Source organism: Anabaenopsis sp. NIES-4685 (assembly GCF_059725405.1).
In genome coordinates this window covers 4498176-4555846 of sequence record NZ_AP043602.1, presented here as the reverse complement: position 1 = coordinate 4555846, position 57671 = coordinate 4498176, and the positions used below count along the sequence as shown (strand labels likewise).

Sequence of the window (57671 nt, the reverse complement as noted above, 5' to 3'; positions counted from 1 at the left end):
ATTCTGCAAAATGTCAATTTTTCAATTAAATCAGGACAAACAGTGGCTTTAGTGGGGCGTAGTGGGTCTGGTAAAACTACAATTTCTAAGCTGGTTTTAGGTCTGTATCCACCTACTAATGGTAAAATCTTAATTGATGGACATGATATTACTACTATCTGTTTAGATTCTCTGCGCCAACAGGTGGGTGTAGTTGATCAGGATACTTTTTTGTTTGGTAATACTATCCGGGAAAATATCTGTTTAGCACATCCTGATGCAAGTTTAGAGGAAATTATCACCGCCGCTCAATTAGCAGGTGCTGATGAGTTTATCCAAAAATTACCTATGGGTTATGAAACTCAAATTGGTGAAGGGGGCGGTTTATTATCTGGGGGTCAAAGACAAAGAATTGCGATCGCCCGCGCTTTATTAGGTAACCCCAAACTCTTGATTTTTGATGAAGCTACTTCTCACCTTGATACGGAATCAGAACGGATAATTCAGCAGAATTTGCAGACAATTCTCAAGGGGAGAACTGCTTTAATTATTGCTCATCGTTTGTCTACTATCAGGAATGCTGATTTAATTTTGGTTTTAGATCAAGGTATGTTGATTGAATGTGGTAGTCATGAGCAATTAATCGACAAACGTGGTCATTATTTCTATCTCAATCAACAGCAATTAGGTAACAAGGATTATTCCTAAATATAGGAGATGGTTGGGCGATATTTTCTGAGGTAAATTAAGGTAAATTTATGTCATATACAATCAATGAAAATGGAAAAGTCACAACGGAAGAGATTTTATCTATAACTCCTGAGACTATGGGGAAATCTCCGCAGGTTCCAGTACAGGTAAAATCTCACGCTCATTGGTCTTTTGCAACTCAAGAATTATTAGATGCTTTACCCCAAGTGTGGACTAGGGGATTACTGTACTTTTTAGTCATATTTGTGGCAATTATTTTACCTTGGGCGATGTTGTCTAAGGTGGATGAAACAGGTACAGCTAGGGGGAAAATTGAACCGGAAGGTAAAACTATGAGGTTAGATAGTCCGGTATCTGGAACTGTCAGAGAAATTCTGATTCAGGAAGGCCAGGAAGTCAAAGATGGACAACCTCTATTACTGTTAGATTCAGATTTAGTGACTGCTGAATTAGCTCAGGTGAAGGAGAGGTTAGAAGGACAATTAAATAGGCGATCGCAATTAACTAGTCTGCAAAATCAGTTAGTAGTGACTTTCAGCACTCAACAACAACAAAATCAATCCCAGCAGTTAGAAAAACAATCGCAAATCGACCAAGCTAGACAACAATTAATAGCATTAACAAATAACTGGGAGTTACAAAAGTCGGAAAAATTATCTCAAGTCAACCAGGCTAAACAAAATTTAGCCCATAGTATCACTGCTCATAAGTTAACTGCAAGCAGCTTGGCGATCGCTCAACGAGAAGAAACCAGATACAGGGAATTATATCAAGAAGGGGTCATCCCTGAAATTAACCTTGTAGAAAAGCAAGAACAAACAAAACAAAGACAACAGTTATATGAACAAAGTCAGTCAGATATTCAACAAGCTGAATTACGTTTAGCAGAACAGCAAAGCAGTTATGAACGAGTGATCAAACAGGGAAAAGCTGATATTACCCAAGCAGAACTCAGAGCGAGGGAACAAGAACGCAGTTATGAAACCCTCAAGCGTTCCGGTGAATTAGCTTTACTACGTATTCAAGAACAACAAAACAATTTAGCCACAGAAATCACCGCACTAGCAGCAGAAATCGCTCAAACTCAAAAACAGATTGAATCTCTGAATATTCAACTAGCACAAAGGGAAGTCACAGCACCCATGACTGGGACTATATTTCAATTACCCATTCAAAAAGCTGGCGCTGTGGTTCAAGCGGGAACAATGGTCGCAGAAATTGCGCCGCTTAATTCACCTTTAGTGATGAGAGCGCAAATAGCAACCGCACAAAGTGGTTCTCTGAATGAGAAATTACCAGTGAAGCTGAAATTTGATGCTTATCCTTTCCAAGATTATGGAGTTATAGAAGGAGAGTTAATGAGTATTTCTCCCACAACTATAGATATAGATACACCCCAGGGGAAGGTATCAGCTTATAACTTAGAAATCAGTTTACCAGACAACTGTATCCCACACAGAAATCAATGTATTCCCCTACGTCCGGGAGATACTGCTACAGCGGAAGTAATTTTACGTCAGCGGCGAATTATTGATTTTATCATTGACCCCTTTAAGCAATTACAAGCAGGGGATTTTAAGTTATAGCAGTCAATTCCACAATTACCAATTAAGCAGGACAAGATTATGTCATACCCCATGGTAGTCACTCAAGAAGATATTTTACGTCAAATCAAACTATCTGGAAAAATTCCTGAAACAGTTGAGCAGATTATTCAGCGCAAAATCATTAAAAATAGGGCGGATGAAGTGGGGATAAAGGTAGAAGTTGCAGAATTACAACAAACAGCAGACCAAATGCGGTTAGTTAACCAACTCACTACCACTGATGAAACTTGGAGATGGTTAAAAAAACATGGTTTATCTTTAGAGGATTTTGAAGAAATTATCTATATAAACCTCCTCACCGCTAAGTTAAGTCATCATTTATTTGCTGCTGAAGTTGAACCATACTTTTATAACCATCAAGTAGATTATCTACAGGTGATCATGTATGAAGTTATCTTAGATGATGAGGATTTAGCCTGGGAGTTATTTTATGCGGTTAAAGAAGGGGAGAAAAGTTTTTATGATGTCGCTCATCAATATATTCAAGATGTAGAACTACGTCGCCAATGTGGATATCGAGGGGTGATGGGTCGTCAAAATTTACATCCAGATATTTCTGCTGCTGTATTTGCAGCTGAACCACCACAGCTGCTGAAACCGATTGTGACAGCTAAAGGTATACATTTAATTTTTGTGGAGGAGATGATTCGACCCCGATTAGATGAGCAGCTAAGTTATCAGATCATCGGCCATTTATTTGCTGAGTGGTTAAAGCAGCAGGTTGAGCAGACGGATTTTCAAATATAACACTCAGATTTAATCTTTAAATTAGGGTGGGTTAGGAATTTCTAACCCACCCATTATTTACAGCGTATTTTATCTGAGTGAGATACACAAGGGCGGGCTTTTGTGCCCACCCCACAAGATTTATGATATTAAGGTGTGTACTTTATTTAGTTGAAAAGTGCTGTATATTCTCTCAATATTACGTCTAGCAACTCCTGGAAATTGTGCTAAACATTCGAGTAGATGAACAAAATACAAATCTTGCTAAATGGGTTTAGACTAGTCCAAAATCGTTATCAATTGAGGGTGTAGAGTCTGTATTGTTGCTGATTCCGCCCCATCCTGTAGATAAGAAAGAGAACATGGTGTTAAAGAAAATCATCATAAAAGTTATAGCCATAAGTCTATTTATCATCTGGGAGAATTGTCCGATGAACATAAATCCGCCCATGATTTTCTCCATTTCCTCTGGAGAAAGTTGCTGCAATTGAGTAGATTCAACTTCTAGGTTTTTAATGGTGATGTTAGCCATGATTGAATTTCTCTTAGTAAATGCGGTGCTTTGGTTTTGGTAACTTATGTATGTCCTGCGCTTCACTCACCTTCAGAAGTGAAATGTCTAGTTAATAAATAACACAGGGTGTAAAAATTACACCCTGTTTTTTTAATCAAAATTAGCTAATTTGACTTAAATTACTCACCTTTGCAATACTCATATTTGTCATGGCACTCATACCAAGAATATGTACCAGTCCCTAGATAGCTTTGAATCATATTTCCCATAAGCATAGCGAAATCAGTTAATAGTTGTGCACCTGCGAGCCGTCCTATAGCAACGGTATAATCCGTCCATCCACCGATAACTTTTTCCATTTCGCCGGGGGAAACTTGATTCAATGCAGTAGATTCAACTTCTAGGTTTTGAATTGTGATGTTAACCATGATTTACTTTCTCCTAGTAAATGCTATGTTTTTGTGTTTGTTTTTGGAATCAGGCTCTTGCCTGTTTCTGTAACTATAATCCCTGATTTATTTAGGCTTTTCAAGCTGATGAAACATGAATAACGTACATAAATAATGCTATTGATCATCATTTTAATAACGGAAAAATCAAGGTTTAAGAGAAGAGTAATAACTAACTGATACTATCAAGCCATGATTTCGGTTCATAATTATTGCTATTAAGATACTTTTTGTATATAAGCAGGGAAAAATCCCTAGATTGACTGCTAAGAGTTAACTGTCAACCCCCATGAGTGGAGATTGCACTAATCATTATTAAGGTCTGGTGGGATGAATATCAATAAATAAAAGCAGGGTGTAGAAATTACACCCTGCTGTTTGGAGAATATCTTGGTTCTTAGTTACTGTACTATATTGAAGAAGTAATAATTTAGGTGAGTAAATGCGGTATGGTATGGGAATCAGGTGTTTACCTGTTTCTGTAACTATCATCTCTGATTTATTGATGATTTTCCAGATGATGAAACATGAATAACGTACATAAATCATGCTATTTATGATGATTATAATCTCTGGTTTAATGCACTACTAATAACTAACTGATACTATCAAGCCATGATTTCGGCTCATAATTATTGCTGTTAAGAGGTTGTTTGATAATTTTTCAACAGGTAATTTTTATCTTAGGGAACAGGGAACAGGGAACAGGGAACAGGGAATAGGGAATAGGGAACAGGGAACAGGGAACGGGGAACAGGGAATAGGGAATAGGGAATAGGGAACAGGGAATAGGGAATAGGGAATAGGGAACAGGGAATAGGGAATAGGGAACAGGGAACACCGAAGGATTGGGGAATGGGGAACACCGAAATCATAACTTTTCAGACTTTAGCTACTAATAGCGCCTCTGACTAAAATTACTGTACAGTCTACCCCAGAGGCGATCGCTTCGGGGATATTACCTTGTACTGCTTGCTGTAATAACCCCTCACGGGAAGCTCCTAAAACCACTACATCATAATCGTCGTCTTTTACCAGGTTAATCACTCCTTCCGCTACGGAGTCAGCTTGTAGGGGGATAGCAACCACATGACTGGATAACTGACGACGACCCATTAAGACGCGGATGGCTTGTTCTAAAACCGTCATATCTGGTTGTAACTGGGAGGGTTTAAACACTTGGGTGAGGCGAATATATGGATAATCTCCCAAGGTGGCTAAAGCGGGTAAGAGTTTAATCGCCGCTGTCGCATTGGGACCGCCGACCATTGTCACCAACCAACGGTTAAATTGAGGAGAGGTAGAGGGGGTTAATTGTGGTTCGCTCAGGAGTTGAACAGATGGGGGAAATGGGGAAGGGGAAATTTTCCCCAGTTTGACTAACATCACATCGCAGGTGGCCTGGCGAATGATGGTATCTACAACATTGCCAAAAATCCGCCCTGGGGTGGAGGTTTGACCTTTCCACCCCATTAAAATCAGGTTGATGTGTCGTTCGTTGATGGTTTCTAATATGGCTTGGGCGGGGTCGTGGGCGACTCTAATTTGGGTGTGTAGGGGAATTTTCCACTTTTTGGCTAAAACTTCCGCTTGGCGTAGTAGGCGGCGACTGTGAACTGTTCTGACTGGTGTTTCTGATGGCGAAGTGTGACGGGATACTAAAATGATTTGTACACATTCTATTTCATAGTGGCGATCGCGGGCAATAGCGGCGGCCATTTCTAAGAGGATAGCGGCGGTGTGGGGATTGGCTATTGGTATCAATAATCTACCTCTGCCAATATTGGGCGATCGCGTTTGATAAACTAAATAAGAAGGTTCCGTATGTGCTTTACTCACGTTCCCATGGTTGAGGTGTTCAGCTTGGGCGCGGATAATATCTGCACGGGTAATAATTCCAATTAACTTTCTCCCTTCTACTACTGGTAGGCGGCTAATTTGATACCTATCCAGCAAATACAACACATGACTGAGGTTATCCTTGGGTTGTACTGTCATGGGGGAGGGCTGCATAATAGACTTTAATAGTACCTTCTGTGGGGGTTGGCTCTGGTCTAGGATGTAGGAGTCACTATCGCGCTTAGTCACTAAATCCGATTGTGTAATCATTCCTACCAGTTTACCCTCCTCTACCACTGGAAAACCGCGATGATGGGAACGAGAAAATACTTGCATTGTTGCTTCTAATGTCATGTCTGCATCCAGGGTTTCTACTCGATGCTGCATGACATCATTGGCTGTTAATTTCCCTAATATCCCCTCGTTGGAAACTGCTTTAGTAATAGTGATCCCTTTTAGCTGTAATAGTTTGTCGTAGAGGGACCCCGGAATTACTTTGTCGGAAACTAAGTAAGCAGCTACAGATACAATCATTAAGGGTAAGACCAAATTGAAATCTGTAGTCATTTCAAACACAATTACAATGGCTGTAATGGGTACTTTAGAAACTGCACAAAAAAACCCTCCCATACCAGCCAAAGCGTAGGTGGTGGGTGAGTCCACGGCTAAGAAGTAAGAGGCGGATACACCTACCAGATGTCCTAAACAAGAACCCAAAATCAAACTAGGTGCAAATAACCCCCCAGGCGCACCGGAACCGAACGCAATGAGAGTGAGGAGAAATTGAGATAAAAAGGCGATCGCGGCAAAAGGTATATTAGCTTCGCTAATAATCATATACTCCCTTAACCCGGCATAATTACGGAAAGATTCTGGAAGTATTGCCACTACTAACCCTGAAATAAAACCAGCTATAGCCATTTTCAACGGTAAGCTGAGATGGAGAGTTTGATAAATTTTAATACTAGTGATAATGCCACGGTTAAATAATGCACCCAGTAACCCGGCTAAAATTCCCAATACCAAAAAAAAGGGAATTTCTGGTAAGGAGAAGTTACTAGAGTATTGCAGCAATTCTAGGTTGAGTTGTAAACTCCCCCCACCCAACAACCGGGAGACTACACCACCAATAAAGGAAGCAATAATGGCGGTTCCTAAAGTCAGCCCTGATAAATCCTGGAGTAATTCCTCGACAATAAATAATACACCAGCAATGGGGGCATTAAAAGCCGCAGCTAAACCAGCACCGGCACCAGCTGCAATCATCTGACGGCGATGGTCTGGGGAAGTGGGAACCCAGTTACTCATCCCTGCTGCTAAACCCGCGCCTACGTGAACTGTGGGCCCTTGTCGCCCTAAACTCAACCCGGAACCAAGGGTAATGATGGCAGTAACTAACTTGATAATTGCCACTTGCCAGGATAGTCTAATTGGTACATTAGCAAGGGTGGCTTTAACTTGGGGGATACCGCTACCTGAAGCTTCTGGCGCAAATCTATTGACTAAATACCCGGCTATGAACCCAAAGCTCATACCAATGGTAGGTAAGAACAACCATGGTGGCACAATTTGAGTGGTCTGTACCCGCCAAGTACCCAACCATCCCGCTCCCATTTTCAAGCATACCGCACCAAAGGCCGCTACAAGACCAATAATACAAGCCTCCGCGATCGCTAAACCTCTTGTGGGTTGCAACCAGATACGAAGGCGCTGAGTCAGAATAGAAAGGCCCATATGAAAATATCAATATCAGCAGATGCTTAGTCATTAGACACTAGACGCAGAAAATCTAGTCTCTAATCAAATATTGTGGACTTGTTTTTCTATTATGGACTGATAAACACTGATAAACCTATTCAGGTTGAGAATCGGTGGTTTCTCCTTGCCAGGAGAGTGGAACCCCTGGCTAAATCTAATCATGGTTTTTCAATACACTTTACCAATTGTAGATAATCCTTCTACTATCAAGGATGGGGTATAACAAGACCCATTCCAATCTGCGTCACTACCTAATGCTACTAGTTGTTTGAGAACTGTGTAAACGTTACCTGCCACCATGGTATCCTTAACACGCCCAATGATCTCACCGTTTTTGACCCGATAGCCCAAATCAACATTAATGGAAAAGTCACCAGAAATACCGTTGCCACCACCGAGCATTTGATCTACAATTATGCCCTCATCCATTTGATGAATTAGTTCTTGTAGCGATGCCGAACCAGGTTGAATCAAGAAATTAAATAAGCCAGGACTAGGATAACTGCCAAAACTAGGACGAAACCCATTACCGGTGGTATTAATACCCAGTTTGTTGGCTGTGGTGCGATCGCAATAGAAATTCTGTAAAATTCCGTTTTGGATAAAAACTACAGTAGTAGTGGGAATACCCTCATCATCAAAAGGACAACTATAGGGACCTGCTTGGGGATCTTGGTAGAGGGTGAGACTGGGGGAGATGACTTGTTGACCTAGGCGTTCTACCCAGGGGGAAGCTAATTCTAAAATCCGCTTACCATTCAAAGCCGCTTGTACGGTTCCCCAAAGCATATCCGCAGCCTTAGAGGTAAACAAGACGGGAACCCTACCCATGGGGGGTGGGACGTTGTTTATAGACCAATCTAGTCTTTGTAAAATTTGATCAGCTAATTTTTGCGGGTGCAGAATATCCCTCTGGGTTTCTCCATCAGCCACACTCAAAAAATCATCGCCCTTGACCCATTCCGCAGCCATGTAGGAGCTGAGAGTAGTGTCAGTGTAGTAACAATCTAAACCTACACTATTACAAAGTCTGGTAGTTTCCACATCACATTCCCAGTCACTGTTGCAAAGCACATCGGGATAGACATCACGGATGAGAGCGATCGCCTCTCTCCCCCAATTTACTAATACTTCTAAGGATACAGAGTGACCTATATCTGGGTAATTTGGCCGATAATTATTGACTAAATCTACTGGTTCCGGTATACTGATACGACTTAAGGCTAGAGCGCGTTCTACCATTGCTTGTGGAGAGACACAACCATAAGCTACGGTTAGTCCCGGTCGCCCATCGCGCCATAGTCGTAGTGCTGTACCTTCAGATTCGCTGGTTTCTACCTGTTTGAGACGGTTAGCTTCAAAAAAGACAGGACGAGAAAGCGATCGCGACTGATAGACCTCTGCTGCTTCCGCTCCCGATTTAATAGCTAGTTCTAGCAGATGTTCTGCTAGGGTGTCTTGTGAGAAATTTTCAGAACCCATGACCCTCGATCAATTGTCGTGTTTGGATTTGTCAGCGAGCAAATGAATCAACGCAGATAATTATCCCAAATCATTGGTACCTATCCGCGTTGTCTGCACCGAGAAAATTTTGCTAAAATTATCTGGTTGTATGAATATATACTGATATTATGTTTTTTTCTTTGTCAAAAATCCCCCCCCAATTAGCCCAGATTTAAATTAGCCCAAATTTAAATTTTGCAGCAGCCAAAATCCGGTAAAAGATTCTGCTTGAGGATCAGACTGGACACCAATAAAATGCACTCCATTAGCTTCTTGTTTGGCTTTTTCGTAACCTTTGGCTTCTGCTAAAGTTTGGGGGTTGTTGATATTAGCCAAAATCCAACTTTCAGTAGCACCAGTTTCTAAAATTAATCTTTGCCCTTGTTTAGTGTCAAAGTTCAAGCAAGCCAGCTCTAAACCGGACATCCACCCGGCTATAGGTAAGGCTCTGGGTGAAAAAATTAATACGCCAGGAATGCGAGTTTCTGCGGAGACATTGGCCAGTTCTAAGGGAAAAGCCTCACCAAAACCAATATCCCACTCTGGCATATCAGCAAATTCAGCAGCTTGTAGGCTCACAAATGCCCATTGTTCGCCCTCTAAAGCATCCGGTAACCGTTGGGGTAAAGGGCTGTCTAAACGCACCGATGCATTGGTTCCCTGTTGATATCCGGGTTCTTGAGGATAAACCTCCTCCATTCGCTGTTTCAACCATTGATTGAGAACTAAAATCCGGCGGCTAGCTTGAGCGGGGATACCCGCATCCTGACAAGCTTTAGTGATCATATTGTTCATTTGACGGCGAAAGAAGCGGATTTTGATTGGTGCTTCCCCAGCCTTGTCAATGGCCTCCTGTAACGCCGTCCGCAACCAAACCGAATTTACCTGAGTACTGGGACAATACTTGGGCATAACGAAATAAAGATTCCGGTTTGGTGCGAATATCCGACGGACTTTCGCATATTAAGACTTCCCAAACTTTTTTCTGCTTTTCATCTAAAATTGGACGAGAGTAAAAATCAATTTCCCAAATACTACTCATGTTTGGTTCCGTAAAATTCTGGCGACTTGATATTTTTTGATATTTTTATCTTAAGAGGGAATGGGGCGCAAACCAGTTGAGCAATTAGTGATCACGTCCAAGGGAAAAACTTTACAGGATACCTGCTTTGACGCAATACCTGGGCTGCAAAACTTGAAACTAACCACTCTTGGAGTTTACCAATGGTTCCCGAAGAAACTGCGATCGCGCTAATGTCAGTCATGACCCCGATCTCTAAAACCTCGGTAAAGTTTTTTCTGGGTTAAACAGGGGATTTTCCCGGATCTCCGATTACTAGTAACTCAGTAACGTTAAAATAGGTCTGATTTCTTCCTGAATAGAAAAACTATGACAATCTATCCCCATTCTACTCTCCAAAGTGCCTTTGCTGACCGCCGTGTCCTCAAAGTTATTAGCGGGTTGAATAACTTTGATCGCGATCGCGTAGCTGCTACTATCAAAGCAGCTGAACTCGGTGGTGCGACTTTTGTCGATATTGCCGCCGATGCTGATTTAGTCCAGATGGCTAAAAACTTGATTAATTTACCGGTTTGTGTATCAGCAGTTGAACCAGAAAAGTTTGTCTTAGCGGTCAACGCTGGTGCAGATTTAATTGAAATTGGTAATTTTGATAGTTTTTACGCCCAAGGACGGAAATTTACCGCTGAGGAAGTTTTAGCACTGACTCACCAAACCCGCGCCCTGTTACCAGAAATTACCCTATCTGTGACAGTTCCCCACATCCTAGAACTAGATCAACAAGTACATCTAGCAGAGGAACTAGTCAAGGCGGGCGCAGATATTATCCAAACCGAAGGCGGTACCAGCAGTCAACCTACACACCCTGGAACTTTGGGGTTAATTGAAAAAGCAGCCCCCACTTTAGCCGCAGCTTATGAAATTTCCCGTGCTGTTTGGGTACCTGTACTGTGTGCTTCGGGTATTTCCAGCGTCACCGCACCTTTAGCTATAGCTTCTGGTGCTGCTGGGGTTGGTGTTGGTTCTGCAATTAATCAACTTAACAGTGAAGTGGCGATGATTGCTGCGGTGCGGGGTTTAGTTGAAGCTTTAGCTAGTGCTAACAGCAGAGCAATTATTTAACTTCACCTCTGATTCTCAGGGAATAATTGCATCTGTACCTATGCGTTGCTGCTAAAGCAGCAGCGCTGAGGCCATGGACTAGGTGGGACTCAAATAAGTTCTACAATTGAGCAGTCAACCTTTGGGGAAATAAAATCATCACCAGCAAAGGAAATGGGAATATTTAATGCTGTACATAAAGGAGCAATCCCTGGGGCGGGTGTGCCGTGTTGCCCTAAGATAGTGCTAGAAATGTGGGTAGCATGACTTGATAAGTCTATCCGTTGTCTAAGAGGATGTCTGAAAAGTAAGAAAGCCGACGTAACGGTATGCTGTCACTAGAAAAAATACTTAAGTATGACCGCGTTACGAGAGCTATGAATCCATCTTATCCAAGTAAGTAGGCTATCAAATCGGATTCCTATATCTACTACAGTTTTTTCCTTGACCATCGGATAAAATTGTCCGATAATATGGTTATGAAAGGGAGTGAGTTTATTAGAAAAGTCAAAAAGTTAGCAAAAGAGCGTCGGATTGAAGCCTACGTTGACCAAAAACGCGGTAAAGGAAGCCACGTAACATTGTATTTTGGAGATTGTTTTACCATAGTTCGCAACCCGAAAGATGAATTAAAAACTGGCACTTTCAAAGCGATGTTAAATCAACTGGGAATTGAAGAACATGAACTTTAATACTGGGATAATTATGACTCGATTTGTGTATCCAGCCCTCTTGACTGCTGATGAAAAAGATGGTGGCTTTGTGGTGACATTTCGTGATTTACCAGAAGCTATTACTCAAGGAGATTCTCTAGAACAAGCACTAAATGAAGCTGCTGATTGCTTAGAAGAATCCATCGCTGTGCATATTGATGATAAGTTAGAAATACCCCAGCCATCACAACCCAAAAATGGGGAGTATTTAGTAGCAGTACCAGCGCAGACAGCATTAAAAGCTGCACTATATTTAGCAATGCGTGAGAAGGGTATGAGTAAGGTTGAACTTGCATCTATTCTTAATATCCATGAAAAGGAAGTCAGACGTATTCTAGATCCCCACCATGCTACAAAATTATCTACAATGGAAAGGACTTTAGCGGTACTTGGACAACGAGTTGAATTACAAATTAGTGCAAAATAAAATCTTCGCCATATTGAGGGTCTTATTCGGTTTGTGTCCAGTATTGATTACATAATTCTAAGAGGATGTTTGTCAAGTTATGATTAGTGTATCAACTATTGTTTGACCCCACCCTCACCTTTCCCTTGATAAGGGAAAGGTGACTGGATTTAATGAATTAAATGGGGTAATGATGTGATGAAAATTACCTGTTGAAAACTTATCAAACAACCTCTGAGTAATACTTTTCTACCCCAAGCTGTCTTTCAGAGCATAAACCACCTGGTCTTGCTGTAACTGGGTGAGTTCTGGGAACATGGGTAAAGATAACACCTGATTACAAGCTAACTCAGCTACTGGTAATTGTCCCGGCTGATAGCCTAAATATTGATATACTGGCTGTAAATGTAAAGGATGGGGATAATAAACCATGGAATTTACCCCCCGTTCTTGGAGTTGACCCCGCACCCAGTCTCGGTAGTTGGGGCGCACTATTCCCTCAGTGCTAGAAATGCGAATAGTATACTGATTCCATACACTCAACCCCCTGGGTAGTTCTTGGGGGACAATAATATCTGGAATTTGACTGAGAAACTGCTGGTAATAAGCGGCGATCGCGCGTCGTTGGTGATTCCAAGTATCAAGATAACGGAGTTTAATTTGCAAAATAGCGGCTTGCAGACTATCTAAGCGACTATTTATACCAATTTCTTCGTAGTAATAGCGATTTTTCTGCCCATGTTCTTTGAGTATCCGCAATTTTGCTGCTAGTTGAGGATCATTGGTAGTAATGGCTCCACCGTCACCGCACCCGCCAAGATTCTTAGTAGGGTAGAAACTAAAGCAGCCAATATCTCCTATGCTACCAACTTTTTGATGATCCCAGGTTGCACCTGTGGCTTGAGCGCAATCTTCAATCACTGCTAAATTGTGAGACTTAGCGATGGCCATCAGTGCTGTCATATCTACCGGTTGACCAAATAAGTGCACCGGGATGATTGCTTTGGTTTTAGGTGTAATAGCTGCGGTTACTTGCTGCAAGTCAATATTAAAAGTATTACTATCAATATCCACAAAAATTGGTGTTGCACCCACCGCACTAATAACTTCAGCCGTGGCCACAAAGGTAAAAGGTGTGGTAATCACTTCATCACCTGTACCAATTTCCAGAGCTCGTAGAGCTAAGTAGAGAGCATCAGTACCTGAGTTGCAAGCTATACAATGATTAGTCCCATGATAGGCAGCAAACTGTTGCTCAAAGCTTTCTACTACAGGGCCACCAATATAACGCCCAGAAGTTAAAACTTCTAAAACGGCTGCGCTTACTTCTGCTGCAATAGTAGCGTATTGGTGCTGAATATCAAAGGCAGGGACGGAATTTAGGCTCTGGATCATAAGTTTTCATTTGCTCTGAAAATACAAAGGATGCACTGGGACAGCCAATTTTTACGCTTGTTCAATTTTATCAAACAACTTGGTCAAGATGTCGCCACGGATACCCATCAAAGCTGGGTTTTTACTGGAATTATTGTATGGTTGAGAATATCATTGTTAAGCGCTCAGTCTGTGGGAGATGAATAACCTATGCAGGATTTAATTAAGCTGGATTTGGTTGATTTAGTGATTGCGGTGGGATTGATGGCTATAGCCATCGGTTTATCTACCTGGGAAAGGTTAGGATTAGAGTTAAACTTAGCCATGGCTGCCGGTAGAACTATCTTACAACTACTCGTATTAGGATACGTTTTAGACTTCATCTTTGCTTTAGATAATGTTTGGGGAGTTTTGGCGATTTTAGCAGTAATCTTAACTATTACAGCTATGGTGGCCAGAAATCGCATCAGTGTGAAAATTCCCCTGGTTTTACCTTTGGTATGGGGCGCAATTTTAATTAGTACAGCTTTGACGGTTATTTATACTAACTTCTTGATTATTCAACCGGACAGATGGTATGAACCCCGTTATGTAATTCCTCTAGCAGGGATAGTATTAGGTAATGCGATGAATGCAGCGGCGATCGCCGGGGAACGTCTTGTTAGCACTCTGAACTCACAGTATGTGGAAATAGAAACACACTTGAGCTTAGGTGCGACTCCCCAGCAAGCAGTTAGCCAATACCGGAAACAAGCCATTAGAAGCGCATTTTTACCAACTCTCAATCAAATGATGCTCATGGGTATGGTGGCTATTCCGGGAATCACCACGGGACAGTTAATCGCCGGAATTAGTCCCCTTGATGCTGTATACTACGAAATTGTAATTATCTTTATGGTGGCCATGGCTAACTTGCTGACAAGTATTTTAGTCACCAGAGGATTGTATCATCAGTTCTTTAATTCTGCTGCCCAGTTGGTGACCCCTGGGGATTAACGGCGATTTTGTTAGAATAGGGGTTTACCTTCCCCAGGAGCTAAAGTGTCTGAATCTGTGCCAATACGGGATAGCTATCTCGCTTTAATTGATGAAATTGTCGAATCTACCCTCCAGGGCAAAATTAGCTCTGTAGAAATGGTATATCAAATATTGCAGAAAAAAATTAAGGCGGGAACAGGAGAAATATTTGAACTGGTATTGAGCGATCGCCTCAGTAGCATTCAAAGCCAAGTGGATACCCAAACAGATGAACTCAAAAAAGCCAAAGCCAACCGCAAATTGAGAGCGGTGAAAACTATTCAAACTCAATGGCAAAGATATTCCCAGCACTATCAAACCACAGAAGCGATCGCAAGCGCAATTAAAGAAATTACCACGGCCGCTACAGATGAACGTCTGACGATTTTTTTACGTGTTATCGACCCCAATCAAAAGCAACCACTAAATATACAGTCAACAAAGCAGTTAGCCAGCGGTTTACAACAATTTGCTCAGGTAGATACTGACTTACAGGAAATATCCCAGGGAATTACCTGCGGTTTAGCTAATTGGGAACGACTGCAAGATCACCTAGTTAGCTGGATGTATGAAAGCAATCAACAATTAGGTTTTGGTGGGGTTCCCACAGAAAGTGGTCCTTGGGCAACTTGGGCAAAGCAGGTTAATAGTAGTGTATGTCAATCACTGTTTCGCGCCCTAGCCAGGGAACAATCTGTGTGGGAATTTGCACAACAGCAAGGTAGTATCAGCCTGAGTGAGTGGGTAGAACTAGGATTAATTTTACAATACCTGCAACGAGGTTTAGTTAACTGGTTTGACCAACAGGCTTACAATGTCCAAGCAGGATCAAAGTTATCGATTTCTACATTTTTAACCTTTGCAGTCATTTGGAGCCAGTTAGCAACTGGTTTTAATCATCAACCCATATACAGTCATGGTTGCTCTCTGGTTATGCTCCAGATCCTGCGCCACTTTGCCCAGCGTCCCTATTTTCCCCTGTATGGGGGCATTTTTGCCTCTTTTTCTGGTGGTTACTTACGGGATGCTTTGGATTATCTCGATGAACCACTGCGACGAGTAGAGGGAAATCAGCAAAAAGCTAGAATTATCACCCTTTTAGGCTATTCACAACGGGCTTTAGGACAATATGAGCGTTCTATTGCGTTTCACCAGCAAGCACTGGAGATTGCTAGAAACGCCGGCGACCTCCCCTGTGAACTGGCCAATCTCAACCACCTGAGTCGTACCTATGTACAACAGAAAAATTATGCTCAGGCCATTAACTACAGTCAACGAGCATTAATGCTCAGTCGCCAAGGAGGGGAAAGGACAGCACAAGCCAATGCGCTGGTAAATTTAGGTTACAGCCAAGTTATGGAGGCGCAACAGCTAGAACAAAGAGAAACAGAGGTTTATGAAACAGCTATTAATTATTTAGAACAAGGGTTAAAGTTATCAGAACAATTAGGCGATATTCAAAGTAAAGCTCTATGTTTTAGTAGCTTAGGTATTGCCTATTTAGTTATCGGTCAATCATCCGCGGCAATTCCCTATTTAGAAAATGGGTTTAAAACAGCCCAAGTTGCTGGAGATTTATATCTCCAGGGTCGGAATTTAGCTTACTTATCTGAAGCTTATTATAACTTACAAAACTCAGAAAAAGCTATTTATACTGGTAGCTTAGGAATGTATCTGTTAGAGCAAATTGCTTCTAGTGAATGGAGACAACCAGCAGGGTTACTGGCAATTTTACGGGGTCAAATAGGAGACGAAGCTTTCCAACATCTACTACAGCAAAATCGCACCAAAATGATTGCGATTATTGGTGTGGATGGATATGATTACATCCGCCAATTGTTAGGAAGGTACGAGGAAACTATGTGATATTTACTCAATCAAGACTTCATCGCCTTTTTAACCAATTCTGGAATCAGAGAAAGACGTTCAGCAACAGTCACTTTTGCGGCTTCAAAAGCAGCTAATTTACTTTGTGCGGTGCCAAAATTAGGCTCACGTCCAATAACTGTAGCCAAGGTACCACTTTGTCGCCAATTTTTTGGTCTTGGTGCGTGTCTACCTGCAATATAAGCAATGACTGGTTTATCAATGGCTTCAGCAATATACTTTGCTGCTGCTTCTTCACTATCGCCACCGGGTTGACCGACTAAAACGATCGCTTGTGTGGTTTCATCTTCATCGAGAATTTGCAGCCATTGCAGAAAGGATGAACCGACGATCGCATCACTACCAATACTAACACTAATGGATTGTCCTAAACCAGCTTTAGTTAGTTCCCAAGCAACCTCGTATGTGAGGGTGCTGCTGCGGCTAACTATTCCCACCGGGCCGGGTGTATATAATTCACTGGGTTGAGTACCCAAAAGAATTTTACCCGGTACGATAATTCCCGGACTGTTGGGACCTACTATTAAGGTTTCTCCTGCTTCTGAATGACGCAGTAATTGCACCATATCCAAAGGTGGTACCCCACCGGAAATGATAATTATCTGACTGATATGAGAGGCGATCGCTTCTAAGGCTGCATCTAAAACTTGGTACGGATGTACGCAGATAATTGCCGTATCAATTGCGCCGAATTCTTCCACCACCTCTTCCACTAAATCGAAGATTGGCAGATTGTACAGTTGCTGTCCACCACATCCGGGATTGACACCAGCAACCAAATTTGTACCATAAGCTTGCATTTGAGCAATATGATTTGCTGAAATAAATTCAGAAAAGCCCTCAATTAATACCTTACTATCTGGTGTTAAGTTCATAAAACATTTTAGTTCATCTGTGTACCCTACAGGAGTCCGCTAAGGCCTCTACATCTGTGGTGAAAAAATTCTGACCTCATGAGTAAGTAAACCAGAAAAAACCAAAGGCTTTACCCATCACGTTTGGTAAAACTCACAGATGTTGCCACTGCCTCATCTAAATTTTCCAGTACTATCAGAGCATCAGGTTTAGTATTTAATCGCCCTAACAATTTTTGAGCCGCAGCGAACTCAGATCCAGCAATGCGGACAACCAAACGCGGAAAATGATGTCCTCGGCGAGTTTTGGTGCTACAAGCTACACTTGCTGATTGAACTTCGCGGTTGTCCTGCTGCAGAAAATTGCTAATGATTTGCGCTACTTCCTTAGTCTCAGTTACACCACCGATCAGGTTGAGTAGTATAACTTGAACACTCTTGTCAGCGGCTAAAAAATTTAAACCTTTAGCAAGGCGATCGCAGAAAGTTGTCGGTGAAACATCTGTGAGCAAAGCATGGCGCAGATTCAGACAACTACCAGGTTTACCACCTGCACTAGTGACTAAATCCAAGGTAGCCATCATCGAACCAGTACCATTAGCCAAAATGCCAATTTTACCATGCAGTTCTAAACCATCCCAATTACCTAACTGAGGGTTGATGGTACTTCTACCATGACGGTTAGCTGTTTTTACAGCTATTTCCTCCAAATCTGGATGGCGGCCGATCGCCCGTTCATTGATACTGACTTTACCATTGAGAGCCATAACTTCACCTGAAGCATTTACGGACAAGGGACTAATTTCCACCAAATCCAAGTCTTTTTGGATAAATAACTGATACATTTTGTCAACTACAGAGCTGACAGACTGGATTAATTTTCCGCGTAAACCCATTTTTAACGCCAGTCGCCGCGCATAGAAAGGAGAAAATTCCTGTTCAACCACAACGTGATGCATTTTTTGCCCTGGGGATTCCCAGTCGATATCCGCTTCTGTGCCGCCTAAAAGCACTGGTCGGCACACAGCAGTATCTAAGACTACTGCTAGATAAAATTCTTTTTCCCCTATATACTGGGATTCTCCTAGTATAACTTCCGGTAACTCGCCCCAAATTGGCAAATTAAATATAGTCTGTGCCGCTGCGATCGCGTCAATTGTTGTTTCTACAAACCTCACCCCACCAGCTTTCGCCCTTTCTCCCGTGTATACTTGGGACTTCAGTACAATCGGGTAGGGAATTTTTAACCTTTTCAAATCTGTAGGATGGTCAATTCGTTGGGAAGGCAATACGGGAATGCCTATTTTCCCAAACCACTCTTTAACTTGGTACTCCAATAGCTCCATATACTTGCACCCTATATTTACACTTCCAAAAGCATTTTCTCGGTGCTGGTTTTAACTGTTCATAGCACTAGAATTACATAATTAAGCTGCTTTCGTGTTATTTAAAGTAATTTATTCATTATGTATTAATTCTATCGGATTATATCCAGAATGCCAATGTATTTTTTTAGATGGGAATATGAATACTGTAATATAAAAAGTTATTATTTACTCATTAATTTAGTAAGTAAGTAAAAAACTCTGGTGTTGCCGTTGCCAAAAAGACTGAAACAATGGAAGTAGAAGCTAGATTCATATATAAACTATGCCTGAACTTCCCAAAAGTCTGGAAGAAGCCATCGCTCAATCTCGCATGGCCACCCAAGCCGCCCTTACAGACGGGTACACTCGCTTACAAGTTGATTTTCTGTTCCCAGAACTAAAACTGATGCCCGTGGCGGCGGAATTTTTGCCGGTGTTTGCCAAATATGATTCCCGTCTGAAAGTTTTCTTTGCCGATGCAGGTGCTGCGGCCCTGGCTAACCGTGATTGGCAGGATACACCATTTACAATTTTGGATATCGGTACAGGTAGGGCGGCCTCCCTACAATCGAAAATTCACCCAGATGATCAAATTTTCTTATTTATTTCCCCCTCCTCTGTAGAAGTTCCCCAGGTGGAAAAGTTATGCGAAGAGATAGGCGATCGCCCTTTTGTGATGTTAAATCCCCGCCTGGAAGATTCTGGGGTTGTGGGTATTGGTTATACAGCTAGGCAAACCCGCCAGCGTTTTATTAGTACCATTGAATCTTGTTACTACCTGCGTCCTGTGGATGATACCACTGCTGTATTTCGCTGCTATCCTGGACTATGGGAGGTCTGGGTAGAAACAAATGGCGAATATGAAAAAGTGGCGGAATTACCCAAAAGACCAACAGGTGATGAGTTGGATATGATTGTCATCCAAGGACAACCACAAACACTTCAGGATGGTGTACCGGCGAAAAAGCCGAGTGTGTTGAAGAGTTTACAACGCTTCTTGAAGGCTTTGAGTAGTTAGTCTGAAATCAGAAAAATCAACCACAGATGTAGATTGTCTGTGTCTGTGGTTGAAATTCAATGTAGTAACTCTTCTACCTGGTGCTGATGCCACAATTTTTTGTAAAGACCATCTGTTTGCAATAGTTCTGAGTGATTGCCTATTTGGACAATTTTGCCCTTATCCATCACAAAAATCCGGTCAGCCGTCGCCGCCGCCGATAGCTGATGAGTGATGAAAATTATGGTTTTGCGACTGCCTTTACTCGTAAGATTACGTATGATTTTTGTAGCAGTTTGATTATCTACACTGGAAAGGGCATCATCTAAAATTAGGATTGGAGCCTCCACCAACATCGCCCTAGCTAAGGCGGTACGTTGTCGTTGACCTCCAGAAAGAGTTATACCCCGCTCCCCCACAATGGTTTCATATTCCTGGGGAAAATTCCTAATTTCGCCATCAATTTGGGCTATTTTAGCAACATCCTCTATGAGTTGTAATTCACCGACTGGGTCACCGTAGCGGATATTATTCTTAATTGTAGTGCTAAACAAAAAACTATCTTGAGGAACATAGGCAATGGACTGACGTAAATCCGCCAATGATATCTTAGTAATATCGACATCATCGAGGAACAATTGCCCCGGTGGAATATCTAACAAACGCGGTAAGGCATTAGCTAAAGTTGATTTACCAGAACCAATGGCCCCGACAATGGCCAGTGTTTCCCCAGGAAAAATAGTAAAGCTGATATTATCTAAAGCCGCAGTACTGGCACCAGGGTAGGTATAGTTGAGATTAATAGCCCTGATTTCTCCTTTAATCTCATTCTTGGGCAAATGTACAGTATCGGGTGCGTCTTGAATTTTCGGTGTTACAGACAGAATAGACTCCAGGCGGTCAATACTCACTTCACCACGTTGATAAGCTGTAATCGTAAAACCTAATAAAGCTGTGGGAAACACTAAACGTTCTACATAAATCAGCAGGGCCAAAAAATCTCCTACAGCCAGAGTTCCCGTAGAGATTTGTAAGCTTCCCAGCCAGATGATTACCAGAGAACTGAGATTAGCTAAACCACCAATTAAAGGAAACAGTATATTGCGGCTTTTAGCCAGTTGTAGGTTAGCCGCCAATAGCTGCTGGTTCTTTTGACCAAAAGCTCGACGCTCATTGTCTTCTTGGGCGTAGATTTTAATTAGAGCAATACCGCTAATGTCCTCTTGAATTAGTTCACTGATGTCGGATAGTTCTTCTTGTACTACAGCTTGCTCCTTACGGAGACGATTGCTAAATAGATGTACTAACCAGAACATGAAAGGATACACAGCCAAAGAAGCCAGTGTAAGATTGACACTAATTCTTAACATTACTGGTAGGGTGAGAGCATAGGCAAAGATAGTATTTGCTAAACTCAGTACAGCAAAACCCACCAACCTCCTCACGTTGTCTACATCACTGGTGGCCCGATTAATTAAATCTCCAGCAGTATTAGTGACAAAATAAGCGGGTTCCAGCTTGAGTAGGTGTTCAAAAATGCGTTGTTTCAGGTCAAATTCTACCTGTCGCCCCACCCCAAACAGCCAAATCCGCGAAGCCATACGGATGAGCCACATGGCGGAAGTGAGCAAGACAATTGGGACTACATAATATAATATTTGGTTGAAATTAAAGCTAGCCGAAAGTTGGTCAATGGCTGAACGAATCAACCAGGGAATATAAACACCCAGCCCATTGACAGATAATAAAGCAAGAATGCCTAATGTAGTTTCCCGCCAATGGGGACGTAAATAAGCACCGATTTTAGCCAGTCGTCGAGATTCTGCCATTAAAGCGATATTGCAACTTAATTATCCTGGGGATCAACTGCTGATAAATCTCTGATGTTATGGGAATTTCAGCAATCCGCCCTATCCTACTTTAGCGAATAGAGAAGCCAATCAAGCAGCAAGTCAATATTTTTCAGATTAAACCACAGATGCTGACGGATAAATATGATCAAATATCTGTGGTTCATTATTCGGTGATTCCTATTTTTGCACTTTCAGCTTTAGCGAGGTGCTTGGTCACCACGCAAGAAAAAGTAAATCTGGTTGAGATAACTTTCCCATACTTGGGTTGTCAGTTGCAGGGTTTCTGCACTAGGTACAAAGTCCTCAATTCGCAAGCCGCGAGTGCTGTCTGGACGAGTTTGGGCTAGGTAAGGTGAAACATTCACACCCAAAGAATTAAAGGCTATATTTGTATGACTTTGTTCTTGATTGAACAAGATATTATTCCCCACCACATCAGAAATTATCGGGGGTGCAGTTGCTGGTCGCAATGCCACCAGAGCCTCTACAGAATTAGTATTGGGTCTCATGGATGAAACTACTCTAGAATCCTGAATAAATTCCTGTGTTGCTAAGTTGGTATATCCTAATGTTGCTATGGGTACCCTGACCAAAAAGTAGGCGATCGCTGGTGTACTTGCCAACAGTAAAATTGTCAGCGACCAACCGAGCAAATAACCCCCTGGTTTTTCTATTCCTCCCCCCTTAATCTTCTGGGCGGCAAACATCATTAGTAAAATAGAAGCGCCCAAAGGCTTGAGGGGAAATGATACTACCTTCCACAAAGATGCCACAGCCGGTTCGTTAGGGTTAATAAACGACAAGGCTATGACAATCAAAACAACGACTAAAACTAATCTCCCGATAAAGGTTCCCGAAGGATAAAACCTCTGAAACAAGGAGTATACAACAGTGCCAATCAGCAGCCATAGCAGTACTCGGCTTAGTAATAGAAACATAGATTAACTCTCAAATTTTTTGGGGCTGTAAGCCAGTTTCAAATAGGAGTTTCCCCCATGAGTAACTGACATACACGTAATGATCAGTCTAGAGATTCACCGACAGAAGATGTATTTTATCGTCAAATTGTAATCGTACTATTACTTGAGAGCAAATACACCCAGCCTAAGACCTCGTAGTGATTTTAGTCCAATTTTTTCATACTGCCTCTATTATTTGTCATTTTTCGGATGGGTAATGTGGCATCAGTAAACTAAATTAATTGAATGGTTGTCAATTCCCAAGGAAAAACTATGTCTTCTGCAAGGCCGAGCATCTTAGTAACGGGGGGAGCTGGATATATTGGTTCTCATACTGTATTGGCTCTTAAGCAAGCGGGTTATGAAGTTGTCATACTTGATAATCTGGTTTATGGGCATCAAGATTTGGTGGAAAAGGTGTTGCAGGTAGAACTCGTAGTGGGGGATACAGGCGATCGCCCTTTGTTGGATGCCTTATTTAAAACCCGCAATATTACTGCTGTTATGCACTTTTCCGCCTATGCCTACGTAGGTGAATCGGTGACGGAACCGGCTAAATATTACCGTAACAATGTTATGGGCACTTTGACGCTGTTAGAAGCGATGCTGGCTGCATCTATTAAAAAATTTGTCTTCTCTTCCACCTGTGCGACCTATGGAGTCCCGGAAATCGTACCTATACCGGAAAACCACCCCCAAAACCCCATTAACCCCTATGGGGCTAGTAAGCTGATGGTAGAGCGGATTCTTTCTGACTTTGATGTGGCTTATGGTTTGAAGTCAGTACGGTTTCGCTACTTTAATGCAGCTGGTGCTCATCCGAGTGGCTTATTAGGGGAGGATCATCAACCAGAAACCCACTTAATCCCCTTGGTGCTGCTCACAGCTTTGGGTAAAAGAAATTCTATTTCTATTTTTGGCACGGATTACCCCACCCCTGATGGTACTTGTATTCGTGATTATATTCACGTCAGTGATTTGGCAGATGCCCATGTTTTGGGTTTGCAATATCTCTTAGAGGGTGGGGAGAGCGAAGTTTTTAACTTGGGTAATGGTAATGGCTTCTCCGTCAGAGAAGTGATTGCAGCCGCAGCAGAAGTTACTGGTATGAGTATACCAGTGGCAGAATGCGATCGCCGCCCCGGTGATCCCCCTTCTCTGATTGGTAGTGGTGAGAAAGCCAGAAAAATGCTCAATTGGCAACCTCAATACCCTGGGATTAAAGATATTGTCACTCATGCTTGGCAGTGGCATCAACAGCGACATATGTAATTATGTAATTACAGCAGTTTCGGAATATTCTAGGAGGTATTGCAATACCTCCTCTTGAGGTTACCTTACCCGAAGTATCATAAATCCAATAGCAAAAGTCATAACAATTACCAGGACTAGCACGGTAATACTTAACCGTGACCTGACATTCACATCTTGAGTGGGTGTATTATTGGTTTGTTTGACTGCATTTATAGCTGTTCCCCTAGCTACAGTCACGTCAAACTCAAATTTAAATGGTTTAAAACTGCCCTCAGTGGTAGGTTTACCGATTAGCTGTAGCTGATACCGTCCTGGCTTAGGGAACATAATTTCAGCACCGGGAATACCTTGATAACGTTCAGCCGTCACCGGTTCTAAATCGGGTGCTATGAGGGCTGGTTCTCCGGGTACATAAGGTTGAGCATAAATCAATAATTCACAATCACACTCTGTCAAAGGAAGCACCTGACCACCTTTACGAGTCAAAGCAAACCAAGCTTGGGTAAGTTCCCCAGCACGAGGCTGGTCATTTGGTTCCATGTGGAGAGTAGCACCCACATCTTCAGCTATTTGCACTTGATGAGCAAACAGAGGATGACCTGTAATTATTGATATAACTAAGCAAGTCAAAAATAACAAGTAATAGATAATTCTTGGTTTGTTACCATACCAGTAACTAGGATTTGCTTGGGGGTACATAAAACTTTTGTATATTTAACTTTGACCAAAACCAACTTGAACGCACCAATAACACGCCCACGGTAACAGTTCCTAGTAATACTACCGCTAATTGATTGCCCCATGTTAACTGCAAGGAACCTAAATAATGGGAACCAATCAATACAGCATGAATAGAACTTAAAAGTAAAGCTGGTAAACTCAATAGATGAATCTGTCGCCAAACTTTACCCAAATATTTTTGCAGTGATTCAAAACTTGTCAAGGCGGCGGGGGTAATTAACACTAAAGCTGCAGCACCCGCAGCCATACCCCAGCGAAAATCCGGCGGTAAGAACCAGAACGCTGCCAATTGCCACTGCAATGAATGTGCCATCATGTGGGTGGTATGCACCACAGCCAGGACAAAAGCACCCACACCCAAACCGCGACGGTAACGCAAGGGTGAAGCCCACAGGCGGCTTATAGGACGGGCAATTAGTGCCAAGATTAAGCAGAGTAAGGCGGCGTGTCCAGTATAATCTACCATGGTGTCGCCAGTCCGTAACAAAGTTAGTACGCCAATGGTGAGTGTTACCCAGCCGCCTAAGCGAAATAATTGACTGCGCTGGTCTTTATTTACCAAGGAGGTGGAAACACCCACACCTAGCATAGTGGGTAGGGTTCCCAGGCCAAAAGCCAGCATGGTGGCTGCACCCATCCATAAATTGCCTGTTTCCGCAGCTTTAATCTGAGCAGCATATAAGAAACCACAGGGCATTAAACCCCAGGTCATGCCTAAAAGTATGGGTGTCCACCATCTGTTTTGATGGGAAAGTTGCAGCATCCCTAGACTCAGACGCTCATGTAAACTTCCTTTGAGTAACGGATGTAATACGGGGATGCGCGGTAGTAAATCCGGTGTTACTTGTCCTAAACCAAACCAAATCAGCATTAATCCGGTAATAATTGCCATCCAACGCCGGAAATCACTACCTACACCGGCAAACTGACCACCTTGGAGTAAGACAGAACCCAGGGACCCTATACCAGCACCAACTAGGGCATAGCTGAACATTCGCCCTAAGTTTAACAGGAAATGAAATTTTAATTGTTGTCGCCAGGTATTGGGTATTTTTTTTTCTGGTGTCGGTTGGGGGGGAACTGTTGGTCTGGGCTGCTGAGATAGGGAAAAGGCCACGGTTAAAGGGCCACACATCCCAAAGCAATGCCCAAAACTGCCCAGTAACCCCAGGATGGTGATCAGTGACAAATCTAGCATTATGATAAATTCCGCAGGCACTCTTCTAGTGCGGAAACTTACCGTAAGTTCTGGGATTTGTCAAAAGACGAGCTGTCAAACTTGGCTGACGGGGTGAGAGAATATATTAGGTTGGTTGGTGCTATGGGGTATCTTTGGAGGGGGCGTAAGATCCCCGACTTCTTACATAATTGGAATAATCTCATATAATTTGTCCAGAAGTCGGGGATCTGTGTGACTCGAAGATCATGTATTTGATTATGTTGACGATTAGGCAGATCCTTCCCTGGAATATCAACAAGCTCACGGAAATACAAAAGCTAGGCTGAGATTTTCGTAAAGAATCCCGTATTTGTGGCTGTCTTGATTAACCCAGCCATCCAAGTAACTCCTCTTATGACCCGTCTAATTTGTGCTAGTACCGGTAAATCAATTAATCTCCTGACTGAACTGGCTAATAGTGGTGAAGCTAAGGTTTGGCGGACTGATCACAGTGGTTATTTAGCTAAAATTTATCACCAGTCCACACCGGAACGAATGCAAAAGTTAGCGGTGATGCTCGACTATCCACCCCCTGATCCAAATCGCCACATCAATCATATTTCTTTCGCTTGGCCTGAATCAGTCCTCAAAAATGCTCAGGGTGATTTGGTGGGGTTCTTAATGGGGGAAATTCGGGCGGGAAAAGAAATTTATGATGTGTACAACCCCACACGTCGCAACAAAATATGTAAACTACCGGCTGATTGGCGGTTTCTCCATTATACAGCCCGGAATATTGCCTCAATTATCAAGGTGTTACACCATCAAGGCTATGTATTAGGTGATATTAAGCCGCAAAATATTTTAGTCAATGATCAGGCTTTACCTTCAATTATTGATACAGATTCTTTTCAGGTGCGTCATCCTCAAACTGGTAAAGTTTACCGTTGTTTGGTGGGAACCCCTGACTACACACCACCGGAGTTAATTGGTCAGGACTTTGCAACCATTGAGCAAACGGAAATCCATGACCGATTTCGCTTGGGGGTGATTATATATCAATTATTATTCAGTGGTCAGAGTCCATATGCGGGGAGGTGGAAAGGTGCAGGGGAACCGCCAGAACCTGGTGAATATATCCGTCGGGGTATATGGCTATATTCTCACCATCAGTTACTGGAACCCGTAGATAGAACCATACCCCTAGAAATTCTCCATCCACAGGTAAAAAGTTGTTTTCTTAGATGCTTTAATGATGGGTATACAAATCCTGATTTACGCCCCAGTGCCGAGGAATGGTTCCAGGCGTTAAAAGTTGCTAGTGAAAGTTTAATACTCTGTAACCAGATTGACAGTCACTACTATAGCCAAAGTTATGGTAGCTGCTATTGGTGCGATCGCGTTAGTAAAATTGGGGTTGAGATTTTTCCAGGGAGTGTAAAAGTCCAGCCGTCTCCTCCTAATTATGCACCCCAGAGCCAACCTGTAACCACTGCAACGACTCAAACATCCCCATCAGCAAAAGTTACAACCTCACCCAGTGGTAACTTTTCACCCACAACCCTCACCGGTCATTCTGGGTGGGTTGCGTCTGTAGGATTCAGCCCAGATGGTCAAACCCTGGCTAGTGGGAGTGGTGACAACACTATCAAACTGTGGGATGTGAGGACAGGTAAGGTTCGCCACACCCTCACCGGTCATTCTAGCTATGTTACGTCTGTAGGATTCAGCCCGGATGGTCAAACCCTGGCTAGTGGGAGTGGGGACAAGACTATCAAACTGTGGGATGTGAGGACAGGTAAGCTTCGCCACACCCTCACCGGTCATTCTAACTGGGTTAGGTCTGTAGGATTCAGCCCGGATGGTCAAACCTTGGCTAGTGGGAGTGGGGACAAGACTATCAAACTGTGGGATGTGAGGACAGGTAAGGTTCGCCACACCCTCACCGGTCATTCTAGCTATGTTACGTCTGTAGGATTCAGCCCGGATGGTCAAACCCTGGCTAGTGGGAGTTATGACAAGACTATCAAACTGTGGGATGTTACCACAGGTAAGGTTCGCCACACCCTCACCGCTCATTCTGAACCGGTTTGTTCTGTAGCATTCAGCCCAGATGGTCAAACCCTGGCTAGTGGGAGTGGGGACAAGACTATCAAACTGTGGGATGTGAGGACAGGTAAGCTTCGCCACACCCTCACCGGTCATTCTTACTCGGTTTATTCTGTAGCATTCAGCCCGGATGGTCAAACCCTGGCTAGTGGGAGTGGGGACAAGACTATCAAACTGTGGGATGTTACCACAGGTAAGGTTCGCCACACCCTCACCGGTCATTCTAAACCGGTTTATTCTGTAGGATTCAGCCGGGATGGTCAAACCCTGGCTAGTGGGAGTGGGGACAACACTATCAAACTGTGGTTTGGGGCATTTTCTGCTACTTCGGTCAAGACAACTGCACCCCAGAGCCAACCTGTAACCACTCCCACCCCTAATCCCCATAGGGTAAAAATATTATTAGTTAGCGCCATAGTGGGATTAATAGCAACTCAGATTTATGCTTATACGCGTTATGGTTTATTTCTCACTAATCCCAACAGCATTATTAAACTGTGGCGATCGCCCAATGACCTAGAAGAAACCTTGACCTTTGAAGCTTATATCAATCGCGGTCTTGTTTACCGTAACCAGCAGAAATGGGATTTAGCTCTGGCTGATTATAACAAAGCCATTGCTCTTGATCATAATTATGCTGAAGCTTACTACAATCGCGGTAATGTTTACCGTAGCCAGAAAAAATGGGATTTAGCCGTCGCGGATTACACCAAAGCTATTGCAATTAATCCTAATTATGCTAATGCTTACTACAATCGCGGTCTTGTTTACCATAACCAGCGAAAATGGGATTTAGCCGTCGCTGATTACACCAAAGCTATTGCAATTAATCCTAATTATGCTAATGCTTACTACAATCGCGGTCTTGTTTACCATAACCAGAAAAAATGGGATTTAGCCCTGGCTGATTACACCCAAGCTATTAAACTTAATCCTAATTATGCTGAAGCTTACTACAATCGCGGTCTTGTTTACTATAACCAGCAGAAATGGGATTTAGCTCTGGCTGATTATAACAAAGCCATTGCGATTGATCCTAATTATGCTAATGCTTACTACAATCGCGCTATTCGTGCTGTCGTCTTTCCCCGTTAACAGTCAACCGTCAACCGTCAACAGTCAACAATCAACCGTCAACGGTATGGCTAACGCCACGCTATCGCTATCGACTCCGCTCACCGACCACCGTCAACAAATCTAAACCTACCCCCGAATGACTGTAATATTTCTCCCCTTGGGACTTAGAGCTATTTCGGTGGTAGTGCGATCGCTGATGGGGGGTAAATCGGGGCGACGGTCAAATATGATTAACCATCCCGTATCTAGATTGAGTCCTGATAAATACTTATCTAATTGTACCAATCCTTGCTGTAAGGGGTCGGGTTTACCCTGTTTCCATACTTTTAATTCCATCCCTAAGACTACATCCCCATAACGCAGACATATATCCATCCTCCCAGAGCCGATGGCGTATTCCCGCTCTAAGCTACCACCACCATTAACTACACGGTGTAAAAATGCCATTAATACTAAATGTGGCGCAATTTCTGGGTAAGGGGTACTTTTAAATAATGGTTCTCCGTGTTGTCGCCAAAAGTCTAAAAAGGTTTCTAACAATATTTGGGGGTTTAACTCCCCTGTGGGTGTTAACCAACTAGGTTGAATCATCGGTAAACTATCTTGAGTACCCTGGGATAACACCTTGGGGATGACCTCTTGATAGATGGGGTTAGCTACCTTTAACCCACCTTCTTTACTGCGAATCACTAAACCTAAATCTAACAGATAACGGCGATCGTCTTCTGGGGTGTTGGGTAATTCTTCCCCAGATAAAATAGGTTCTATAATGGCTTTTACCCTATCTTCCCGCAGTCGCTCTGCTAAACTGTCTAAGTGGGTGTCTTGCCTTTGAATTAGTATATCTTTGGCTTGATTGATTAAGTCTACTGTGATGGGGATATTTACGTCTTCTGCTAAATACTCTGTAACTTCCTGAGCTAAAGCATTGACTAACCAAGGTTGACCCTGGGTTAAATCGTAGGCGTGGTTAATGGCTTCGGGGGTAAATATTTGTTCTGTGGCTTGGGTGTGTTGCTCATACAGACTTTTCACATCTTCTAAAGTGAAATTATTTAAAGTCAGAGACCGCACCTTGATATTAAAGGGGCTAGAGGTATTTAATCTATCAGTACCACCGGAGGCTACCTTATAATCACGTACATCCCGCATCCCAATTAAGGCTACACATTGGGGGAAACCTTGGGGACGACGGGGGAAACCGTCCCTTAACTGTCTTAAGACAGTAATTAAAGTTTGATTTTGCAGGGAGTCAATTTCATCAATAAACACCACCAGTGGGCGCACAGAAGCCTCCGCCCAGGCAGTTAAAGCAGTATTTATCCGTTGTCCTGGTAGTGCATTTGACCACACCGGTGGTTCTAGCTCCTTGGGTAGCCAAAATCTTGCCGCCTCTCGCCAAGCACCTAAAATTGCCTGTTCTGCTATTTCTGGCTGATTGGGAAAGGGTGAGCCTACTTCTGCGGATACCATGACAGCAGTATATTTACCACTGGCTGTTAATTCCTGTGCTAGGGTGAGCATGGCAGTGGTTTTACCGGTTTGTCTGGGTGCATGGATGACAAAGTAATTGCGCTGTTCAATCAGGCGTTTTAACTCTGGTAACCGTTCAGTGGTGGGTAGGGTATAGTGGATATCTGGTTGACAAGGGCCTGCGGTGTTAAACCATTTAGTCATAATAGTTTAGGTATAGGTTGATTTAATTATAATTTCTATGACGGTTGAGCGAATGTTGGTGAGACATTGCCCAGTACTGTAAGGCGATAGCGAAGCGCTGCTGCAACCAGTTCGCACCTGCATGAGTAAGATCCCCGACTTCTTAACATAATCAGAGATAATCTAGGATAATTTAGCTAGAAGTCGGGGATCTGTGTGACATGGTGATTAAACTACCTGATCCCTTAGTTTGATAGCCTGAGGAATTTCCCTGAGTTTTGGGAACCGTTTCGCTACATAGAAGGCTTTTAGCACATCAATTTCTAGGCGTTGACTGGGATAAGCGGCAATAAAATTGATCACAGAAAGACCTTGAGGCTGAGTAGCACCTAATACTAATGCTGCTCTGAGTGCTTGTACCCCCGCGTCATCTTTTCTGACTACAGCCTGGGAGACATTATTAAGAATTGTTATGCCCATTTGTGTATTGAGTAGACTATTCACTGTCACCACATCTATGGGTACTTTGGTTCTCAGCAGTCTGACAAAGAAGCGACTTTGTTCTTCAGATATTCTACCGGTGTAAAGCTCTAAACCTCTGGGAAATTTCCCAGTATCTGCTGTGTTTTGTAACTCCTCTAGGGAAATAGATTCCGCAAAGGGGCCAAATCGCAGAACAACGGTATCCGCAGCATGTACGGAGGTGTTGGACCCCCAAAACTGTGTTAAGGCGATCGCACCTAAGAAACTTGCAACTATTTTGAAGTTTTTCCAGTTGCTTGCCATAAGATTTTTACTAATTAATTTTTAGGTAAATATAACGTAATTTTATATATTTGACGGCGACGGTTGTGGATAAATTCAAAGAGCATAGCAATGCTATGCTCTAGTTGAGTTGCAGGAGGATTGTTTTGTTATCCCCCTGTTAATTTTGAGGGAGATTACACCTTAGCAGATGCTTTAGTAATCATATTCAGTTCGCCCTTAGCATACTTAGCTGCAAAGTCTTCGAGAGAAACTTGCTTAATCTTGCTAGCATTACCGGCGGTACCAAATTGCTCGTATCTGTCAGCACAAACCTTCTGCATATATTTAATGGAAGGCTTGAGGAAGTGACGGGGGTCAAATTCCTTGGGAGCTTTTGCTAGTGCTTCACGAACGGCGGCGGTGATAGCTAGACGGTTGTCGGTGTCGATGTTAACTTTACGGACTCCGCTCTTGATACCCTTTTGAATTTCTTCTACAGGTACACCATAGGTTTCGGGAATTGCACCACCGTACTCGTTAATCAAGGCGATTAAATCTTCAGGTACGGAAGAGGAACCGTGCATTACCAAGTGGGTGTTAGGTAAACGGCGGTGAATTTCTTCAATGCGGCTAATGGCCAAGATTTCACCGGTTGGCTTACGGGTAAATTTGTAAGCACCGTGGCTGGTACCGATGGCTACAGCCAAAGCATCTACTTGGGTTTTCTCTACAAACTCCGCTGCTTCGTCTGGGTCTGTTAGTAGTTGAGAGTGGTCAAGTGTACCTTCAAAGCCGTGACCATCTTCAGCTTCACCAGCGCCGGTTTCTAGGGAACCTAAGCAACCCAATTCACCTTCTACGCTGACACCCAAGGCGTGAGCAACATTCACTACTTCACGGGTGGTATTGACGTTGTACTCAAAGCTAGCGGGGGTTTTAGCGTCTGCTTCCAAGGAACCATCCATCATGACGCTGGTAAAGCCGTTCTTGATTGCGGAGTAGCAGGTAGAAGGCGCATTACCATGATCTTGGTGCATGACAATGGGAATTTCGGGATAGGTTTCTACTGCAGCCAAGATCAGGTGACGTAGAAAGTTTTCTCCAGCATAAGAACGAGCACCACGAGAAGCTTGTAAGATTACGGGGGTATCTGTCTCTGCTGCTGCTTTGAGAATTGCCTGAATCTGCTCTAGGTTGTTGACGTTAAACGCCGGAATACCGTAACCGTTTTCAGCCGCGTGGTCTAAAAGCAGCCGCATTGGTACGAGCGCCATATATATTCCTCCTAATGTGTTTTTGGGCTAATCGGTTTCCGAAGAGCGTAATATTTACGCTAATCTTAATACTTTTTTCAACTTATAGGAAATTATAACTAGTGATGGTTGTTTATTCTGAGAAATTTTCTGCCATCTTCCATCAGGATGCCCTATATTTCCCATCTGCTACTGTACATCAAGTTACACCCAGGCTTAAGGTTTTTAGTATCTCTAGATGCTATAAACCTTGAATTTCCCTTCCAGAGGTAATAGTTGTTGAATTGATTGTTTGTTCAGGTTGGCGATCGCATTTTCTTAGAGGATGTTTGGAAAGTGTTAAACAGGTAATTTTTATATTAGGGAACAGGGAACAGGGAACACACCGAACACACAAAAAACAATAAAATCCAGTCCCCTCCCCTGACAAGGACAAGACAAGGTGGACAAGGTGGACTAGGTGACAAGGGAGAAAAACAGTACAAAGTCTGTATTCTTAGTAAGAAAAATAGCCCATTAAAAGACCATTGTCCGGATAAAATCTTCCTTGTCCACTTTCCTTCCTTGTCTTCGGTGGTCTTGCCTTCACAGATCATATTAAAAACCTACCCTTGTAAGGAGAGGGTGGGGTCAAACAATAGTTGATACACTAATCACGACTTGACAAACATCATTTTAGAGATTTTACGTGATTTTTCCTAGTGGGTCGCCCGGGATTCGAACCCGGAACTAATCGGTTAAAAGCCGAGTACTCTACCGTTGAGTTAGCGACCCTTTTGTTTTGCAACTTTGTCATCATAACATGGGCTTCTGGGATTAGCAAGTATTTTTATAAAAGATTTGCTGTTAATCTCACAGATGCGGTGCTGCTAGCTTTTGGAGCTAATACCGTCAGATTTTCACCTGTATTTAGGGCATTCCGGGGAGCAGTCCAAGGTTCTAGACAGTAAAAGTCTTTGCCTTTGATGGTCCAAAACACCAGACGAGAATAAATGCGATCGTAATCTAAAGTTAACTTGAGTTGACGATTGGGGTCTATGACTGTGGCAGATTGGCTAGTCAAACCCCCAAAACCGACATCAATTTCCTCACGGGTAAAATCAAAACTACCATCAAACGGGTGAATTTCTTTAGTAGATTGGTCTTGATATTCTTGGGAGGGGATGTGAAACTGTAGCTGATGCTTATCACCACTGGTCAAAAAGTAGGGATGGAAACCCGCAGAAAAGGGCATGGGTGTAGATGACAAATTTTGATACTGCTGTTTAATTTCTAGAGTATTGCCTTTTAACTCGTAAGTAAAAATGAGTTGAAAGTCAAAAGGATAAACTGCTTTAGTTTGGTCATTGCTTTTGAGTACCAGAGTCAGGCTAGCTTTATCTTGAGTTTCCTGGTGAGTCACTTCCCAAGGTAAATCACGAGCAAAACCATGTTGTTTGAGAGTGTACCTTTGCCCGTTATAGGTGTAAATGTTATCTGGTAAATTTCCGCAGATAGGGAACAGAATCGGATTTCCACCTCTGACACTCAATTGGGGATGGGTAAAGCGTTCACTATCCAGATAGAAAATTTCTTGGTTGCGGACACGCCACCGGGTGATAATCCCGCCTCTTTCGGGTACGACTTCTATTTGAGAGCCTGCGGTTTCATCGGTGAGGATGTAAGTCTTGTATTGTTGCTGTTCAACAGTGATAGTAAACACAAGTTTTAGTCCTTAATAGTAGAGCGGATCATCTTTGTGTTTAGGTCTTGGTGGTGAAAGTGAATTGTACTCACCACTCAGACACTAAGACACCCAGGTAAATGAAATCTACTCGTCTTCTGCGAACACGAAGCGATATAACTCCCTGGGGTCGGGTTCGGGGCTACTTTCAGCAAACTTGACGGCATCGTCGATGAGTGCTTGAATTTTGCCATCAATGGCCTTGAGTTCGGCCTCGTCGGCTAAGTTTTGCTCAGTCAGATAAGCGGCAAACTTTTTAATGGGGTCACGGGAAAACCAGAATTCCTTCTCGGCTTTGCTGCGCATTTCATCTGGGTCTGCTAAGGAATGACCCCGGAAACGGTAGGTAAGGGCTTCAATTAATGTGGGACCTTCACCAGCACGGGCGCGGGCTACAGCTTCTTGAGCCACGGCGCGCACTGCTAGCACGTCCATACCGTCTACTTCCACCCCAACCATGTTAAATACACTGGCTTTTTTGTAAATTTCTGGCTGGGAGGTAGCTCGTTCGTGAGACATCCCAATAGCCCATTTATTATTTTCCACTACGAAAATTATCGGTAGTTTCCACAGGGCTGCCATATTTAAGGTCTCGAAAAACTGACCGTTGTTAGCTGCACCATCGCCAAAAAAGCAAGCTGTGACTTGGTCTGCGTTTTGGTCTCCTAAAACTTCGCGGCGGTATTTAGTTTGAAAAGCTGCTCCTGCTGCTACAGGAATTCCTTCGGCTACAAAGGCATAACCACCTAGTAGGCCATGCTCGGCAGAAAACATATGCATGGAACCACCACGCCCTTTGCTGCACCCTGTGGCTTTGCCAAATAACTCTGCCATCACTTCTCGAGCTGGTACACCAGCACTCAGAGCATGAACGTGGTCGCGATAGGTGCTGGAAACAAAATCTTCACCGGGTCGCATGGATTGGATAACACCTGTAGAAACGGCTTCTTGACCGTTGTATAGGTGGACAAAACCAAACATTTTACCTCTATAGTACATCTCGGCGCATTTGTCTTCAAATGAGCGCCCTAGTACCATATCTTCATACAAGCGTAACCCTTCTGCTTTGGTGATTTTGGTAGTAGCGGTGTCAAATGTAGGTAAGGTGCGTTCTTGAACCATTATTTTTTTAGTATTCCTATAGTAAAACTAAAATTTACCATCTCAAATAAGTTGGTTTCAGACAATCTCTGTTTTTGATCAGCTAGTATGTGCTAAAGTCAACGACCAAAATTTAGGCACCAAACAGGTTTATAGGCAATAGAGGAGAAACAATGAGTGAATTTTTGATTTTTCTACCCACCCTCTGGGAGGAGTTGACCTCTGATCTACTCCTGTTTATAGGCTATCAATCAGGATAGCTCGGTTTCTGCATATCCATGAACAATTTAAAGAAAATCATGGGGCAATTTTCTGTATGGAGCTATATTTTGGGAAATTCCATTTATTTATGTTATAATGCTGTTCATTTAATTTAATTGATACCTACCCTTTTTGAGGATACTTTCTCTAACTGCATAGCTGGGTAAGTGCTGAGGATGTTTAGCATCTATGAGTTACTACCGGCAGAAATACTAACAATTACAACAAGGTATTGGCGGTTTCTAGGCAACTGCAAATTTTTACCAGTAAAATTCAAAGGAAATAATGTTATATTATACACTTATAATGTAAATCCTTCACGGTATTATTCAGTGTAGGATTATGGCACGGTTTTACATACCTGGAATGCTCTAGGTAAATTATGTTGATCACGGTGCAGGGGAAGTAGACTGTGCGAATTCCGCTAGATTACTACCGAATTTTGGGATTACCGTTAGCGGCAAGTGATGAACAGTTGCGCCAGTCGTACAGCGATCGCATTGTCCAATTGCCACGACGGGAGTATTCTCCGGCAGCAATTTCTGCTCGCAAACAACTTATAAAAGAAGCTTACGTGGTTTTATCCAATCCTAAAGAACGTAGCAGTTATGATCAGCTTTATCTTGCCCATGCCTATGGATCTGACGGCAATGGTAATGCTACTGTTGCCGTGGGAACCCACACAACCAGTAAGAAGACTGATACTGATATCCAGAGCCTGGGAATCGAGATTTCCGAAAAAGAATTAGTTGGTGCTTTATTGATTCTGCAGGAACTCGGGGAATATGAACTGGTGCTGAAGTTGGGTAATAATTACCTTACCAACAATAGCAAGGTAATATCTGCCAAACTGGCAAATAATCTCGAAAGTGAAGATTTTCTTGCTAGTTCTGACTACCCGGATGTTGTTCTGACTGTTGCTTTGGCTTGTTTGGAACTGGGGCGAGAGCAATGGCAGCAAGGTCACTATGAAAGTGCGGCTGTTTCTCTAGAAACTGGTCAACAAATGCTAGAGCGTGAAGGGCTATTTTCTAGTGTGCAGGCGGAAATCCAGGCTGACTTGTATAAATTGCGTCCCTATCGGATTTTAGAATTGCTGGCATTACCTGAAGACAAAGTTGAGCAACGACAACAAGGCTTGGCATTTTTGCATGAGGTGTTAAATGAGCGCGGTGGAATTGATGGCAGTGGTAATGATCAATCGGGTCTGAATGTAGATGATTTCTTGCGCTTTATTCAGCAATTACGCAACTATTTAACGGTTGTAGAACAGCATCAGCTCTTTGAAGTGGAAAGCAAGCGCCCTTGTGCTGTTGCGAGTTACTTGACAGTTTATGCGCTCATAGCACGGGGATTTAGTCAAGGTCAACCGGCTTTAATCCGTCAGGCTAGGCAAATGCTGATGCGGTTAGGAAAGCGTCAAGATGTGCATTTAGAACAAGCTTTGTGTGCCCTGCTACTGGGGCAGACCGAAGAGTCCACCCGGGTTTTAGAACTAAGTCAAGAATACGAAGCTCTGGCTTTTATTCGGGAAAAATCCCTGAACTCTCCGGACTTGTTACCGGGGCTATGTTTGTATGCGGAACAGTGGTTAAAAGATGAAGTATTCCTGCACTTTCGAGATTTATCTAAGCAGCAAGCCTCGCTCAAAGATTATTTTGCTAACCAACAGGTGCAAGCTTATTTAGAGGCGCTACCTACTGACGCAGTAACTACTGATCAATCCCCTGTGATCAATCGTCAGTCTTTTTCCCTGGATACCCGGGAGAGCGCTCATTCCAGTGGTGTTTCTTTCAAATTTACTCAAGGTCAAACAGCTAATGTGGATTTGTTACAAATCCCAGAGCATCATAGACAGGAACATCCTCACTTCACCCCAACTGGTGGGAACGCCCGGCCAGATAAATTTTCACGTAGTACTAAATCAAACTATAATGTAAGTAAAATTCCGGTGAATGAACCTAGAGCCAAAGCGGTGAAACATCATCCCCATGGTGCTAGTAAGTCCACGCCTGAAGTCAAAAAGCGGCGGAGAAGAAAGCCGCGTCAACCTGTCAACCGGGGTTATCCTCAAAGGCAAACTGGGTTGATTCCCACTAAGATGGTAAAAAAAAGACTTATTTTGACTGTCTTTGGTTCTTTGGTAGGTATCTTACTGATTTGGCTGTTAGTTTCTACGACCTTTGGATGGGTAAAAAATTTGTTATTCCCGGAGCCGATTTTGTCAGGGGGACAGTTGTTCTGTACAACTCAATGAACCACCAATCGATATCCCCGACCCAACTAGGGAGTTGGAACCCCCAAAAGGTTCTCTGAGTGATGCTATGGCCCAAGAAGTGATTCAAACTTGGTTATCTACTAAATCTGAGGCTTTGGGTCCAAAATATAACCTGGATGGTTTACCACTGATTTTAACAGATACGATTATTTCTCAATGGCGGGGGCTTGTGCAACAGGAGAGGTCACAGAATCGCCATCGGACATATCACCACACTGTGAATCTGGAATATGTTGATCAAAAATCGGATCGGGCTTTAGTGGTGGTCAGGGTCAGGGAGGTAACACAGTTCTATCAATTAGGACAGATCAGAAATTTTAAGGATGAAACTTTGCGGGTGCGATACTCTTTAATTCGACAAGGGGATAGGTGGCGCATCGACGGTATGTCAGTGATTAATTAGATTGGTTTGACTGACCTGCACTAAAATTACTCAGTTAAGCGCAAATGTCAAGAGTCCATGACATTGCTTCTATGGTCTCCTACTCGATTCAGCCAGTTTGTCATGATTTCATGACAATTCGATCCCCAAACAGTTGATAAATGGGTAGAACCGGCAAAACAACGCCTGTAACCCCCTTGATTCCTACCCGGGTTTACTGCTTAATATTTAATTAATAAAAAAAGTAATCCGATCCCAAAGAAATGCTGATCATGGCATCATCTAGGAATCGAAAGGCTAAAAAACTAAAAAGTTAACAACTGGGCAAAACCAGAAGTCGGGAATCAGAAACTCATCTGGGACAGATAAGATTTGATTTTATAGGAAATTATATCACCCAGGTAAGTCATTTACCTTACAAACTACTGGAGTCCAAAATTATGGCAAAAGAACGCCCACCACTAGAGGAGATGACACTCAGGCAACTACGTAAAGTTGCCAGTGAATATAGCATCTCCCGCTATAGCCGCATGCGTAAATCTCAGCTGCTGGCAGCAATTCAGGAAGTTCAACACAGTAAAGTATCCCTTAATCCAACTCGTTCACTGGAGGCGCAGGAAACCGTGGAAGCAGCAAAATTTGAATTAGGTCAAGAAGATCGTACTGGTGGTTCTCTGGCTGATGTTGATGAAGGAATCGCTGACCTACCACAAGGTTATGGTGAAAGCCGGATTGTACTGTTACCCCGTGATCCTCAATGGGCTTATGCTTACTGGGATATTCCCAATGAACATAAGGCGGAACTACGACAACAAGGGGGACAACAACTAGCACTGCGCATCTACGATGTTAGCGATGTGGATCTTGACCTTCAACGTCCTCACAGTATTCAAGAGTACCCCGCCGACGAACTGGCAAGAGAATGGTATATTCCTATTCCAGTAAGCGATCGCGATTATGTGGTAGATATTGGCTACCGTACTGCTGACGGTCGTTGGTTAGTATTGGCACGTTCTGCAAGAGTCCACATTCCTCCTGTTTATCCATCTGACTGGATTGAAGACGCTTTTGTGACTGTCAACTTTGAAGAAGACCTGCGGGGTAAAACTGTTTACGAATTAGTTCCCCCTGGGAAGAAAGTTGTGGCTGCTGTGGAAGATAGCAGTAACGCTATATACGAGCAAATTTTCGGCTTGGCTGAGTCTGCTGAAGCTCAACGGGTTGCTGGTTCTCTGTTCGGTTCTATGCAGCAAGTACCTAGTTCTGCAGGTCCAAGAGGCTTTGAGTTCCTATGTTTTCCCCTCTGGTGTGGGTATGTGGGCTGTCCCCACTATGTCCGGTTTAACCATGTCTGGGGTAGGTATGTCTGGGGTAGGTATGTCTGTCGGTGCTGTACCAGTGCGTCCTCGCAAGTTCTGGTTAGTTGCTGATGCGGAGTTGATTGTTTACGGTGCTACTGAACCGGATGCTACTGTGACTATTGGTAACCGTGAAATTAAACTCAACCCTGATGGTACGTTCCGCTTCCAGATGTCTTTCCAAGATGGTTTAATTGACTATCCCATTGTGGCTGTAGCTGCTGATGGTGAGCAAACAAGGTCAATTCAAATGAAGTTTAATCGTGAGACTCCATCACGGAATACTAATACTAAGGATGAGGCTGTTTTAGAATGGTTTAGCTAAGTTGCCGTTTGAGAATGGTTTAGCTAAGTGTCTGATGATTATAAGGTGCTATTTTTTTTTCAAATTTTAGGTTCTTACCCGCTATATGGAGTTTATAGCGGGTTTTGTTTGTCTTGGAGGTCCAGATGTAGCCCATTGATGGAAGTAAAAGAGTTTGTGCTACCCAAAACAAAATTTTCTGATGTCAGACTTATCCTTTATTTTTGATCATCATTACCTTGACAATATTATGGGCTGTTTCATCTGGAATTGCTAAAGACTTCCACAAATAATTTAAAAGGTCTTCTTCTTCTTTAGTTACTTCACCATCTGCTAACGCCAAGTCTGTAGCTACAGCAAAAGCGGTTTCATATAAGTCATGGGGAAGAGAGGAAACTGCCAATTTAATAAAGCCATCAAATCCTTGGCGTTTGATGAGTGAGCACAACTTGTCAAACATCCTCCTTAGCACTTCATTGGGGTAGCTACGAAACAAATGCATTCGGTTTAAAGTTGCCATCATTGTATGAGCTTCTTCGTCTGTTAAGTAGCCATCAGCAGCAACAGTCGCCAAAGTAATAGCTGCAAATGCTTCCGCAGGTCCCAAGGCGGAATTATTTTGTGTTTGCAGATTAGAATTATTTCCGAATAAACCCATAATAGGAAAGTTTTCTCCTGGTAAATATGGTTATTATAAGCACCTTTAAAGTCAATGGCAATAGTTTTTGATGTCAAATATTCGTAGTTGATAGTTGAAAAATGGCACATAAAAATAAGATTTACCTTGAGTATAAATTCCATGAATTACGTCATCTATCAAAAGATAGATATTTAATTTTGTTTTAGGGACTTAAAAGAAATCTCTTCTGGGGAAAAATCAGAACTAACTAACATACAGCAGCCTAAAAAAGCCGGGTTTATGGTGGAGTTCCCAGACAGAAGATAAAAAAAACCCAGCAAAGTTAATGCTGGGTTTAGAGAATGTTTGTCAAGTCATGATTAGTGTATCGAATATTATTTGACCCCACCCCCTTCCTTACAAGGTTAGGTTTTTAATATGATCTGTGAAGGCAAGACCACCGAAGACAAGGAAGGAAAGTGGACAAGGAAGATTTTATACGGACAATGGTCTTTTAAGGGGCTATTTTTCTTACTAAGAATACAGACTTTGTACTGTTTTTCTCCGGTGGTCACCTTGTCCACCTTGTCCACCTTGTCTTGTCCTTTTAAGGGGAGGGGACTGGATTTGATTGTTTTTTGTGTGTTCCCTGTTCCGGTGTTCCCTGTTCCCTAAGCTGTTAGTATTAATGTTTAGTTTTAGCTTGGGCTTTTAAGTGAGCAAATACTGATTTGTCGCCAATGTCTGGGGGGATGGCTTGGAAGACTTTACGCAGTGCAAATATTATTAACAAAATTGCCCACGCTGCTAATAAGACTCGTTCCCAGGCTGGGGGTAAAATTCCGACTAAATGACCTAGTAATAATACTGGGACAATGGCAGTTAATGCTTTGGTTTCCAGGCGGTTAAAACAAAAGGCTTCTTTAAAAAAAATACCTGTTAAGGCGACGAAGGTAAAACCTATACCAAATAATGTCAGGGGTTGGGTGTAAACTGTGATGGGTAAGGGTTGACTAGTAGATAGGGCTAAGACTAGGGCTGATATACTGCCGATCGCCCAGACTATTTGTAAGAGTCGGTGCAGTGCTACCATGTAGATGTGGATGGTTAATAAGCTGACACCTAGAGCTAAACTAAAACAGAGGTATAAGGGTGTGAGGGCGGCTATGGTTTGGGGTGTGTTGTAGAATAAGACTAAGGCGCTACCGATGGCAAAGGTTAGGGCTGCTACCATTAACCCAGTACGGTAGATAATCACGCTAGTGCGATCGCTTTGGTTAATAGTAAATTCCCCAAACTGACCTTGATAAACCGGTGCTGAGAGTGTTTCTGTAGTCATGGTTAAATAGGCTTTGACAAAAATGCTATCCCATGGAGAGGCGGTTAGGCTGCGCCAAATTCTTTCCCAACGGTTTGGTTAAAAGAGCGCACTATAGAAATGATTGTATCAGCCTCATCGGGGGGGAAAACTCCCACGCGCGTCTAGCCGTGGGAGTGTCAACCTATTTTTTTCATCTACCTAAAAACAAAACTTCTAACTGATCTTCGTAGTTAACTTGTAATTGTAGGGAAGCATTGCCGGTGTTAATGGCAATTTCTACCCAGCCATGACTACCAACTAAAGCCGCAGGTTCCCCCACATTGACATCACTATAAGTCACATATCCGGGTATAGTCAAGCCAGAAACTTGCACAGACCAATTTTTACCTAAGACGTATTCCCCAGGAATATTACTAATTAAGTTGCCAAAAGTATCAATATATTGAATGTAACCCCTAACCCCGGTGTTGGTTTCCTGACATTGCCCAAGATCCAACTTGACCAGAGAGGCGGTATCAATTTCTGCTCCCAGATGTTTTAAATCAATCCCCGCAGCCAGATGAGCGCCCACAGGTGCAAAGATATCTCTACCGTGGAAGGTGTGGCTGGGTTGGGCTGTGCGCCAATATTGAGAGTTAGTCAGTTCTACGGCGCGAGTTGCCGGACTTTGAGACAACACACCGCTAAAGATACCATTATCTGGCCCTACTAGCAAGCCTTGGGGAAATTCTAGGGCGATCGCTCGGCGTTGACTGCCTACTCCGGGGTCTACCACGGCGACATATACTGTACCTACTGGGAAATAGGGGTAAGCATTCATCAGACAAAAACGCGCCGCAGCGATATTTTGCGGCGGTATTTGGTGTGTCAAATCAACTACCTTAATATGGGGATTGATTTGGGCGATCGCACCTTTCATCATACTTACATAAACATCGCGATCGCCAAAATCGGTGAGCAGTGCCAGAATAGATGATTGATTGGTATGTGTTTGAGACATGAAACCAAGGGAGCAGGGCGCTAAAATCAAGCCACTACCATCATATCAACCATCATCAACTCTTTCTTTTCCGGGAGCGTTGATTATTTTTGTTCACATCTAACTCTTCCCGACGCAGTTCTTCTTGAGCCTCAACTGTATCTGTTTCTACCACCTTCTTAACTTTCACTTCTTCACGTAAAACAGCTTCCTTACGAATTTCTGGAGTTTCTTCGTAAATATCCACCCGTACAACTTCACCTTCACGGAAATCAACTTCACCGGGGCCGCTATGCGTCCCGCATCTGAGGGGGTAGTGCGTTCAATGACTACCCGTTCTCTTTCCACCGGTACAGAAACTGTGGCTGTATCAGTTTCCACGTGCTTACCAACTGTGACCTCTCCGGTTTTCATCCGGGATTTATCAGCAACTAACCTTTCTTCATAAAGTTTGAGATTTTGGTGATTTTGCTGAGTAATATTGTATAGTTCTGGCTCGTGTTCGTAAGTATAAGTATCACGACTGGGGGCTGTAGTCTCAGCATAAGCTGACGGGGTATCTAAAGGTGCTGTAGCCTCAGCATAAGCTGATGGAGTATCTAAAGGTGCTGTAGCCTCTACAGGTGTGGAAGTTTCTAAAGGTGTTTCTGCAAAGGGAGAGCGATAAACTCCCCGTACCCGCTCTTCATAATCGTAGTCAACCCGTTCGAGTTCGTCAAACTGCGGTAGGCTTTCTACTTGCTCCTTAGTGAGTCCTGTAGCATAGACCCGTCGGTCACCATAGCTAATGCGAGAGCGCCCAATTGGTAATAACACCTGTTTACCAAAAACCCAAAAACCTGTATCAACAACCAGATAACGAAAATGTCCTGTATCATCCACTAAAATATTTTTGACTGTGCCCACTCTTTCGTCATTGACATCTGAGTAGACATCAAAATCTCGGATTTCATAATTATCAAATTCAGTATTTGTATACCCAGTACTCAAGTCTTGAAGTTTATAAAGAACCATATTACTGTTTACCTAAATCTCTACTTACAATCCTAAGATAAGTGAGATGTGATTATGTCTTGCTTGCGGGTGAGTTTGAGGAAGTTGTAATTTACTACTTATAGTGGATTGACTGGTTAACAAAATACTCAAATATAGTTCTGAGGGAAGAGCCTATACACCAGTTGGTAATATTTACCTTAGCCATAAGATGCTGCCTAATTTGAGATATAAAGCCTTTTTCAGTCTCATGAAGTACACACCAATTCCCTGTTCCCTGTTCGGTGTGTTCCCTGTTCCCTCAAACTAAAAATTTTTGTATCTCACGAGCATGGGAAATGCTATAATTGTTTGAATCGATAGATAGATAACTATAGTAAATATCTGAAATATTATCAGTATAGATTAAATTTAAAGCTAATTAATTTGAGTTAAATTAATGGAGGTATGTTTAAATGTCTACTGGATTTAGTACATCCTTAGTCGCCCTAGGGCTAGCAGCAAGTTTAACATCTCCAGTTTTAGCACAGAATACTTTTCCTGATGTTCCTGCGGATTATTGGGCGCAACCATTCATTGAACGTTTAGCCCAAAGAAATATTGTTGTCGGATATCCAGATGGGACATTCCGACCGGAGCAAGCTGTACAACGTGATGAGTTCGCGGCGATGCTTCGTCAAGCATTTGACCAAGAAGCAGTGCGGGAAATTCAAGATGGGAGTGTTTTCGCCGATGTCCCTCCGGGATATTGGGCTTCTCCAGCTATTGAGGAAGCCTATCAGCAGGGATTTATGAGCGCTTATCCGGGTGGTTTCTTTGCTCCCAATCAGCCAGTTTCGAGGCTAGATGCTCTAGTCACCCTCACTAGAGGCTTGAATTTAACACCGGAAACTCGGCGGGTTGCGAGAAGACCGAGATACTTACCCCTGGCGATGACTTCTTTAATGCAGCCTTTAGTAGTAGCAACTGCGCCTAGTACACCTGTGGCTGCACTGGCGCGGGATTATTATACAGATGCCGGACAAATTCCCGATTATGCTATTAATGATGTAGGCATAGCTACACAGCGAAATATGGTGGTTAATTATCCCAATCCTAGGGTACTTAATCCTAATCAGGCTCTGAGGCGTTCTACTGCTGCGGCTTTTATCCACCAAGCTCTAGTAGATCAGGGGAGAATTGAACCTCTACCTAGTGATGTGGCGGCTTATAATTATATTGTGCGTCCGGAGGTTAGCCAGGCTGCTCGGTAGTTGCTGGGTGGGTGTAGGGACGATTGATTAACCGTCCCTAGGTTCGGGTGTGGTTAGGGTTTTGGTTTGTAGGTAGAAGCAACGTGTAATTCTTTGAGTTGCTTGACATCTACGCCAGAAGGTGCATCTGTGAGCAAACAACGGGCTTGTTGTGTTTTGGGGAAAGCGATGACATCCCGAATGGATTCCTCACCGGCTAGTAACATAACTAAACGGTCTAAACCATAAGCAATTCCACCATGGGGGGGTGTGCCATATTCAAAGGCTTCGAGAAGAAAGCCAAATTTATCATGGGCTTCTTCGGTAGATAAACCAATGGCTGCAAATACTTGCTGTTGAATGTCCCCTTGGTAAATTCGCAAACTACCGCCGCCAATTTCTAAGCCGTTTAATACTAGGTCGTAGGCTTGGGCCCGGGCGGTTTTTAGGTCACTCACATCTTCGGGATGGGGTGCTGTAAAGGGGTGGTGTAGTGCTTCGAGGCGTTTTTCGTCGGCGTTCCACTCGAACATGGGGAAGTCTGTAATCCAGAGTAAATTAATTTTTTCGGGATTGATTAATTTAAATTCCTTGGCGACGACTTGGCGTAATCTGTCTAGGGTTTTATTAACTGTGGCGGTGTCACCAGCGCCAAATAATAACAGATGTCCGGCTTTTGCACCGGTACGCTGCAAGATTTCCTGTTTTTGCTCTGGGGTGAGGTTGTCTTTGATAGCGCCTATGGTGTCGATTTCGCCATGTTCGCGGACGCGGATAAAAGCTAAACCTTTGGCTCCCGCTTCGGTAGCTTCTTTGAATAGGTCACCGCCTGGTTTGATGCGGACGTTGGAAATGACATCATTACCTTGGGGTATGGGCAGTATTTTAACAGTACCACCATGGGCGATCGCATCTCGAAAGACTTTAAACCCGGAGTCTTGGAGGATATCGGAGACATTGACTAATTCCAAGCCATAGCGGGTATCTGGTTTATCAGTACCATAGCGTTCCATGGCTTGGGCGTAGGTGAGGCGGGGGAATGGTAGGTTTAGCTCTATGCCTTTAACTGTTTTAAAGATATGAGCCACTAATTTTTCATTGAGGGCGATAATTTCCTCTTGAGACATGAAACTCATTTCCATGTCTAACTGAGTAAATTCTGGTTGTCTGTCGGCGCGCAGGTCTTCATCACGGAAGCAACGGGCAATCTGATAATATCTATCCATACCCGATACCATGAGGATTTGTTTAAATAGCTGGGGTGATTGGGGTAAGGCAAACCACTCCCCGGGGTTGGAGCGACTGGGTAAGATGTAATCCCTTGCACCTTCTGGGGTGGAACGGGTGAGTACGGGGGTTTCTATTTCTATGAACCCTTCCAGGTCTTCTAGGTAGCGACGCATGGCTTTAACGACTTGATGACGCAATTGCATATTGTGCGCCATGCGCTCCCGTCGTAAATCTAAGTAACGATACCTGAGGCGCAGGTCTTCCCGGACATTTTCGCTTTCAACGGTGGAAACTTGAAATGGTAACTGTTTACGAACCCCGTTAAGTAGTGTAATTTTATCTGCGTAGATTTCTACTTCGCCGCTGGGGAGGCGAGGATTTAAGGATTCCTCCGGCCGTTGTGTGACTCTCCCGGTAATTTCTACAACGTATTCATTGCGCAGGGTGTTGGCCTGTTGGTAGGAATCTGGGGTGCGTTGGGGGTCGCTGACGATTTGCACAATCCCGGAGCGATCGCGCAAATCTAAGAAGATCACGCCCCCATGATCGCGGCGACGGTCTACCCATCCATACAAGGTAACAGTTTCTCCAATATGTTTTTTTCGGAGTTCGCCGCAATAGTGAGTTCGCATAGGTGTTAGTTTGATTCTGTCGGGCTAGATGGGTTAGTAAATGTCAAGGCTTTCCCATTATCTAGCATCAATAATAACTGTAGTTGTTACAAGTCCAGAAAAAATTTTTTTGTGGCTTTTACTTTACATTCTGCCAAATCAGTTCTAAACGTTCTTGGGCTACTTGCAAAGCTTTTGCTGGGGGTTGACCGAGCAAGCTGGACTCAATGGCTCTACCTAAGCTCTCGGATAAACGACTATATCCGGCAATAATCGGCCTAGCGCCTGCTGTGTGCATTTGGTCAACAAAGACTTTTAACCAAGGTTTTGTGGCTGCATATTCCTGATAGGCTTGACTTTGAGCAGATTTGAGGTTAACTGGTAAAAAACCTGTGCCAATACTCCATTCTGTTTGGAATTGTTCACTTAAAACATACTCTAAAAACTTCAGGGACGGCGGCTTCTCTTTCGGGTGTAGTTTTCATGACATACATATTGCCCGTCCCGGTGACTGTGGCTTGTGTCACACTTCCGGGAATGGGAAACACATCATAATCAATGTTAGACTTAGTAATATAAGTCCAAGGTCCGGTAATTTGCATGGCCACACGCCCGCTTAAAAAGCCATCTTCTTCATAACCCCGTTCTGGGGGTGAGAGGGTCGCTGAACCGTCTTGTAATAGGTCTTGCCAAAATTGTAAGGCGGCGATCGCCCCTGGGTTTGTCAGGTTGGGCTGATGATTGCTGACTACTTCCCCCCCAGCACTCAATAAAAAGGGAAACCAACTAAATACAGTCCATTCGCCCTTACCCAAGGGTAGTAACATTCCATACTGTTCTGGTCTTTGATCTCCATTCCGGTCTATGGTGAGTTTTTTGGCGACTGCTCTGAGTTCTTCCCAGGTCTTGGGTGTCTGGGTAATTCCTGCGGCTTGGAAAAGTTGGGGACGGTAGAAAATACCTATATTGCTGGTATAAAGAGGAATTGACCACAGTTGATTGTTTAATGTTAACTCCTCAAATAACTTGGGGTTAACTTCCGACTTACCTGGGAAGGTGGCTAACCAGTCATCTAAGGGGCGAATTGCTCCTAATTCCACTAACTGACCAGTAATTTGGGGGGAAAAGCTGAGAATATCCGGGGGGACATCCCCACCACTGCGGCGAGGATTTTCGGTAATTGTTGGTCAAGGTCTCCGGCAAAAATAGATTGTACCTGAATATCAGCATGAGTTTGATTAAATTTATCTACCAGTTTGTTAAACACATCCCGGTTAACCGGTGGATTAATACCTTGCCAAAGGGTGAGGCGAATTACCCCCTGCTCTTGTATTGGTAGAGGTAGACAACCAGATAGAATGATGAGACAAGAGCAAAGAACAATTCCTAAAATTAATAGCCTCCTAGCAGCAGATATACACTGAGAAAAAAAACTGCTGATGGGATATAGTAAACTGTTAGTTGTCATATCAACTAGTTAGCTAGATGGGGAAGTTTGCTCGAAAAAAGTTTTAGTAATACTATCGTCGGCTCTGGTGTAAATATAAGTTTTCGGTTCGGTGAATTTGTGAGTTTTGTAAATTTTTTCGGCTCGTTCCCAAAAGTCTGTATCTTCGCCATAGGACATATGATTAAATCCTTGCAACTCAAAAAATACTTCCCTTTTACCGAAGAATGTGGGACATACAACACATTCTTGCAGATTAATCAATTTATCTTGTTGATAATAATCAACGACCCAGATTTCTTCTTCCGAGAAAAACCCACCCTCGATTAAGTCAATTTCTGGGTTGGCTTCCATATATTTTATTCGCGACTCTAGGTGATTGGGTTTGTAAGTATCATCACTGTCTATAAATGTAATATACTTACCGAAAGATGCTTGTATACCCGCATTTTTGGCGTAACATTGTTTTTTATTTTGATGTTTGAGATATCTGATATTATGATATTTTCCAATATATGAATTAACAATTTCAAATGTATTATCTTGACTACCATCATCTACTATAATCAACTCCCAATCTGGAAAAGTTTGGTTGATGACACTATCAAGGCATTGATTTAAATATTTTGCCCTGTTATATGTGCAGAGAATAACTGATATTTCTGGTTGGATGTCAAAACTGATACTGCTCATTGACTTTGATATTTAAAGGTATATTCGGAATTGATTGACCACAGATGTAGACAGATAATTTAGGTTTATTTTGTAGCCATTATACAAGTTGCCACGGGATAATCTGGATGATAGGCATCTAATTCTTCTGTTGTCAGTTCTTCTACGGCAATTCCATGATAACTAGCAATGACAGTTGTGGGGTTACCGTAGATGTACAGTTGCTGTTGAGTATAGTTTCTAAAGATGTAAGCAAAAGCATCTGGTAAGGGTCGCCAATAATCGGCGGGTGTAGCATGAACTCTAATGGCGCTTGGTACCATAGCGAAACATTTACCACCGGGTTTTAACCAAGTCAGGATGTTTTCTACTGCTATCCAGGGCGCATAACAATGTTCTAAGACATTAAAAATAATTATGGAGTCAAAGGATTCTGGTTCAATGATTGATGGGTCGTGAACATCCCCAACTATATCTACTCCTGGTCCAGGTTCTAAGTTGAGGATTTTGTATGATGTACCGGGGTTAATTTGATAAAAATCTTTATCTTTTGGAGTTCCTCCTATTTCTAGGACATTACCAATAATTTCCTGTTTAACTTCCCCTATAAATTTATTCAGGTAGTATCTATCAATGGGGGTTCCTCTGGTTAATCCAAATGCTTGACAAATAGGAACTATTTTTTTTAAGTCGCCCCAGTCTATGGCACCGGTTGCGGGTGATAATAAACCTATGTTTTCTAGTTTTTCTACTATGGTGCGGAATTGTTCTATAGTTGTAATACTATCTAGGTCATTGTTTAATTGATATTCAGCAAATAGTTGGGGGAGAATTTGGTAAGTTGTTTGACTTAATCCGCTCAAGTCTTGGTAGTTTTTTTCAATAAAACTGCGAAAACCATTGGTAAAAATTGTGAGGCTACCATCTGCTAAAAAGACTATGGTATCTTGAGTTATTGGCTGATATTTATCTAGTTCCTGAATGTATTTATCTGCAACAGGTGTGAACTGGACTTTTTTAAATATTTGGTATGCTTTTTCTAGCTCATGTTCATGGACAAATATTTCTAGGATAGTTAACCAAGATTGGGCGGGGATGATTTGCGCTGGGCGCTGACTCCAGGCGAAAATTGCATATAACTGGGAATTTTCGGTTTTTATAAAAGCATTAGGAATATATTTTTTAGTCATTTATCTATTTTTTTACTACCTAGGTATTATAATGTATTCATGAAGATTTACATAATTAATTGCTCACGAAATTTTGTTACAAATTGTGTATTCATTAACAAAGTACGGTTATTGCGATCGCAGCTAACCATAAAACCGAACCTAGTCCAGTGAGATTTAGTTTAAGGTGTGAATTAGGAAGCTTGAGATTAAGCTCAGTGAGAGAGCCAAGAGATTGAGACAATCAGCAGTTATTCCGAGAGTGTAAAGCTTGAAATTAAGCCTCCCGATAGTACACAGTTTATCTTAGAGGTGATAGCTATGGCAATAACTCGTTGGGAACCATTGCGGCGCTGGCAAAATTTAGATCCATTTCCAGAAATTGACACCTTACAACGCCAAATCAATCGCCTATGGGATAGATTTATACCCAGTGATAGCGGAGAAATACAGTTAGGATTTATACCGGCTGCCGAACTAGAAGAAACGGAGGATGCAATTCACCTGCGGTTAGAAGTTCCTGGTTTAGAAGCAAAAGACATAGATATACAAGTTAGTCCCGACTCAGTATCTATTAGTGGTGAGAGGAGGAGTGAGACTAGGGTGGAAAAACAAGGAGTAACTCGGTCTGAGTTTGCTTACGGTCAATTTCACCGAGTCATTCCCTTACCGCAAACAGTAGAGAACGAGAAAGTAGAAGCTAAGTATGACCATGGGATTTTGCGCTTAACTTTACCCAAAGCTGAAGCTGAGAAATACAAACCTGTGAAAGTAAATCTTGGGTAGGGTTGGGGGACTAGGTAAGCCTAATACTTAGTCCCCTATCCTCAAGATGAAAATTGCCATCCCAGGAAGGTGATAATATGGCGAAAGTAATTGGTATTGATTTAGGAACGACCAACTCCTGCGCAGCAGTGATCGAAGGGGGTGACCCGGTGGTGATTCCCAATGCAGAGGGTCAGCGGGTGACTCCCTCGGTAGTTGGTTATACTAAGTCTGGTGAGCGGTTAGTGGGTCAAATTGCGAGACGACAAGCAGTGATGAACCCAGAAAATACCTTTTATTCTGTGAAACGCTTCATTGGGCGCAAATATGAGGAAATTACTCACGAAGCGACCGAAGTTAGTTACAAAACCTTGCGCGATCGCAACGGTAATGTTAAATTAGACTGTGTAGCAGCCCGTAAACAATTTGCACCAGAGGAAGTTTCCGCCCAAGTGCTGCGGAAGCTGGTAGATGACGCGAGTAAATATCTGGGGGAAAAAGTCACCCAAGCAGTAATTACAGTTCCCGCTTATTTTAATGACTCCCAACGCCAGGCGACAAAAGACGCGGGTAAAATTGCTGGGTTAGAAGTTTTGCGGATTATCAACGAACCCACAGCAGCAGCGCTTGCTTATGGGTTAGATAAAAAGGAAAATGAAACTATTTTAGTGTTTGACTTAGGTGGTGGGACTTTTGACGTGTCGATTCTGGAGGTTGGGGATGGTGTCTTTGAGGTTAAATCTACCAGTGGAGACACCCATTTAGGCGGTGACGACTTTGATAAAAAGATTGTTGACTGGTTAGCTGTTGAGTTCCAGCATAATCAAGGTATTGATTTACGTCAAGATAAACAAGCCTTACAAAGATTAACCGAAGCAGCGGAAAAAGCCAAAATTGAACTTTCCAGCGCCACCCAAACTAATATTAACTTACCTTTTATCACTGCTACCCCCGCAGGACCCAACACCTGGATATGACTTTGACCAGGGCGCAATTTGAGGAGATGACGGCGGATCTGTTAGACCGGTGTCGTCACCCTGTGCAACAAGCTTTGCAAGATGCGAAACTGAGTAATAAGCAGATTGATGAGGTGGTATTGGTAGGTGGTTCTACTCGTATCCCTGCTGTACAAGAATTAGTGCGGCGAATCATTGGTAAAGACCCTTGTCAAGGTGTGAACCCTGATGAAGTTGTCGCTGTGGGTGCTGCTATTCAAGCGGGGGTGTTAGCGGGTGAGGTCAAAGATATTCTGCTGCTGGATGTTACCCCCTTGTCTTTGGGTGTGGAAACCCTCGGCGGTGTGATGACGAGGATTATTAACCGTAATACTACTATCCCAGTGAAAAAGTCAGAAATATTTTCTACTGCGGCGGATGGTCAAGCCAATGTAGAGGTTCACGTTCTCCAAGGTGAGAGGGAGTTAGCTAGGAATAACAAAAGTTTAGGAACTTTCCGCTTAGATGGTATTCCCGCAGCACCTAGGGGAGTGCCGCAAATTGACGTAACTTTTGATATTGATGCTAATGGTATTCTTTCGGTGACGGCTCAAGATAAGGCCACGGGTAAACAACAGTCGATTTCTATTACTGGTGCTTCGACTCTGGATAAACGAGATGTAGATAACATGGTGCGGGATGCACAAACCCACGCGGAGGAAGACAGCCAACGCCGTGAACAAGTTGATACTAAGAATCTGGCGGATTCTTTGGTTTATCAAGCTGAGAAGCAAATTAGAGATTTGGGTGATAAGGTCAGTAGTAGCGATCGCACTCGTGTTGAGGGTCTGATTACCGATTTACGGGAGGCGATGAATCAAGATAATTTTGACCGCATAAAGTCTCTCACTCAGGAGTTACAGCAAGCTCTGATGCAAATTGGTAGCGCTGTTTATGCTCAAGCTGGTGCGACGACTACGGGTGAAGATGTGATTGATGCGGATTTTGTGGAGAGCAAGTAAGTTGAAAACCCCCTCTAGGTGTTCTTGACACCTAGGGAGGGGTTAAATATTTGTACTATTTTCCGCAACACTTGACAAGCAACTTCTAATTCACTTTGATTAGTAAAAGGTGCAAATACTCTAGATATTGCATATTTTTGATTTTCAACTTTTACAAAAACTATATCATCACCATTAGTTAACATCGCAAAAGCAGGATAATTTTGATCAGGATTAGCCATTAAATAAGCTAGAGTTTGGGGTAATGCTGACCAAACTGATAACATTGTTTTTTTAGATTCTACTACAATTATCCATAATCTTTCTTTTAATACTAAAATATCAATTTTTCCCTGTAAGGTTTCTTCACTATCAGCTATTATAATTTGTACTGATTCTTCTGCTTTAATTCTAAAAGGTGGATCATATAAACCAGCGATGGTTAATAGTGGAGAAACGAGTAATAAAATTACGGTAGTTTCTAATAAATGTCCACCGGAACGATGATAAATATAACGTTGCCATAATGTTTCTAGGTTTTTAATATCATCGTTATTTAATTCTGGTAATTGTTCATACCATTCGGTAAAAAAATCTGGGGATTGATTTCGAGTTAAATTAAATCTTTTTTCAGCTTCTGTGATGGTGGTAATTGTTTCCGTAACTGCGAATGTTTGCATGGTGGATTGTTTTTATAGTCATCCTATTTGACTTGAAAAATTATCAGTGAGGAAAGGGAACACCGGAACACCGGAACAGGGAACAGAAATTGTTCATGAATCATTTAGGATTGCTATATTTGGATTTATTTAACTATCATAAATAATTCGGTTTTAACCGACTTGAGCTTTTAGACAGGGAATTATACGGTACGCTTTCCTCTGGACGTTTCCATTCGATTAATGTCCCCAGCGAGTGGGGGACCTTTATATGTTCTTCTGGATGGCGCAATGTTTTCAATTCGTTTCCATTCGATTAATGTCCCCAGCGAGGGGTAACCCTCAATTTTAAACCATTACCCTCTAAGAAGTCTAGAGGCAGTTTCCGTGGTTCAGAAAAAGCGATGGCTGAAATGGACTTTACCCCAGTCTATCAAAGGCTGAAACCCTTATACAGCAAGCGACAGAGGTTAATCGGCACTCGCTAGATTGACGATGTCAAAACACAAGAATCATTATTCCAGCCATTTTATTTGAACTTCGGTCGTAGGCGTTACGTGATTGAGCGATCTGGGGACGGGTGGGGTAAATTCATATCCCGGAGTTGTCACCACATTTTCTTATGTAGTCACAACTTCCTATAATTTGATGTAGCCACACCTTAAAAAAATCACAAAAAAGCTGTTAGATAATTATGCCTTGCTCTACCACCATCTCCCAACTGTTAACAGTTCTAGGCGCTGAACCTGTGAATTTATCTGCAACTGCTCTGGGACAAATGAGCAGCGGTATTCAAACAGATACCCGGATGATTAAACCCGGTGAGGTGTTTCTAGCTTTGCGGGGGGAAAAATTCGACGGTCATGATTTTGTAGCTGCGGCCATAGGTCAGGGTGCTTTAGCGGCGATTGTAGACGGTGATGATGAGTATCCAGGGTTACCTGTGTTACGGGTGGGTAATACTTTAAAAGCATATCAGCAGCTGGGGAGATGGTGGCGCGATCGCTTTAATATACCGGTGATGGGGGTAACTGGTTCCGTAGGTAAAACCACCACCAAGGAACTAATCGCCGCAGTGTTGGGGACTCAGGGAAGAGTGCATAAAACCCATGGCAATTTTAACAACGAAATCGGTGTACCCAAAACTTTATTAGAACTGGGTGCAGAACATGACTATGCTGTGATTGAAATGGCGATGCGGGGGAGGGGACAAATTGCGGAATTAACGGAAATAGCTCGACCTACCATTGGGGTAATTACTAATGTGGGTACGGCACATATTGAGTTACTCGGTTCTGAGCAAGCCATAGCGGAGGCTAAATGTGAGTTATTAGGGAAAATGCCTCAAGATGGGGTTGCTATTCTTAATTATGATAATGCCCTATTAATGGCTACAGCTGCACAAGTTTGGTCGGGGGAAGTTGTAACTTATGGCTTGTCTGGTGGTGATATCCAAGGGGTGGTGTTAGATCAAGAAACTATTCAAGTGGGGGAAATGCAGCTACCTTTACCCTTAGCTGGTGTTCACAATGCTAGTAACTTTTTAGCAGCGTTGGCGGTGGCGAAGGTTGTGGGGGTTGATTGGTCAGGTTTGCAAGGGGGGGTGATGGTGAATATGCCTACCGGGCGATCGCAGAGGTTGAGCTTACCTGATGATATATTAATCTTAGATGAAACCTACAATGCTGCACCAGAAGCTATGATTGCAGCTTTGCAATTGTTAGCGGATACACGGGGAAAACGCAGAATCGCCGTATTAGGGGCGATGAAAGAATTGGGGGAAAAATCCCGACAACTGCACCACAGAGTCGGTGAAACCGTCCAAAAGTTGGAATTAGACGGGTTGTTAGTTTTAGGAGATGGAGAAGATACCCAAGCAATGATCGCCGGTGCAAAGGGTATTCCCACGGAGTGTTTTACCAGTCATGGGGACTTAGTAACTAGATTAATTACATTTGTGCAACCAGGCGATCGCTTGTTATTTAAAGCCGCCCATTCCGTAGGACTAGACCGGGTTGTTAATCAGTTCCGGGGCGAATTTCTGGGAAAATAAATAAAGTCCGCAGGGTGCGGACTAGGAAAATTGGATAAGGTTAGGTTTGTAACAAGATGGACTACAACTTGTTAGAGGTTACTTTTATTCTTGATGACTTATGGAGAAAAATCAAGTATCCCAGAGAGAATGTTTAGACATAAATACGGTAATTATGTCAATCAGCTCCAACGGTGGGCAGTAGTGTGGTATAAGTGGAGTCATCTACTTAACTGAACATTAAAAACCAGTTAACTTATCCTTAATAGGATGTGACGTTATGAGAGTATATGATGTTGTAGCCACATAAATTCAATTTACATCGTCAAGCTCAAGCCTGCCGATTTTCTTAATTTTTCAATGTAAATATTAGCTCTTATTAACAGGATAAATCTGACTGACGTTAACAGGGAAACTACAAAATGTCTGAAAAACACAGGGTGAAAGAACTTAGGAGAGGTTTAATAACCAAAGGGCAGAAAACATCTGAAAAACTCACAAGTATGTGGTCATCATGGTATCTGATGGTGGTGGAATCAGTACCATTTTTGATAGCTGTGGCTGTATTTTTAAGCGTTGTCAGTTTAAAAAGCCCTGTGCTGCTGTTTTGTTTGCTCCTGGGAAGTTTACTAGCAATAGTCATCCAGCTTGGACAGAGAGTAAATTTAGCAAAGCCCTGGGTTGTGTTCTGTCAAATCCTAGCAGTATCCCTGGTTCTGAGTTTATTTTGGCTAGATTACTTTGCATTTCCCGCACAGGCGCAATTTTTTGGCAAAGCAGAGAGTTTTTTCCGCAATACTTTAACACAAGGTACGGAAACCAATAGTAATACCCAAACAGCAGTCAGCCTAATCTTTAACGTTTTACGAGCAATTTATTTACTGTATATTGCAGGTTCTTTAGTTGGTGTAATTAACGCCGTTAGGAAAGATGAAGATTGGCAAAGTATCGCCAGGGTTCCCTTATTAGTAGTAGTTGCGGTCACAGTTGCTGATGTGCTGACAGGGTTTGTAGTTGGTGATGTGAGTAACTAAAGTATGTCTGAAGAAACAGATAGAGAATTTCGCCCAGTGAATCAAATCCTGGGAGCCCAACCTTCATTAGGTCCAATTCCTGCGGATCAAATCTTTCCCTGGTTAGTGATTATTCTCGCTGCTTACTTGATTGTGAATGGAGTTTTTGGGGGAATATTTGCAGATGATTTTCAAAGATGGTTATGGACAGCATTAATTGCGGGTTGGGGAATAGCGACTTGGTGGATCTTAAGTGGTGGTAGGAGTTGGCGATTTTTAAGCAAATTCATAGGAGTTCCCACTTGGACAAGAGGGTTTGCTCGTTATTACAGCTTGTTAGAAGTTAACCATGAAGCAGAAAATCGGCAAACAAAGCATAAAGGTCGGCGGTCAAGAAAGTAGATTAACACCATTTGAGGATGCTTTACATTTAGCTTCCATGTTACGCATTTCCCTGGATGGTCGTGACATAGGTGCTTACATTTTAAACAAAGACACTCAGAAAGATAAATTTTGCTTTGTTTTTGGGTTTGAATGTCGGGGAATTCATACTACGTTAAGAAACGAGCAAATAGAGACAATTTTTAATAATATAGAATCTGGTTTAAAAGATATTCCTGAAGGGGAAAAGATGACCTTGCACATGGGGTCATTTAGTTCAGATAAACAAAGACAAATAGAACTATCTCACTTAGTCAAGCAGACACCATCACGGGATATTAAGTATTTATTGACATCGGAAAGAGCCAGAACTCAAGAACTCACTACTGCGGGGATTCGTAAGCCGAAATTTTTACGGATATATGTAACTTATACTATTGAACCGAATACGAAATATACAGATGATTGGATAGAGAAACTATTAGCTAAAGCTGAACTATGGTGGTTAAACTTTAAAGGGGAACTAGCCCAAGTGCAAAATGAGCGCCTGGAAACTCTGATTATCCAGTCCTAT

At 42.8% G+C, this 57671-nt stretch carries 46 protein-coding genes, 1 tRNA gene and 5 pseudogenes (2 of these 52 cut by a window edge); 23 read left to right on the top strand and 29 right to left on the bottom strand.

Annotated features, from left to right (window positions below; genetic code table 11):
* The 3 genes from AC6IZ0_RS19745 to AC6IZ0_RS19735 form a co-directional block, all read left to right on the top strand.
* Positions 1–687 carry the 3' end of an ABC transporter transmembrane domain-containing protein gene (locus tag AC6IZ0_RS19745; protein ID WP_497724528.1) on the top strand. The gene continues 1821 nt to the left of window position 1, outside the view, so 687 of the gene's 2508 nt are visible here — the last part of the coding sequence; its start codon lies off the left edge, out of view; its stop codon occupies positions 685–687.
* A gap of 119 nt (positions 688–806) precedes the next feature.
* Positions 807–2276: a beta-barrel domain-containing protein gene (locus AC6IZ0_RS19740; protein ID WP_497726110.1), complete on the top strand. Its 1470-nt coding sequence runs from the start codon at positions 807–809 to the stop codon at positions 2274–2276.
* 39 nt (positions 2277–2315) lie between these two features.
* Positions 2316–3044, top strand: coding sequence for a peptidylprolyl isomerase (locus AC6IZ0_RS19735; protein ID WP_497724527.1), 729 nt, complete (start codon positions 2316–2318; stop codon positions 3042–3044).
* Between the two features lie 253 nt (positions 3045–3297).
* Here AC6IZ0_RS19735 and AC6IZ0_RS19730 read toward each other — a convergent pair whose 3' ends face one another.
* The 7 genes and pseudogenes from AC6IZ0_RS19730 to AC6IZ0_RS19700 form a co-directional block, all read right to left on the bottom strand.
* Positions 3298–3555 carry a hypothetical protein gene (locus tag AC6IZ0_RS19730; protein WP_497724526.1) on the bottom strand — a complete coding sequence of 86 codons (258 nt, stop codon included), beginning with the start codon at positions 3553–3555 and terminating at the stop codon, positions 3298–3300.
* 161 nt (positions 3556–3716) lie between these two features.
* Complete coding sequence (locus tag AC6IZ0_RS19725) at positions 3717–3965, bottom strand: hypothetical protein (protein ID WP_497724524.1); 249 nt, start codon at positions 3963–3965, stop codon at positions 3717–3719.
* A 336-nt stretch (positions 3966–4301) separates the two neighbouring features.
* Positions 4302–4478, bottom strand: a complete 177-nt coding sequence (locus AC6IZ0_RS19720; RefSeq protein WP_497724522.1) for a hypothetical protein — start codon at positions 4476–4478, stop codon at positions 4302–4304.
* A 396-nt stretch (positions 4479–4874) separates the two neighbouring features.
* On the bottom strand, positions 4875–7559 hold the full coding sequence (locus tag AC6IZ0_RS19715; protein WP_497724520.1) for a chloride channel protein: 2685 nt from the start codon (positions 7557–7559) through the stop codon (positions 4875–4877).
* 192 nt (positions 7560–7751) lie between these two features.
* Complete coding sequence (locus AC6IZ0_RS19710; RefSeq protein ID WP_497724518.1) at positions 7752–9065, bottom strand: TldD/PmbA family protein; 1314 nt, start codon at positions 9063–9065, stop codon at positions 7752–7754.
* A gap of 198 nt (positions 9066–9263) precedes the next feature.
* Positions 9264–10128: pseudogene (locus AC6IZ0_RS19705) on the bottom strand (Tab2/Atab2 family RNA-binding protein).
* A 91-nt stretch (positions 10129–10219) separates the two neighbouring features.
* Complete coding sequence (locus AC6IZ0_RS19700) at positions 10220–10351, bottom strand: hypothetical protein (RefSeq protein ID WP_271730712.1); 132 nt, start codon at positions 10349–10351, stop codon at positions 10220–10222.
* 125 nt (positions 10352–10476) lie between these two features.
* Between AC6IZ0_RS19700 and AC6IZ0_RS19695 the strand changes: the two genes are divergently transcribed.
* From AC6IZ0_RS19695 to AC6IZ0_RS19685, 3 genes are all read left to right on the top strand, one after another.
* Entirely contained in the window at positions 10477–11229 is a 753-nt protein-coding gene (locus AC6IZ0_RS19695; protein ID WP_497724516.1) for a DUF561 domain-containing protein, read from the top strand.
* A 458-nt stretch (positions 11230–11687) separates the two neighbouring features.
* On the top strand, positions 11688–11900 hold the full coding sequence (locus AC6IZ0_RS19690; protein WP_497724515.1) for a type II toxin-antitoxin system HicA family toxin: 213 nt from the start codon (positions 11688–11690) through the stop codon (positions 11898–11900).
* A complete protein-coding gene (locus AC6IZ0_RS19685) occupies positions 11890–12348 on the top strand; it encodes a type II toxin-antitoxin system HicB family antitoxin (protein WP_497724514.1) in 459 nt (152 codons plus the stop codon). Before AC6IZ0_RS19690 ends, AC6IZ0_RS19685 begins: the two co-directional genes overlap by 11 nt.
* Positions 12349–12576: 228 nt before the next feature.
* Here AC6IZ0_RS19685 and AC6IZ0_RS19680 read toward each other — a convergent pair whose 3' ends face one another.
* On the bottom strand, positions 12577–13722 hold the full coding sequence (locus tag AC6IZ0_RS19680; protein WP_497724512.1) for a DegT/DnrJ/EryC1/StrS family aminotransferase: 1146 nt from the start codon (positions 13720–13722) through the stop codon (positions 12577–12579).
* 30 nt (positions 13723–13752) lie between these two features.
* Between AC6IZ0_RS19680 and AC6IZ0_RS19675 the strand changes: the two genes are divergently transcribed.
* Genes AC6IZ0_RS19675 through AC6IZ0_RS19665 form a run of 3 tightly spaced genes read left to right on the top strand, consistent with a single transcriptional unit; the run spans position 13753 to position 16584 of the window.
* Positions 13753–13908 (top strand): hypothetical protein, encoded by a 156-nt coding sequence (locus tag AC6IZ0_RS19675; RefSeq protein ID WP_497724511.1) that lies wholly within the window; start codon positions 13753–13755, stop codon positions 13906–13908.
* 3 nt (positions 13909–13911) lie between these two features.
* Complete coding sequence (locus AC6IZ0_RS19670; RefSeq protein ID WP_497724509.1) at positions 13912–14697, top strand: ABC transporter permease; 786 nt, start codon at positions 13912–13914, stop codon at positions 14695–14697.
* 45 nt (positions 14698–14742) lie between these two features.
* On the top strand, positions 14743–16584 hold the full coding sequence (locus AC6IZ0_RS19665) for a tetratricopeptide repeat protein (protein ID WP_497724508.1): 1842 nt from the start codon (positions 14743–14745) through the stop codon (positions 16582–16584).
* Between the two features lie 11 nt (positions 16585–16595).
* On the opposite strand, the gene AC6IZ0_RS19660 is transcribed toward AC6IZ0_RS19665, so the two are convergent.
* Together AC6IZ0_RS19660 and AC6IZ0_RS19655 are read right to left on the bottom strand one after the other, a co-directional pair.
* Positions 16596–17480 (bottom strand): succinate--CoA ligase subunit alpha, encoded by an 885-nt coding sequence (locus tag AC6IZ0_RS19660; protein WP_497724507.1) that lies wholly within the window; start codon positions 17478–17480, stop codon positions 16596–16598.
* A 110-nt stretch (positions 17481–17590) separates the two neighbouring features.
* Positions 17591–18805 (bottom strand): ATP-grasp domain-containing protein, encoded by a 1215-nt coding sequence (locus AC6IZ0_RS19655; RefSeq protein WP_497724506.1) that lies wholly within the window; start codon positions 18803–18805, stop codon positions 17591–17593.
* A gap of 304 nt (positions 18806–19109) precedes the next feature.
* Here AC6IZ0_RS19655 and AC6IZ0_RS19650 point away from each other — a divergent pair, with 304 nt between their 5' ends.
* Positions 19110–19844: a DUF1995 family protein gene (locus tag AC6IZ0_RS19650; RefSeq protein WP_497724504.1), complete on the top strand. Its 735-nt coding sequence runs from the start codon at positions 19110–19112 to the stop codon at positions 19842–19844.
* 56 nt (positions 19845–19900) lie between these two features.
* On the opposite strand, the gene AC6IZ0_RS19645 is transcribed toward AC6IZ0_RS19650, so the two are convergent.
* Both AC6IZ0_RS19645 and fraI read right to left on the bottom strand, forming a co-directional pair.
* Positions 19901–21652, bottom strand: coding sequence for an ABC transporter ATP-binding protein (locus AC6IZ0_RS19645; protein WP_497724502.1), 1752 nt, complete (start codon positions 21650–21652; stop codon positions 19901–19903).
* 221 nt (positions 21653–21873) lie between these two features.
* Positions 21874–22614 (bottom strand): septal nanopore formation protein FraI, encoded by a 741-nt coding sequence (gene fraI / locus AC6IZ0_RS19640; RefSeq protein ID WP_271730697.1) that lies wholly within the window; start codon positions 22612–22614, stop codon positions 21874–21876.
* A gap of 294 nt (positions 22615–22908) precedes the next feature.
* On the opposite strand from fraI, the gene galE reads away from it, so the two are divergent.
* The gene (gene galE, locus AC6IZ0_RS19635) at positions 22909–23907 is read left to right on the top strand and encodes a UDP-glucose 4-epimerase GalE (protein WP_497724500.1); all 999 of its coding nucleotides are present in this window, start codon (positions 22909–22911) and stop codon (positions 23905–23907) included.
* A gap of 60 nt (positions 23908–23967) precedes the next feature.
* Here the strand turns inward: galE and AC6IZ0_RS19630 are convergent, their stop codons facing one another.
* A complete protein-coding gene (locus tag AC6IZ0_RS19630; protein ID WP_497724499.1) occupies positions 23968–24588 on the bottom strand; it encodes a hypothetical protein in 621 nt (206 codons plus the stop codon).
* On the bottom strand, positions 24566–25828 hold the full coding sequence (locus AC6IZ0_RS19625) for an urease accessory protein UreH domain-containing protein (RefSeq protein WP_497724497.1): 1263 nt from the start codon (positions 25826–25828) through the stop codon (positions 24566–24568). Before AC6IZ0_RS19625 ends, AC6IZ0_RS19630 begins: the two co-directional genes overlap by 23 nt.
* A 375-nt stretch (positions 25829–26203) precedes the next feature.
* On the opposite strand from AC6IZ0_RS19625, the gene AC6IZ0_RS19620 reads away from it, so the two are divergent.
* Positions 26204–28993 (top strand): tetratricopeptide repeat protein, encoded by a 2790-nt coding sequence (locus AC6IZ0_RS19620; RefSeq protein WP_497724495.1) that lies wholly within the window; start codon positions 26204–26206, stop codon positions 28991–28993.
* Positions 28971–29099, top strand: a complete 129-nt coding sequence (locus AC6IZ0_RS19615; RefSeq protein ID WP_497724494.1) for a hypothetical protein — start codon at positions 28971–28973, stop codon at positions 29097–29099. Before AC6IZ0_RS19620 ends, AC6IZ0_RS19615 begins: the two co-directional genes overlap by 23 nt.
* A gap of 2 nt (positions 29100–29101) precedes the next feature.
* Here AC6IZ0_RS19615 and AC6IZ0_RS19610 read toward each other — a convergent pair whose 3' ends face one another.
* From AC6IZ0_RS19610 to pdhA, 6 genes are all read right to left on the bottom strand, one after another.
* Entirely contained in the window at positions 29102–30652 is a 1551-nt protein-coding gene (locus AC6IZ0_RS19610; protein WP_497724493.1) for an ATP-binding protein, read from the bottom strand.
* 207 nt (positions 30653–30859) lie between these two features.
* Positions 30860–31417: an alpha/beta hydrolase gene (locus AC6IZ0_RS19605; RefSeq protein ID WP_497724491.1), complete on the bottom strand. Its 558-nt coding sequence runs from the start codon at positions 31415–31417 to the stop codon at positions 30860–30862.
* A 155-nt stretch (positions 31418–31572) separates the two neighbouring features.
* On the bottom strand, positions 31573–32652 hold the full coding sequence (fba, locus tag AC6IZ0_RS19600) for a class II fructose-bisphosphate aldolase (RefSeq protein ID WP_497724489.1): 1080 nt from the start codon (positions 32650–32652) through the stop codon (positions 31573–31575).
* Positions 32653–33333: 681 nt separating this feature from the next.
* Positions 33334–33405: transfer RNA gene (locus tag AC6IZ0_RS19595), tRNA-Lys, on the bottom strand.
* A 55-nt stretch (positions 33406–33460) separates the two neighbouring features.
* Positions 33461–34333: an aldose epimerase family protein gene (locus tag AC6IZ0_RS19590; protein ID WP_497724487.1), complete on the bottom strand. Its 873-nt coding sequence runs from the start codon at positions 34331–34333 to the stop codon at positions 33461–33463.
* Between the two features lie 108 nt (positions 34334–34441).
* The gene (pdhA, locus tag AC6IZ0_RS19585; protein WP_271732072.1) at positions 34442–35476 is read right to left on the bottom strand and encodes a pyruvate dehydrogenase (acetyl-transferring) E1 component subunit alpha; all 1035 of its coding nucleotides are present in this window, start codon (positions 35474–35476) and stop codon (positions 34442–34444) included.
* Positions 35477–36128: 652 nt separating this feature from the next.
* Between pdhA and AC6IZ0_RS19580 the strand changes: the two genes are divergently transcribed.
* From AC6IZ0_RS19580 to AC6IZ0_RS19570, 3 genes and pseudogenes are all read left to right on the top strand, one after another.
* On the top strand, positions 36129–37973 hold the full coding sequence (locus AC6IZ0_RS19580) for a J domain-containing protein (RefSeq protein ID WP_497724486.1): 1845 nt from the start codon (positions 36129–36131) through the stop codon (positions 37971–37973).
* 34 nt (positions 37974–38007) lie between these two features.
* Positions 38008–38397 carry an ARC6/PARC6 family protein gene (locus AC6IZ0_RS19575; protein ID WP_497724484.1) on the top strand — a complete coding sequence of 130 codons (390 nt, stop codon included), beginning with the start codon at positions 38008–38010 and terminating at the stop codon, positions 38395–38397.
* Positions 38398–38816: 419 nt separating this feature from the next.
* Positions 38817–40059 (top strand): annotated as a pseudogene (locus AC6IZ0_RS19570) (DUF4912 domain-containing protein).
* Between the two features lie 190 nt (positions 40060–40249).
* Here the strand turns inward: AC6IZ0_RS19570 and AC6IZ0_RS19565 are convergent.
* From AC6IZ0_RS19565 to AC6IZ0_RS19550, 4 genes and pseudogenes are all read right to left on the bottom strand, one after another.
* The gene (locus tag AC6IZ0_RS19565; RefSeq protein ID WP_497724483.1) at positions 40250–40696 is read right to left on the bottom strand and encodes a tellurite resistance TerB family protein; all 447 of its coding nucleotides are present in this window, start codon (positions 40694–40696) and stop codon (positions 40250–40252) included.
* Positions 40697–41342: 646 nt separating this feature from the next.
* The gene (locus AC6IZ0_RS19560) at positions 41343–41996 is read right to left on the bottom strand and encodes a DUF2301 domain-containing membrane protein (protein ID WP_271733102.1); all 654 of its coding nucleotides are present in this window, start codon (positions 41994–41996) and stop codon (positions 41343–41345) included.
* Positions 41997–42168: 172 nt separating this feature from the next.
* The gene (locus AC6IZ0_RS19555) at positions 42169–42978 is read right to left on the bottom strand and encodes an SAM hydrolase/SAM-dependent halogenase family protein (RefSeq protein WP_497724481.1); all 810 of its coding nucleotides are present in this window, start codon (positions 42976–42978) and stop codon (positions 42169–42171) included.
* A 55-nt stretch (positions 42979–43033) separates the two neighbouring features.
* Positions 43034–43971: pseudogene (locus AC6IZ0_RS19550) on the bottom strand (DUF2382 domain-containing protein).
* A 434-nt stretch (positions 43972–44405) separates the two neighbouring features.
* Between AC6IZ0_RS19550 and AC6IZ0_RS19545 the strand changes: the two are divergent.
* Positions 44406–45203 carry an S-layer homology domain-containing protein gene (locus AC6IZ0_RS19545; protein ID WP_497724480.1) on the top strand — a complete coding sequence of 266 codons (798 nt, stop codon included), beginning with the start codon at positions 44406–44408 and terminating at the stop codon, positions 45201–45203.
* Between the two features lie 53 nt (positions 45204–45256).
* Here AC6IZ0_RS19545 and aspS read toward each other — a convergent pair whose 3' ends face one another.
* The 4 genes and pseudogenes from aspS to AC6IZ0_RS19525 all read right to left on the bottom strand — a co-directional run bounded on the left by aspS (position 45257) and on the right by AC6IZ0_RS19525 (position 50332).
* Positions 45257–47044, bottom strand: coding sequence for an aspartate--tRNA ligase (gene aspS, locus AC6IZ0_RS19540; RefSeq protein WP_497724479.1), 1788 nt, complete (start codon positions 47042–47044; stop codon positions 45257–45259).
* Between the two features lie 118 nt (positions 47045–47162).
* Positions 47163–48491: pseudogene (locus AC6IZ0_RS19535) on the bottom strand (ABC transporter substrate-binding protein).
* Positions 48492–48500: 9 nt separating this feature from the next.
* Positions 48501–49163, bottom strand: coding sequence for a glycosyltransferase family 2 protein (locus AC6IZ0_RS19530; RefSeq protein WP_271733089.1), 663 nt, complete (start codon positions 49161–49163; stop codon positions 48501–48503).
* Between the two features lie 65 nt (positions 49164–49228).
* Complete coding sequence (locus tag AC6IZ0_RS19525) at positions 49229–50332, bottom strand: methyltransferase domain-containing protein (protein ID WP_497724477.1); 1104 nt, start codon at positions 50330–50332, stop codon at positions 49229–49231.
* 300 nt (positions 50333–50632) lie between these two features.
* On the opposite strand from AC6IZ0_RS19525, the gene AC6IZ0_RS19520 reads away from it, so the two are divergent.
* A complete protein-coding gene (locus AC6IZ0_RS19520) occupies positions 50633–51097 on the top strand; it encodes an Hsp20/alpha crystallin family protein (protein ID WP_497724476.1) in 465 nt (154 codons plus the stop codon).
* A gap of 77 nt (positions 51098–51174) precedes the next feature.
* Positions 51175–53033, top strand: a pseudogene (gene dnaK / locus AC6IZ0_RS19515) (molecular chaperone DnaK).
* Positions 53034–53047: 14 nt separating this feature from the next.
* Here the strand turns inward: dnaK and AC6IZ0_RS19510 are convergent.
* Positions 53048–53692, bottom strand: a complete 645-nt coding sequence (locus tag AC6IZ0_RS19510) for a type I restriction endonuclease subunit R (protein WP_497724475.1) — start codon at positions 53690–53692, stop codon at positions 53048–53050.
* A gap of 673 nt (positions 53693–54365) precedes the next feature.
* On the opposite strand from AC6IZ0_RS19510, the gene AC6IZ0_RS19505 reads away from it, so the two are divergent.
* From AC6IZ0_RS19505 to AC6IZ0_RS19490, 4 genes are all read left to right on the top strand, one after another.
* Complete coding sequence (locus AC6IZ0_RS19505) at positions 54366–55724, top strand: UDP-N-acetylmuramoyl-tripeptide--D-alanyl-D-alanine ligase (protein ID WP_497724474.1); 1359 nt, start codon at positions 54366–54368, stop codon at positions 55722–55724.
* 401 nt (positions 55725–56125) lie between these two features.
* The gene (locus AC6IZ0_RS19500; protein WP_497724473.1) at positions 56126–56737 is read left to right on the top strand and encodes a hypothetical protein; all 612 of its coding nucleotides are present in this window, start codon (positions 56126–56128) and stop codon (positions 56735–56737) included.
* 3 nt (positions 56738–56740) lie between these two features.
* Positions 56741–57118 carry a hypothetical protein gene (locus AC6IZ0_RS19495; RefSeq protein WP_271733077.1) on the top strand — a complete coding sequence of 126 codons (378 nt, stop codon included), beginning with the start codon at positions 56741–56743 and terminating at the stop codon, positions 57116–57118.
* Positions 57066–57671, top strand: the start of a protein-coding gene (locus tag AC6IZ0_RS19490; protein ID WP_497724472.1) for a putative type IV secretion/conjugal transfer ATPase. 2142 nt of this gene lie beyond the right edge of the window; the window shows 606 of its 2748 coding nt (coding positions 1–606); its start codon is at positions 57066–57068; its stop codon lies off the right edge, out of view. Before AC6IZ0_RS19495 ends, AC6IZ0_RS19490 begins: the two co-directional genes overlap by 53 nt.

What these genes read in the sequence shown, in the direction of transcription:
- AC6IZ0_RS19740 (WP_497726110.1), top strand. Translation starts at nt 807, where the DNA reads ATGGGGAAATCTCCGCAGGTTCCAGTACAGGTAAAATCTCACGCTCAT.
- AC6IZ0_RS19735 (WP_497724527.1), top strand. Translation starts at nt 2,316, where the DNA reads ATGTCATACCCCATGGTAGTCACTCAAGAAGATATTTTACGTCAAATC.
- AC6IZ0_RS19730 (WP_497724526.1), bottom strand. Translation starts at nt 3,555, where the DNA reads ATGGCTAACATCACCATTAAAAACCTAGAAGTTGAATCTACTCAATTG.
- AC6IZ0_RS19725 (WP_497724524.1), bottom strand. Translation starts at nt 3,965, where the DNA reads ATGGTTAACATCACAATTCAAAACCTAGAAGTTGAATCTACTGCATTG.
- AC6IZ0_RS19720 (WP_497724522.1), bottom strand. Translation starts at nt 4,478, where the DNA reads ATGATAGTTACAGAAACAGGTAAACACCTGATTCCCATACCATACCGC.
- AC6IZ0_RS19715 (WP_497724520.1), bottom strand. Translation starts at nt 7,559, where the DNA reads ATGGGCCTTTCTATTCTGACTCAGCGCCTTCGTATCTGGTTGCAACCC.
- AC6IZ0_RS19710 (WP_497724518.1), bottom strand. Translation starts at nt 9,065, where the DNA reads ATGGGTTCTGAAAATTTCTCACAAGACACCCTAGCAGAACATCTGCTA.
- AC6IZ0_RS19700 (WP_271730712.1), bottom strand. Translation starts at nt 10,351, where the DNA reads ATGACTGACATTAGCGCGATCGCAGTTTCTTCGGGAACCATTGGTAAA.
- AC6IZ0_RS19695 (WP_497724516.1), top strand. Translation starts at nt 10,477, where the DNA reads ATGACAATCTATCCCCATTCTACTCTCCAAAGTGCCTTTGCTGACCGC.
- AC6IZ0_RS19690 (WP_497724515.1), top strand. Translation starts at nt 11,688, where the DNA reads ATGAAAGGGAGTGAGTTTATTAGAAAAGTCAAAAAGTTAGCAAAAGAG.
- AC6IZ0_RS19685 (WP_497724514.1), top strand. Translation starts at nt 11,890, where the DNA reads ATGAACTTTAATACTGGGATAATTATGACTCGATTTGTGTATCCAGCC.
- AC6IZ0_RS19680 (WP_497724512.1), bottom strand. Translation starts at nt 13,722, where the DNA reads ATGATCCAGAGCCTAAATTCCGTCCCTGCCTTTGATATTCAGCACCAA.
- AC6IZ0_RS19675 (WP_497724511.1), top strand. Translation starts at nt 13,753, where the DNA reads ATGCACTGGGACAGCCAATTTTTACGCTTGTTCAATTTTATCAAACAA.
- AC6IZ0_RS19670 (WP_497724509.1), top strand. Translation starts at nt 13,912, where the DNA reads ATGCAGGATTTAATTAAGCTGGATTTGGTTGATTTAGTGATTGCGGTG.
- AC6IZ0_RS19660 (WP_497724507.1), bottom strand. Translation starts at nt 17,480, where the DNA reads ATGAACTTAACACCAGATAGTAAGGTATTAATTGAGGGCTTTTCTGAA.
- AC6IZ0_RS19655 (WP_497724506.1), bottom strand. Translation starts at nt 18,805, where the DNA reads ATGGAGCTATTGGAGTACCAAGTTAAAGAGTGGTTTGGGAAAATAGGC.
- AC6IZ0_RS19650 (WP_497724504.1), top strand. Translation starts at nt 19,110, where the DNA reads ATGCCTGAACTTCCCAAAAGTCTGGAAGAAGCCATCGCTCAATCTCGC.
- AC6IZ0_RS19645 (WP_497724502.1), bottom strand. Translation starts at nt 21,652, where the DNA reads ATGGCAGAATCTCGACGACTGGCTAAAATCGGTGCTTATTTACGTCCC.
- fraI (WP_271730697.1), bottom strand. Translation starts at nt 22,614, where the DNA reads ATGTTTCTATTACTAAGCCGAGTACTGCTATGGCTGCTGATTGGCACT.
- galE (WP_497724500.1), top strand. Translation starts at nt 22,909, where the DNA reads ATGTCTTCTGCAAGGCCGAGCATCTTAGTAACGGGGGGAGCTGGATAT.
- AC6IZ0_RS19630 (WP_497724499.1), bottom strand. Translation starts at nt 24,588, where the DNA reads ATGTACCCCCAAGCAAATCCTAGTTACTGGTATGGTAACAAACCAAGA.
- AC6IZ0_RS19625 (WP_497724497.1), bottom strand. Translation starts at nt 25,828, where the DNA reads ATGCTAGATTTGTCACTGATCACCATCCTGGGGTTACTGGGCAGTTTT.
- AC6IZ0_RS19620 (WP_497724495.1), top strand. Translation starts at nt 26,204, where the DNA reads ATGACCCGTCTAATTTGTGCTAGTACCGGTAAATCAATTAATCTCCTG.
- AC6IZ0_RS19610 (WP_497724493.1), bottom strand. Translation starts at nt 30,652, where the DNA reads ATGACTAAATGGTTTAACACCGCAGGCCCTTGTCAACCAGATATCCAC.
- AC6IZ0_RS19605 (WP_497724491.1), bottom strand. Translation starts at nt 31,417, where the DNA reads ATGGCAAGCAACTGGAAAAACTTCAAAATAGTTGCAAGTTTCTTAGGT.
- fba (WP_497724489.1), bottom strand. Translation starts at nt 32,652, where the DNA reads ATGGCGCTCGTACCAATGCGGCTGCTTTTAGACCACGCGGCTGAAAAC.
- pdhA (WP_271732072.1), bottom strand. Translation starts at nt 35,476, where the DNA reads ATGGTTCAAGAACGCACCTTACCTACATTTGACACCGCTACTACCAAA.
- AC6IZ0_RS19565 (WP_497724483.1), bottom strand. Translation starts at nt 40,696, where the DNA reads ATGGGTTTATTCGGAAATAATTCTAATCTGCAAACACAAAATAATTCC.
- AC6IZ0_RS19560 (WP_271733102.1), bottom strand. Translation starts at nt 41,996, where the DNA reads ATGACTACAGAAACACTCTCAGCACCGGTTTATCAAGGTCAGTTTGGG.
- AC6IZ0_RS19555 (WP_497724481.1), bottom strand. Translation starts at nt 42,978, where the DNA reads ATGTCTCAAACACATACCAATCAATCATCTATTCTGGCACTGCTCACC.
- AC6IZ0_RS19545 (WP_497724480.1), top strand. Translation starts at nt 44,406, where the DNA reads ATGTCTACTGGATTTAGTACATCCTTAGTCGCCCTAGGGCTAGCAGCA.
- aspS (WP_497724479.1), bottom strand. Translation starts at nt 47,044, where the DNA reads ATGCGAACTCACTATTGCGGCGAACTCCGAAAAAAACATATTGGAGAA.
- AC6IZ0_RS19530 (WP_271733089.1), bottom strand. Translation starts at nt 49,163, where the DNA reads ATGAGCAGTATCAGTTTTGACATCCAACCAGAAATATCAGTTATTCTC.
- AC6IZ0_RS19525 (WP_497724477.1), bottom strand. Translation starts at nt 50,332, where the DNA reads ATGACTAAAAAATATATTCCTAATGCTTTTATAAAAACCGAAAATTCC.
- AC6IZ0_RS19520 (WP_497724476.1), top strand. Translation starts at nt 50,633, where the DNA reads ATGGCAATAACTCGTTGGGAACCATTGCGGCGCTGGCAAAATTTAGAT.
- AC6IZ0_RS19510 (WP_497724475.1), bottom strand. Translation starts at nt 53,692, where the DNA reads ATGCAAACATTCGCAGTTACGGAAACAATTACCACCATCACAGAAGCT.
- AC6IZ0_RS19505 (WP_497724474.1), top strand. Translation starts at nt 54,366, where the DNA reads ATGCCTTGCTCTACCACCATCTCCCAACTGTTAACAGTTCTAGGCGCT.
- AC6IZ0_RS19500 (WP_497724473.1), top strand. Translation starts at nt 56,126, where the DNA reads ATGTCTGAAAAACACAGGGTGAAAGAACTTAGGAGAGGTTTAATAACC.
- AC6IZ0_RS19495 (WP_271733077.1), top strand. Translation starts at nt 56,741, where the DNA reads ATGTCTGAAGAAACAGATAGAGAATTTCGCCCAGTGAATCAAATCCTG.